The sequence below is a fragment of the Sphingorhabdus sp. EL138 genome (genome assembly GCF_945862485.1).
In the GTDB taxonomy this organism is placed as follows: domain Bacteria; phylum Pseudomonadota; class Alphaproteobacteria; order Sphingomonadales; family Sphingomonadaceae; genus Sphingorhabdus_B.
Genome location: NZ_CAMAYF010000004.1, coordinates 1 through 57671, shown reverse-complemented (window position 1 = coordinate 57671; position 57671 = coordinate 1). Strand labels below are relative to the sequence as shown.

The 57671-nt window shown below is 54.4% G+C and carries 51 protein-coding genes and 1 other RNA gene (1 of these 52 running past the window's edge); 24 read left to right on the top strand and 28 right to left on the bottom strand.

Translation table 11 applies throughout. The features are described from left to right. Positions 1-35, bottom strand: partial view of a ComEC/Rec2 family competence protein gene (locus Q0O33_RS03015; protein WP_366048162.1) — the start only. Its footprint begins 1930 nt before the window's first position; only the first 35 of its 1965 coding nucleotides appear in the window; its start codon is at positions 33-35; its stop codon lies off the left edge, out of view. Between the two features lie 438 nt (positions 36-473). Here Q0O33_RS03015 and Q0O33_RS03010 point away from each other — a divergent pair, with 438 nt between their 5' ends. Next, on the top strand, positions 474-1760 hold the full coding sequence (locus Q0O33_RS03010; protein WP_295495891.1) for a citrate synthase: 1287 nt from the start codon (positions 474-476) through the stop codon (positions 1758-1760). 87 nt (positions 1761-1847) lie between these two features. Here Q0O33_RS03010 and Q0O33_RS03005 read toward each other — a convergent pair whose 3' ends face one another. Beyond that, a complete protein-coding gene (locus Q0O33_RS03005) occupies positions 1848-3062 on the bottom strand; it encodes a hypothetical protein (protein WP_295495889.1) in 1215 nt (404 codons plus the stop codon). Positions 3063-3276: 214 nt separating this feature from the next. On the opposite strand from Q0O33_RS03005, the gene Q0O33_RS03000 reads away from it, so the two are divergent. After that, the gene (locus Q0O33_RS03000; protein ID WP_295495887.1) at positions 3277-5568 is read left to right on the top strand and encodes a hypothetical protein; all 2292 of its coding nucleotides are present in this window, start codon (positions 3277-3279) and stop codon (positions 5566-5568) included. A 38-nt stretch (positions 5569-5606) separates the two neighbouring features. Here the strand turns inward: Q0O33_RS03000 and Q0O33_RS02995 are convergent, their stop codons facing one another. Genes Q0O33_RS02995 through Q0O33_RS02980 form a run of 4 tightly spaced genes read right to left on the bottom strand, consistent with a single transcriptional unit; the run spans position 5607 to position 10354 of the window. After that, a complete protein-coding gene (locus tag Q0O33_RS02995; protein WP_295495885.1) occupies positions 5607-6134 on the bottom strand; it encodes a hypothetical protein in 528 nt (175 codons plus the stop codon). Between the two features lie 35 nt (positions 6135-6169). Beyond that, positions 6170-7351: an RsmB/NOP family class I SAM-dependent RNA methyltransferase gene (locus Q0O33_RS02990; protein WP_295495882.1), complete on the bottom strand. Its 1182-nt coding sequence runs from the start codon at positions 7349-7351 to the stop codon at positions 6170-6172. Between the two features lie 3 nt (positions 7352-7354). Next, complete coding sequence (guaB, locus tag Q0O33_RS02985; RefSeq protein WP_295495879.1) at positions 7355-8815, bottom strand: IMP dehydrogenase; 1461 nt, start codon at positions 8813-8815, stop codon at positions 7355-7357. A gap of 54 nt (positions 8816-8869) precedes the next feature. Beyond that, positions 8870-10354, bottom strand: coding sequence for a M28 family peptidase (locus tag Q0O33_RS02980; protein ID WP_295495875.1), 1485 nt, complete (start codon positions 10352-10354; stop codon positions 8870-8872). A gap of 279 nt (positions 10355-10633) precedes the next feature. On the opposite strand from Q0O33_RS02980, the gene Q0O33_RS02975 reads away from it, so the two are divergent. Beyond that, complete coding sequence (locus Q0O33_RS02975; RefSeq protein ID WP_295495850.1) at positions 10634-10867, top strand: hypothetical protein; 234 nt, start codon at positions 10634-10636, stop codon at positions 10865-10867. Positions 10868-10971: 104 nt separating this feature from the next. On the opposite strand, the gene Q0O33_RS02970 is transcribed toward Q0O33_RS02975, so the two are convergent. Together Q0O33_RS02970 and Q0O33_RS02965 are read right to left on the bottom strand one after the other, a co-directional pair. Next, positions 10972-11427: a hypothetical protein gene (locus Q0O33_RS02970; protein ID WP_295495847.1), complete on the bottom strand. Its 456-nt coding sequence runs from the start codon at positions 11425-11427 to the stop codon at positions 10972-10974. A 35-nt stretch (positions 11428-11462) separates the two neighbouring features. Further along, positions 11463-13064 (bottom strand): phosphoenolpyruvate carboxykinase, encoded by a 1602-nt coding sequence (locus Q0O33_RS02965; RefSeq protein WP_295495845.1) that lies wholly within the window; start codon positions 13062-13064, stop codon positions 11463-11465. Between the two features lie 190 nt (positions 13065-13254). Here Q0O33_RS02965 and Q0O33_RS02960 point away from each other — a divergent pair, with 190 nt between their 5' ends. From Q0O33_RS02960 to Q0O33_RS02930, 7 genes are read left to right on the top strand one after another with little or no spacing between them, the layout of a single operon-like run. Further along, the gene (locus Q0O33_RS02960; RefSeq protein ID WP_295495842.1) at positions 13255-13962 is read left to right on the top strand and encodes a response regulator transcription factor; all 708 of its coding nucleotides are present in this window, start codon (positions 13255-13257) and stop codon (positions 13960-13962) included. After that, positions 13931-15511 (top strand): stimulus-sensing domain-containing protein, encoded by a 1581-nt coding sequence (locus tag Q0O33_RS02955; protein ID WP_295495839.1) that lies wholly within the window; start codon positions 13931-13933, stop codon positions 15509-15511. Before Q0O33_RS02960 ends, Q0O33_RS02955 begins: the two co-directional genes overlap by 32 nt. After that, positions 15466-15984 carry an HPr kinase/phosphatase C-terminal domain-containing protein gene (locus Q0O33_RS02950; protein ID WP_295495837.1) on the top strand — a complete coding sequence of 173 codons (519 nt, stop codon included), beginning with the start codon at positions 15466-15468 and terminating at the stop codon, positions 15982-15984. Before Q0O33_RS02955 ends, Q0O33_RS02950 begins: the two co-directional genes overlap by 46 nt. Next, positions 15981-16946, top strand: coding sequence for an RNase adapter RapZ (gene rapZ / locus Q0O33_RS02945; RefSeq protein ID WP_295495835.1), 966 nt, complete (start codon positions 15981-15983; stop codon positions 16944-16946). Before Q0O33_RS02950 ends, rapZ begins: the two co-directional genes overlap by 4 nt. Beyond that, positions 16943-17347, top strand: coding sequence for a PTS sugar transporter subunit IIA (locus Q0O33_RS02940; protein WP_295495832.1), 405 nt, complete (start codon positions 16943-16945; stop codon positions 17345-17347). The genes rapZ and Q0O33_RS02940 overlap by 4 nt, the downstream gene beginning before the upstream one ends. Further along, positions 17344-17622, top strand: coding sequence for an HPr family phosphocarrier protein (locus Q0O33_RS02935; protein ID WP_295495829.1), 279 nt, complete (start codon positions 17344-17346; stop codon positions 17620-17622). The genes Q0O33_RS02940 and Q0O33_RS02935 overlap by 4 nt, the downstream gene beginning before the upstream one ends. Beyond that, positions 17622-18425 (top strand): RNA methyltransferase, encoded by an 804-nt coding sequence (locus tag Q0O33_RS02930; RefSeq protein ID WP_295495826.1) that lies wholly within the window; start codon positions 17622-17624, stop codon positions 18423-18425. The genes Q0O33_RS02935 and Q0O33_RS02930 overlap by 1 nt, the downstream gene beginning before the upstream one ends. 12 nt (positions 18426-18437) lie before the next feature. Here the strand turns inward: Q0O33_RS02930 and Q0O33_RS02925 are convergent, their stop codons facing one another. The 3 genes from Q0O33_RS02925 to Q0O33_RS02915 form a co-directional block, all read right to left on the bottom strand. Beyond that, entirely contained in the window at positions 18438-19754 is a 1317-nt protein-coding gene (locus tag Q0O33_RS02925; protein ID WP_295496053.1) for a DNA recombination protein RmuC, read from the bottom strand. A gap of 78 nt (positions 19755-19832) precedes the next feature. After that, positions 19833-20567 carry a phosphatidylcholine/phosphatidylserine synthase gene (locus Q0O33_RS02920; protein WP_295495824.1) on the bottom strand — a complete coding sequence of 245 codons (735 nt, stop codon included), beginning with the start codon at positions 20565-20567 and terminating at the stop codon, positions 19833-19835. Between the two features lie 32 nt (positions 20568-20599). Beyond that, entirely contained in the window at positions 20600-21334 is a 735-nt protein-coding gene (locus tag Q0O33_RS02915; protein WP_295495822.1) for a phosphatidylserine decarboxylase, read from the bottom strand. A 153-nt stretch (positions 21335-21487) separates the two neighbouring features. On the opposite strand from Q0O33_RS02915, the gene Q0O33_RS02910 reads away from it, so the two are divergent. Together Q0O33_RS02910 and Q0O33_RS02905 are read left to right on the top strand one after the other, a co-directional pair. Continuing rightward, on the top strand, positions 21488-22708 hold the full coding sequence (locus Q0O33_RS02910; RefSeq protein ID WP_295495821.1) for an NADP-dependent isocitrate dehydrogenase: 1221 nt from the start codon (positions 21488-21490) through the stop codon (positions 22706-22708). A 101-nt stretch (positions 22709-22809) separates the two neighbouring features. Beyond that, a complete protein-coding gene (locus tag Q0O33_RS02905; RefSeq protein WP_295495819.1) occupies positions 22810-24570 on the top strand; it encodes a cation:proton antiporter in 1761 nt (586 codons plus the stop codon). Here the strand turns inward: Q0O33_RS02905 and alaS are convergent. The 8 genes from alaS to dapA form a co-directional block, all read right to left on the bottom strand. After that, positions 24567-27209, bottom strand: a complete 2643-nt coding sequence (gene alaS / locus Q0O33_RS02900; protein WP_295495817.1) for an alanine--tRNA ligase — start codon at positions 27207-27209, stop codon at positions 24567-24569. The genes Q0O33_RS02905 and alaS overlap by 4 nt on opposite strands. Positions 27210-27273: 64 nt before the next feature. Further along, entirely contained in the window at positions 27274-27900 is a 627-nt protein-coding gene (locus tag Q0O33_RS02895) for a glutathione S-transferase (protein WP_295495815.1), read from the bottom strand. A 10-nt stretch (positions 27901-27910) separates the two neighbouring features. Continuing rightward, complete coding sequence (gene speB / locus Q0O33_RS02890; protein ID WP_295495813.1) at positions 27911-28747, bottom strand: agmatinase; 837 nt, start codon at positions 28745-28747, stop codon at positions 27911-27913. Between the two features lie 163 nt (positions 28748-28910). Continuing rightward, entirely contained in the window at positions 28911-29990 is a 1080-nt protein-coding gene (gene recA / locus Q0O33_RS02885) for a recombinase RecA (RefSeq protein WP_295495811.1), read from the bottom strand. 114 nt (positions 29991-30104) lie between these two features. After that, complete coding sequence (locus Q0O33_RS02880) at positions 30105-32525, bottom strand: PAS domain-containing sensor histidine kinase (protein WP_295495809.1); 2421 nt, start codon at positions 32523-32525, stop codon at positions 30105-30107. A gap of 136 nt (positions 32526-32661) precedes the next feature. Further along, positions 32662-33228: a DUF2062 domain-containing protein gene (locus Q0O33_RS02875; RefSeq protein ID WP_295495807.1), complete on the bottom strand. Its 567-nt coding sequence runs from the start codon at positions 33226-33228 to the stop codon at positions 32662-32664. Continuing rightward, a complete protein-coding gene (gene smpB, locus Q0O33_RS02870; RefSeq protein WP_295495806.1) occupies positions 33225-33707 on the bottom strand; it encodes an SsrA-binding protein SmpB in 483 nt (160 codons plus the stop codon). The genes Q0O33_RS02875 and smpB overlap by 4 nt, the downstream gene beginning before the upstream one ends. Next, the gene (dapA, locus tag Q0O33_RS02865; protein ID WP_295495805.1) at positions 33707-34582 is read right to left on the bottom strand and encodes a 4-hydroxy-tetrahydrodipicolinate synthase; all 876 of its coding nucleotides are present in this window, start codon (positions 34580-34582) and stop codon (positions 33707-33709) included. Before dapA ends, smpB begins: the two co-directional genes overlap by 1 nt. An 87-nt stretch (positions 34583-34669) precedes the next feature. Between dapA and Q0O33_RS02860 the strand changes: the two genes are divergently transcribed. Beyond that, positions 34670-36697, top strand: coding sequence for a lytic transglycosylase domain-containing protein (locus Q0O33_RS02860; RefSeq protein ID WP_295495804.1), 2028 nt, complete (start codon positions 34670-34672; stop codon positions 36695-36697). A 101-nt stretch (positions 36698-36798) separates the two neighbouring features. Next, a complete protein-coding gene (locus tag Q0O33_RS02855; protein WP_295495803.1) occupies positions 36799-37287 on the top strand; it encodes a GreA/GreB family elongation factor in 489 nt (162 codons plus the stop codon). On the opposite strand, the gene Q0O33_RS02850 is transcribed toward Q0O33_RS02855, so the two are convergent. Then, positions 37269-38054, bottom strand: a complete 786-nt coding sequence (locus Q0O33_RS02850; protein WP_295495802.1) for a polyphosphate kinase — start codon at positions 38052-38054, stop codon at positions 37269-37271. The genes Q0O33_RS02855 and Q0O33_RS02850 overlap by 19 nt on opposite strands. Positions 38055-38149: 95 nt before the next feature. Continuing rightward, positions 38150-39934, bottom strand: a complete 1785-nt coding sequence (aspS, locus tag Q0O33_RS02845; RefSeq protein ID WP_295495800.1) for an aspartate--tRNA ligase — start codon at positions 39932-39934, stop codon at positions 38150-38152. Positions 39935-40028: 94 nt separating this feature from the next. On the opposite strand from aspS, the gene rnd reads away from it, so the two are divergent. Continuing rightward, positions 40029-41225 carry a ribonuclease D gene (rnd, locus tag Q0O33_RS02840; RefSeq protein WP_295495797.1) on the top strand — a complete coding sequence of 399 codons (1197 nt, stop codon included), beginning with the start codon at positions 40029-40031 and terminating at the stop codon, positions 41223-41225. Between the two features lie 2 nt (positions 41226-41227). Here the strand turns inward: rnd and Q0O33_RS02835 are convergent, their stop codons facing one another. Beyond that, positions 41228-41827, bottom strand: a complete 600-nt coding sequence (locus Q0O33_RS02835; protein WP_295495795.1) for a DnaA/Hda family protein — start codon at positions 41825-41827, stop codon at positions 41228-41230. A 15-nt stretch (positions 41828-41842) separates the two neighbouring features. Continuing rightward, positions 41843-42898: a heavy-metal-associated domain-containing protein gene (locus Q0O33_RS02830; protein ID WP_295495792.1), complete on the bottom strand. Its 1056-nt coding sequence runs from the start codon at positions 42896-42898 to the stop codon at positions 41843-41845. Between the two features lie 61 nt (positions 42899-42959). On the opposite strand from Q0O33_RS02830, the gene purM reads away from it, so the two are divergent. Both purM and purN read left to right on the top strand, forming a co-directional pair. Beyond that, positions 42960-44066, top strand: coding sequence for a phosphoribosylformylglycinamidine cyclo-ligase (gene purM, locus Q0O33_RS02825; protein WP_295495789.1), 1107 nt, complete (start codon positions 42960-42962; stop codon positions 44064-44066). A 42-nt stretch (positions 44067-44108) separates the two neighbouring features. Continuing rightward, positions 44109-45056, top strand: coding sequence for a phosphoribosylglycinamide formyltransferase (gene purN, locus Q0O33_RS02820; RefSeq protein ID WP_295495786.1), 948 nt, complete (start codon positions 44109-44111; stop codon positions 45054-45056). A gap of 128 nt (positions 45057-45184) precedes the next feature. Here the strand turns inward: purN and ndk are convergent, their stop codons facing one another. From ndk to Q0O33_RS02805, 3 genes are all read right to left on the bottom strand, one after another. Further along, the gene (ndk, locus tag Q0O33_RS02815) at positions 45185-45607 is read right to left on the bottom strand and encodes a nucleoside-diphosphate kinase (RefSeq protein WP_295495784.1); all 423 of its coding nucleotides are present in this window, start codon (positions 45605-45607) and stop codon (positions 45185-45187) included. A 68-nt stretch (positions 45608-45675) separates the two neighbouring features. Next, entirely contained in the window at positions 45676-46107 is a 432-nt protein-coding gene (locus Q0O33_RS02810) for a DNA polymerase III subunit chi (RefSeq protein ID WP_295495781.1), read from the bottom strand. A 12-nt stretch (positions 46108-46119) separates the two neighbouring features. Beyond that, the gene (locus Q0O33_RS02805) at positions 46120-47577 is read right to left on the bottom strand and encodes a leucyl aminopeptidase (protein ID WP_295495778.1); all 1458 of its coding nucleotides are present in this window, start codon (positions 47575-47577) and stop codon (positions 46120-46122) included. A 249-nt stretch (positions 47578-47826) separates the two neighbouring features. Between Q0O33_RS02805 and lptD the strand changes: the two genes are divergently transcribed. The 7 genes from lptD (at position 47827) to Q0O33_RS02770 (ending at position 56811) form a co-directional block, all read left to right on the top strand. Further along, on the top strand, positions 47827-49986 hold the full coding sequence (gene lptD / locus Q0O33_RS02800; protein ID WP_295495775.1) for an LPS assembly protein LptD: 2160 nt from the start codon (positions 47827-47829) through the stop codon (positions 49984-49986). 106 nt (positions 49987-50092) lie between these two features. Beyond that, the gene (locus Q0O33_RS02795) at positions 50093-51433 is read left to right on the top strand and encodes a peptidylprolyl isomerase (RefSeq protein WP_295495772.1); all 1341 of its coding nucleotides are present in this window, start codon (positions 50093-50095) and stop codon (positions 51431-51433) included. Further along, on the top strand, positions 51433-52449 hold the full coding sequence (pdxA, locus tag Q0O33_RS02790) for a 4-hydroxythreonine-4-phosphate dehydrogenase PdxA (RefSeq protein WP_295495769.1): 1017 nt from the start codon (positions 51433-51435) through the stop codon (positions 52447-52449). The genes Q0O33_RS02795 and pdxA overlap by 1 nt, the downstream gene beginning before the upstream one ends. Next, on the top strand, positions 52449-53270 hold the full coding sequence (gene rsmA / locus Q0O33_RS02785; RefSeq protein ID WP_295495766.1) for a 16S rRNA (adenine(1518)-N(6)/adenine(1519)-N(6))-dimethyltransferase RsmA: 822 nt from the start codon (positions 52449-52451) through the stop codon (positions 53268-53270). The genes pdxA and rsmA overlap by 1 nt, the downstream gene beginning before the upstream one ends. 51 nt (positions 53271-53321) lie before the next feature. Next, the gene (locus tag Q0O33_RS02780) at positions 53322-54530 is read left to right on the top strand and encodes a hydrolase (protein WP_295495763.1); all 1209 of its coding nucleotides are present in this window, start codon (positions 53322-53324) and stop codon (positions 54528-54530) included. Continuing rightward, positions 54527-55558: an arginine N-succinyltransferase gene (locus Q0O33_RS02775; protein WP_295495760.1), complete on the top strand. Its 1032-nt coding sequence runs from the start codon at positions 54527-54529 to the stop codon at positions 55556-55558. Before Q0O33_RS02780 ends, Q0O33_RS02775 begins: the two co-directional genes overlap by 4 nt. Further along, positions 55558-56811, top strand: coding sequence for an N-succinylarginine dihydrolase (locus Q0O33_RS02770; RefSeq protein WP_295495757.1), 1254 nt, complete (start codon positions 55558-55560; stop codon positions 56809-56811). The genes Q0O33_RS02775 and Q0O33_RS02770 overlap by 1 nt, the downstream gene beginning before the upstream one ends. Positions 56812-56961: 150 nt before the next feature. Here the strand turns inward: Q0O33_RS02770 and ssrA are convergent. After that, positions 56962-57305, bottom strand: a transfer-messenger RNA (tmRNA) gene (gene ssrA / locus Q0O33_RS02765). 6 nt (positions 57306-57311) lie between these two features. Next, the gene (locus Q0O33_RS02760) at positions 57312-57644 is read right to left on the bottom strand and encodes a 2Fe-2S iron-sulfur cluster-binding protein (RefSeq protein ID WP_295495754.1); all 333 of its coding nucleotides are present in this window, start codon (positions 57642-57644) and stop codon (positions 57312-57314) included. Between the last annotated feature and the right edge of the window lie 27 nt (positions 57645-57671).

The following is a 57671-nucleotide window of genomic DNA, read 5'->3' as shown; positions in this document are numbered from 1 at the left end:
CCGAAAAACAACAAGGAAGCGCATGACATTGCCAATCCGGCCCAAGCAGAACTGCCAAAAAACTGCCAGAATGCGACGCCGAATCCGATACCAACGGGGAACCATAAGGGTAATTGGTCGCGTTCGCGGTCGAGCCAGTTTTACAGAAGCGCAAACATCGTAATTGGCGCACCGAACCGGACGTTTCCGTCTGTAACAAAATTGCCAAATTTCTGTTTAACTGAAGCTATTTAGCATCAACAAGTGAAAGCGCAATTTATCCACGATATAGAAGCTATTGTTTGCCTTGACGCCCATGAAATTTCCTATCATTGGGTTAGGCGACGACATTGCCATTTTCTCCCCACGAAACATTGGCATTTAAACGGTCTTAGATTGTCGTCACGGGCGTCTCCCGCGTCCCGTATCATTAAAAAAACATGCCTTTATCAAGGGCAGCTCGGTATATAGCATAGTAGATTTGGAGTTTGAAAATGGCCGATAATAACGCAACGCTCACCGTTGGCGATACCAGCTATGACTTGCCCATCATGAAGGGCACAGAAGGCCCTGACGTGATCGACATCCGCAAGCTCTACGGGGCGTCGGACCATTTCACCTTTGACCCTGGCTTCACATCGACCGCAAGCTGTGAGTCCGCCTTAACCTTTATTGATGGCGACAAAGGCATCCTTTTGCATCGTGGCTACTCCATTGAAGAACTGTCCGAACAGTCGAGTTTTATGGAAGTGTCCTATCTGCTGTTGAACGGCGAACTGCCAAGCAAAAAGCAATTGGACAAGTTCAGCCATACAATCTCCCGACACACCATGCTGCACGAGCAATTGGCAACTTTTTACCGTGGTTTCCGCCGCGACGCCCACCCCATGGCCATTATGTGTGGTGTAATTGGCGCTCTTTCCGCATTTTACCACGACTCTACCGACATCAGCGACCCGACACACCGGATGATTTCAAGCCATCGCTTGATTGCAAAGATGCCAACAATTGCGGCCATGGCGTATAAATATTCGGTCGGGCAGCCTTTTGTCTATCCCGACAACAACTTGTCTTACACCGGCAATTTTCTGCGCATGACCTTTGGCGTACCAGCCGAAAAATATGAGGTGAACCCTGTCATTGAGCGCGCAATGGACCGGATTTTCATCCTCCACGCCGACCATGAACAGAATGCGTCCACTTCGACCGTCCGCCTTGCGGGATCATCTGGCGCCAATCCGTTTGCGTGTATCGCCGCCGGTATCGCGTGCCTTTGGGGCCCTGCCCATGGCGGCGCGAATGAGGCAGCATTGAACATGCTGCGCGAAATCGGCACGCCGGACCGCATCCCACATTATATTGAGCGGGCAAAGGACAAGAATGACCCGTTCCGTTTGATGGGCTTTGGTCATCGTGTTTACAAAAACTATGATCCACGGGCCTCGGTTATGCAGAAGACCGTTCGCGAAGTTCTTAGCGAACTGAACATCAGCGATCCTATTTTCGACGTTGCGATGCAGCTGGAAGAAATGGCGTTGAATGACCCATATTTCATCGAGAAGAAGCTGTTCCCGAACGTTGATTTCTATTCCGGAATCATCCTATCGGCAGTTGGTTTCCCGACCGAAATGTTCACCGTATTGTTTGCGCTATCGCGGACCGTGGGTTGGGTTGCGCAGTGGAACGAAATGATTTCGGATCCCGCGCAGAAAATTGGCCGCCCGCGTCAATTATATACCGGACCAAATCACCGTCCTTATCCTAGCTTAGACGCACGCTGAAACATCGCTGAAGGCGGAGCGTAAAGATTGCGCCTCCGCCTTCAGTAGCTACGGCACGTTGAATTTAGCGTTAACCCGGCTTTCGGCTTAGTTTGATGCATTGCCGTCGGTATCGCGCTTTATGTTTGCGATGAGCAAGATGCTAAATTGCAACACCATGATCCACTGCAATGTCGACGTTATTCCAACGGTTGCAGCTCCGACAATAGCCAGTAACGCCAAAGCAGCAGGTGAATGCAGCAATTGTTTCGCCCAATTGGGCATCGCCATTTTCCGGGCAAGATAAGCAAGCGAGGCCACGGCAAAAGCCGCAAATAAGCCATTGTCATGATAAGATGTTGCCACATAAGCGCTGCCAAACATGGCCAATATGATCAGCGCCCAAGTGACAACAGACAGGCTCTGTATGTGATCACTGCCATCTGCATCATCCGTTGCTGCAAGACGTAGTGCGTTCGCCGCGATGGAGAGAAAGGCCGCGCCGCTTGCTGCCGTGGCTAAATTTCCAATCCCCAACGCAACTGCCGCTAATGCTATCACAGGGCTTGCGAATTTGGTCGCAGTTACCGCTGCCGGGCTTTGCCAGATGAGGGGAACTATGCGGGCAAGGATTGGCCCGAGCACATGTGCCTCAATAAAGCCTGCCCTACTTGCAACACGTCGCCGGAGTATCTGGCGATTGAGTTCCGAAAAATCCTGCGCGCCCGTCAAAACGGTCAGCGTGCCATTTTGAACATGCTGTTGCGACAATGGGCGGAACGGAACTTTGGCCAGCAAAGCCTGCCGCAGCAGCGACGATATAATGCTCCAGTCTTCTGGCAGGTCACGCAACATGGCGATAGCGTCATATCCAACAACCGAGACACCGGCCCAACGCGTATTGATATCAATACGTTCAAACGCGCGATTTTCGTCACGGCCATCAATGGTTGCGATGAAATTGTCGCTGAATTTGAGCAGCGTCTCAATCAAGCCCAGCTGTACATATAACTGCCCGGATTGTACCCATATCCTGTCGTCAGTGTCGATGTGACGCAGGATGTCCGCGCCCGTGCGGACAAAATCGACCGTCAATTTACGCAAGCGGCAACGGTCGGCCAGCTCGATTAATGCGCCATCGATGTTTTCGACCTCAATCAGAAAACTTGGGATACCGGCACGCGCGAGCATCATTATCTGATATTCGATCAAGGATACGCCAGCCAAGTCCGAACGCAAAGCACCGGTCGCCGCAAACTGTCCACTGCCATTATAGTACGCGACGGAGAGTAAGGCGATTGTCGGGATATTCGAATTTCGCACGGAAAGCATTTTCCCGATATGAAGGATCAAGCCGTTTTGCCAACAGAAATTTTGAATACCTACCCAATATACACCCTTTAAGGCGCTCAATTGCAATCATCATTTCACCCTAGCAGCGGCCAAATTCGCCACAGTCCTCTGCCATTTTCCGCCCCTTATCGCGATTTGATAAGTTTGCGTTTCTCTCATCGAATAATGTGTTAAATGGTACGTTATGACTATACGCTCCAAAATCGTCGGCCTGAACCGCGACATCACTGAAACCAACCAAGAAGCGGCCTTGCCGCCCGCTAGCAGCAATGCTGAAGGCGCGACCGAAGATGATCAAGCAGTGGACCATGATTATGATGATATTGCGCACGAAACGGCGCCTCGCTTAGGTATCGGGCATTATGTTGTCCCGACACTGCTGTTGATCGCATTTTCCGCATGGTCGGCGTTTTTTGGCCTGACTTATTGGCCTGAAGCGCAATTCGGCATGAACAATGATCGGATAATCACGCTGATCGTCACATGGGCTGTTCCTTCGCTCTTTATTGCTGTCCTCTGGATGCTGGTCATGCGCAACAGTAGCCGAGAAGCCACACGCTTTGGCAGGGTCGCGAACATGTTGCGAACCGAAAGCGATGCGTTAGCGATCCGGATGCGGACCGTGAACGAAGAAATAGCGCTTGCGCGCCAATTTCTATCGCAAAATGCGCGTGAGCTGGAAACATTGGGTCGCCAGTCCTCGAAAAACCTTGTGGACTCTGCGCAGTTGTTATCAGCTGCCCTGGCCGATAGCGATGATAAGGCAAAAACGCTGGAATCAGTGAGCAACGCCGCCAATATAAATTTGGAACAACTGCGCAAACATCTGCCCGTTGTGACCAGAGCAGCTAAAGATGTCAGTAACCAGATTGGAAGCGCAGGTAATGATGCGCAGATCCAGATTAAGTCGCTGATTGCTGCCCTTGAACGCGTAAGCGATGCAGGCAAGTCAGTAAGTGATTATATCGAGAATGTCGAAACACGCGCGGATGACTTGTCCATCCGGCTCGCGCAGTCGCTGGGTAACAGTGTGAAGATGCTCGATGATACCAGCATTGAAGCGCTCGACCGAAGCACCGAAATGGCCACGCTTATGGACAATGCCGCACAAGCGATTTCCAACGGTATCGCGCAGGCATCAAGCGAAGTCGACACCGTCATTGCCCGCAGTAAAACGCAAATCCTGTCCAACCTTGCCGATTTACGTCGGTCTTTGGGTAATATTGAAGCCCAATCCAGCCAGGAAGAGGCGCGCATTCAGGCTATGATCGCGAATATCAGCGATCATATTCAAAACAGTGCCGTGCAGATTTCAGAGATTGACCGCGCAGCCACGGACCAAACGGCAAAGCTTGCCTTTGCCGTATCGGCGCTGGGCGAAAGCACTCGTTCGGTGGGAAGTGCCCTGTCGGATAACCAATTGACGACGGCCAGCTTACTTGACCAATCAGACAAGTTAATTGTTTCACTGAGCACGGCCAATTTGGAAATTGGCCATAAGATTCCCGCCGCGATGGACAGCGTAAACGCGCGCATGACACAAGGTATAGAGCAAGTGAACGCAGCGCTTGCCGCCGCGGAATCGCTCAACAACATAAGCGATGGAACGCTTGCAAAGCTGAACGATATTGAACATTTAATCTCCGCGCAACATGATGCTGTTGGCGCGCTGATGGCCGAAAGCGATGCACATTTTGCCGCACGTCATGACCAAGTCGATGCACTTGGTGCTGCGCTCAAACAAACGCAGGCTCTGCTTCAGGATATGTCGGATCAAGCAAATGACAATTTGGTCACGTCGTTACTGCGCGTACGTGAAACAACGCGCGCTGCCGCCGAAAGCAGCCGCAAGGTCCTCGACGAAGAACTGGCGCATGTCGCGGATCAATTGACTGAGCAGAACCGCACGGCATTGGCCAATGCATTGGATGCGCAGGTCGCGTCGATGAATGAAGCGGTGCAGGAAGCCATAGCACGCAACATCGCATTGTCGGAAACCGCCTCTTCCTTGGTGGCCAAGCAGCTCGGCGAACTCAATGACATGACGACGAGCCTTGAAGGCCGAATTGCCGATACGATCAACAGCTTTGAATCGGTCCAAGATGACAGCTTTGCCCGCCGTATGGTGATTTTAACCGAATCTTTGAATTCGACGGCTATCGACGTTACCAAGATATTATACAACGACGTGACAGATACCGCATGGGCAGCTTATTTAAAAGGCGACAGGGGCGTATTTACCCGTCGCGCCGTGCGCTTGCTGGATTCACGTGAGGCAAAGATCATTGCAAAACATTATGCCGATGACAGCGATTTCCGGGAACATGTGAATAGGTACGTGCATGACTTCGAAGGCATCATGCGCCTGCTGCTGAGCACGCGCGACGGCAACGCCATCGGCGTTACCTTGCTATCGTCGGACATTGGGAAGCTTTACGTCGCGCTGGCGCAAGCCATTGAACGGCTGCGCAACTAGGCCGTAGACCCTTATATATGGGTCCACGGCCTAAGCGATCAATTCGCCTTTGGCTCCGGCATGGCGCCCAATTTCGCTTTCAGGTCGACCGCGCTTGCCTGCGCCTGTTCTTTACGTGACGCTGCGTCGATGGTCCGCGAAAGCCGGGCGACGGAGGCGCAATCGGCGCGGCACACTGTCGTCAGCCGGGCCATATTCTTGCGCGCCTGTTCCAGCGCGCCTTTGGCGATAAAGGCATCGGCTTGCTCAGCCAACGCAATCTGATCGTTGGCATCAATTTCCAGCGCTTCTGCATAAAAGCTGATGGCCTTGCCGTTCAGCCCTTGGGCCTTCACCGCGCGTGCCATGGCAATATAAGCGGCGCGGTTACGTGGGTCGACCGCCAGCGCGCTTTCATACCAGCCGATTGCGCTATTAAGTCGGCCAGCGTTGGCTTCTTCGTCGCCGGTGTTCACCAACGCGATCGAACGCGCATCAATATCTTTGTCCGCGCGCCCACTAATGCTGGCGCTCGACATAATGGCAAGTGTGAGTGACAGGGCAATAGCCGCGGGTGAAAAACGCATAAAATTCATCCAAAAATTATTGGTCCACTTCGCTATCACAGCTTTTGGAGCCTCGCGAAGAAAAATCCATCGCTGCCGTCATGTAACGGCGTCAGCAGCACCCCGTCACCATCGGCACGGCCTATAGAAACACCGGTTTCCACCGCGCGCCAGCCCTTATGCGATTTCAAAAATGCTGCCACTTGCCCCTTGCCCTCATTTTCGATGAGCGAGCATACCGCATAAACGATATGCCCGCCGCGCGCGACCATTTCTGAACCAATGTCCAAAAGCTTGGCTTGCTCCTCGACCACACGCTTCAACCGTGCTGCATCCAAACGCCAGCGTGTTTCCGGATTCCGCCGCCATGTGCCGCTGCCGGAGCAAGGTGCATCTATGAGAACAAGATCACATTTATTCTGAAGATCTACCAACATCTCCTTCTCTTTATCAGGATTTAATAGCTGCGTTTCGACATTCGTCGCCCCCGCTCGTGCTGCGCGTGGCTTTAACTGGTCCAGACGGTTGCGGTTGGTGTCGGTGGCGATCAGGCGCCCTGCGTTGCGCATCGCTGCGGCCAAGGCAAGTGTCTTACCCCCCGCACCAGCACACAGGTCAAGCACTGTGCCAAGCCCCTTGGCCTGACACGCCTCGACGATGAGCTGGCTTCCCAAATCCTGAATCTCAAGCTGGCCATTTTCGACCGCCGGATGGCTGTCGATTGCAGTACCGCCAGGCAGCCGCAATGCAAACTCGAGCGCTTGCAATATTTCTGCTTCCGGCAACAAAGCCGCAATTTCCTCCCGGCGGGCCTTTAACGCATTGACGCGCAGGTCCATCGGCGCACGGTCCAGCAAGGATGCTTGCTCCGCTTCATCGACAACTGCGGAAAATAAAGGCTTAATCCATTTGGGTAAAGCACCACCGGTTGACCGCGCCTCGGCCGGATCAATCACAGCCGGACCATAATCGCAGCCGTCGAACAGCGCCGCCAGCGCCGGATCGGCATCAGCCATCGCGGCGAAGGCCGAGCGTGCGGTCGCGGGGCGCTTGCCAAAACGCCGGATAACGCCCCACGCCAAATCACGCACTGCGCGGCGGTCTTTTGACCCCGCATAGCGCCGCTCTGCAAAAAAGCGTTTGGCAATCTGGTCTGCAGACGCACCGCCATCGCGGGCCGCAAGGATGATTTGGTCAACCAGCTCAATCGCCGATTGCAGGCGCGCAGCGGGCCTCATATCTTAACGCGTTGGGTAATTGGGTGCTTCGCGTGTGATGGTAACGTCATGAACATGGCTTTCCCGTAATCCGGCATTGGTGATGCGCACAAACTGCGCGCGATCCTGAAGGTCGGCGATTGTGCGCGAACCTGTATAACCCATGGCAGCCTTTACGCCGCCGACAAGCTGATGAATGACATCCCGTGCAGGTCCTTTGAAGGGTACCTGCCCTTCAATGCCTTCAGGAACCAGTTTAAGCTGGTCCTTAATATCTTGCTGAAAATAGCGGTCAGCGGAACCACGCGCCATTGCCCCGACACTGCCCATGCCGCGATAGCTTTTATAGGCGCGGCCTTGATACAGGAATGTCTCGCCCGGTGCCTCTTCGGTACCCGCCAGCAATGATCCGACCATTACCGATGATGCACCCGCCGCAAGCGCCTTGGCAACATCACCCGATGTCCGCAATCCGCCATCCGCGATAACCGGAACACCCGATTTTGCCGCTTCTGCGGCCGATTCCATTATTGCCGTCAATTGCGGCACGCCTACGCCTGCAACCACGCGGGTGGTGCATATTGACCCAGGGCCAATGCCAACTTTGATGCCATCTGCACCCGCATCAATCAATGCGCGCGTGGCTGTGGCGGTGGCGACATTGCCGGCCACAATCTGAACCTCTGGCGCCATGCGTTTGATTTCGGCAACCGCAGCGGCAACCATCGCGCTATGGCCATGCGCCGTGTCCACGACGATCAGGTCGCACTCTGCATCAATCAGTGCCTTTGTGTAGGCTAAGCCTTTTTCACCCACGGTGGTCGCTGCGGCGACGCGCAACCGTCCGGAGCTATCTTTGGTGGCATTGGGGTACAAAACGGCTTTTTCGATATCCTTGACCGTAATAAGGCCAATGCAATGATAGGCATCGTCGACAACCAACAGCTTCTCAATCCGCCGCTGATGCAACAAACGCCGCGCCTCTTCTTGGGTGACGGAGGCGGAAACTGTCGCCAGATTTTCGTGCGTCATAAGTTCGGACACAGGCTGCGCCGGATTTTCGGCAAAGCGCACATCGCGGTTGGTCAATATACCGGCCAGCTTTCCGCTCGCCTCCACCACCGGAATGCCGGAAATGGCGTTCGCGAGCATCAACGCCTGCGCCTCGGCCAAAGTGGCGTCTGGCGCGATGGTGATTGGGTTGACGACCATGCCGCTTTCAAAGCGCTTCACCTGACGCACCGCGGCGCATTGCTCTTCGATGCTGAGATTGCGGTGTAAAACACCAATGCCGCCAAGCTGCGCCATGACAATGGCCATGCGCGCTTCGGTCACGGTGTCCATCGCCGACGACAGAATAGGGATATTCAACGAAATGTTTTTGGTCAGCCGCGTCCGCGTGTCCGCTTGGCTGGGCAAAATGTCGGACGCAGCGGGCTGTAACAGCACGTCGTCAAATGTCAGACCGAGAGGAATTTCTTTCATAGGGCCACCGCTTTAAGCTTTGATTCGTGGCGGCCCATGTAAACAGTAACGTTTTTATTCGCCAGCCTTCTTCGATTTATATTTTCGCGTATCGGCAAAGTGCCGACCAAGCGCAATGTGCAGGTCGGTATCTTCGGCGGCACCGCCCAATTCCGTTCTGTCCGCCAATTCATCATTGGGGCCATGATAATCGCTGCCCAAAAATTTCTGCAAGAGGTTCAGGTCGGCAAATGAACCACCCACCATCAAAGAAGGAACACCCTTTTGCGCCAGCGCCCACCCGTCCTGCCGTTGCAGGAAGGCATTTGCATCGGTTGAACCTTCAATCGCACGGCCGGTCTTCTTCGCCACGGCTTCAACCACGGCATCCATCGGCGTTGTTCCCCGACCAATAATCGCCACCTTGGCCCCGCGCGCCGCAATGGCAATGGTGTCGATATTCAACGAAATTATGATCTGGTCCAACGGTAGCACAGGTTTATCGGCAAAGGCATAAGCGCCCAACAGGCCACTTTCCTCTGCTGTCGTGGCCAGGAAATAGATATCGCGGTAATGCTTCTTCTTCGCCAATGCTTCGGCAACTTCGTTCATCACCGCAATGCCGCTGGCGTTATCGACGGCACCATTACAGATACGGTCCGGCGCGCCTTCGGGTGCACAGATGCCCAAATGGTCCCAATGCCCCATGAACAATATAGCGCCGCTGTTCTTTTTACGCCCAGCGATTTTGCCGATCACATTTGAACTGTTGAAACGATACAGGTCGGTTTTCACATCGAAATCTGCATCAATACCAAGTGCTTCGCCCGCATAATCAGCCTGTTTGGCGTTCGCGCGCAACTTGTCCCAATCTTGCCCCGCAGCTGTAACCAAACCGACCATGAATTCGGTGCTGATCGCGCCTTCCAATGGCGCGCGCTTTTCCCGGCTTTGCAGTGTAATAGGACGCGACAAAAGCTGACGGCGCAATGTTAGCCAATTGCCTTGGCTATCCCCCACAAAAATCACGGCCTCTGCGCCGGCTGCGATTAAGGCTTCGCGCCGCGCACGGGGTGATTTCATGTTGTCGGGCACGTTGTCCGCACCAAAGAGCACGAAAGCCGCCTTACCCTTGACGTCCGCGGCCACCTGCCCCTTCGCGGTCACGCCTGCTCCGGTGAATATCAATGGCAAATTGCTGCGCGTATAAGCCGCTTTCTGACCGATCAGGACAATATCATCCGACACGATCCGCAAGGTGCGGCCCTTTGCGGTAAAAGCATAAGTGGAGCTGCCCTGCCCGCGTTGAATAAGGGGCACCGGGTCAAACCAGCTACCATCCGCAGCCGCAGGCTTCAGCCCCGCCTTGGCCCATGCATCGGCAATATATTTTATCGTCTTTGTCTCGCCCGCGGTGCCAGGCTTGCGGCCTTCAAATGCATCGCTGGCCAGTATTTCGACATGACCGCGCAAATCCGCTTCTGTAACGCCTTTTGCAAACAATGGCCCGGAAGCCAGCGCAGCGAAGCTTACAAGAAAGGCAAAACGGGCAAGACGCATATTTATCGCTCCGAATTAGGATATCGCGTCACCCGTCGCATGTCGGGAACGCTCTATCGTCAATATCACTTCCTCTACATGCATCGATTCAATCATGCGACACTTAAATCGCTGCACGCCACCTCGGTTCGCCACAATAAAATCTTCCGCTTCGGCAAACGTCGCTGATCTCGACCAACGGCCCTGTTAGCGATCATGATCGCAGTGGGATGAACAAGGTTAGGAACGAACTCTTGAGTAACATTTGCGGTCTCGAACGTAACAATATAGGACAAAAAAATGGCAGAATGGCTCGACACAATATCAACGCATTGGTTCTGGCTTTCGCTTGGGCTTTTCCTCACATTTGCAGAATTGGTTGCGCGGGGTCGCTACCTTCTGTGGGTTGGCCTTGCCGCATTAATTATCGGCGTAGCGGACTATTTCCTGCCCATCACCCTTGCCTATCAAGTCGCAATGTTCGTTATATTGTCCGTCCTGACCGTCTTTACGGGCAAAAAATTGCAGGGGTAACGGCCAAACGAACTCAGCATTTCTGTTGGCTTGGGTGAGGTCCGCCATGTGAATTATGGCCGGCATTTGGTGTGGAACGCTTCTGTCTGCAGCAGGCCTGACGGCTACATCTGATCGAGGCTAGCACGATCAGGGGCAACGAAGCTTCGCCGTGCTGGCACCGAAAACAAGTGCTCTTTTGAATAAAAGTGAAGCGGCAAGTCCCGGCTTCCCCGATTTGATAGCAACAATCTATTCACCACTGCATACAGCGGCATGTCGCATCCCTCCTCACAAAGATGCGCCTTCACTGCCGCAATATAAACCTGCGTAATCGTTTCATGATAGCCTTGGCTATCGTCATTCACGCCGCCGCTCGCAATGTTGTACGCCGAAATAATCGCAGGCAGTTCGCGTTCTATAGTAATGTCCGGCCGATCAAGCAGTAGCCAGCAGCACGCCGCCAAATGCGCCTCATGCGTCCATGCTTCACGCGGCAAAGTGGCGGCCAAGAGCCCCTCGCCAATGGCGACTATCGACGCATCATCGTGAAACAAGCGCACTTCAAAATGGGACATCATCCGGACTTCCAACTGGTCCGGCTGATCCGGACGGATTAAGGAACTTTAGGTGCCGACTGCCTTACACCTTCATCAACATGATCGGCAAATTGCGCGAAGTTATCAATGAATTGCTGTGCCAGTTTTTGCGCGGTCACATCATATTCGGCGCTGTCGGTCCATGCCGCACGCGGATCAAGGATGCCACTGTCAACGCCCGGCACAGCAACCGGAAATTCAAAGCCGAAGTTCGGGTCGTTGCGGAATTCGGCATTGTTCAGGCTGCCATCTAGCGCCGCGTTCAACAGCGCACGTGTGGCCTTAATCGGCATGCGGCTGATACCCGGCATTGTGGCCTTGCCACCGGTCCAGCCGGTGTTGACCAACCAGCATTGCACATTGCCCTTGGCGATACGCTCTTTCAACAAATTGCCATACACGCTGGGGTGACGCGGCATGAAGGGCGCGCCAAAGCAGGTGGAGAATGTTGCCTCCGGTTCGGTAACGCCAATTTCGGTCCCGGCAACACGTGCAGTATAGCCTGAAAGGAAGTGATACATCGCCTGATCTGGCGTCAACCGCGCAATTGGAGGCAATACGCCATAGGCATCAGCGGTCAGGAAGATAATCGTGTTTGGCACAGGACCCATATTCTTTTCCGAAGTGTTCGGAATGTATTCGATGGGGTACGAACCACGGCTGTTTTCGGCGAGGCTATTATCGTCAAAATCCAATTCCCGCGTTTCGGGGTCAATGACGACATTTTCGAGCACAGTACCAAACCGCTTGGTGGTGGCGAAAATTTCAGGCTCTGCCTCGGGCGACAAGCGGATCATTTTGGCGTAGCAACCACCTTCAAAGTTGAAGACGGCGGTGTCGGACCAGCCATGCTCGTCATCGCCAATCAACGTGCGGCTGGCGTCAGCCGACAGGGTAGTTTTACCGGTGCCTGACAAGCCAAAAAACACGGCAGTATGGCCATCCGCACCAATATTGGCGGAGCAATGCATCGGCATCACGCCCTTTACCGGCAGCAGATAATTGAGGATGCCGAACACGGATTTCTTCATTTCACCAGCATAAGCGGTGCCACCAATGAGGATCAGCTTTTCGGAGAAATTGACCGCAATCACCGTCTCGCTGCGGCAACCATGTCGCGCAGGATCAGCGCGGAAGCTTGGCAAATCAATGATGGTATATTCGGGTACGAAGCTGGCCAATTCCTGTGGCGTTGGGCGCACCAGCAAGGTGCGAATGAACAGGTTATGCCACGCAAATTCGTTGATGACGCGAACGTTGACACGATGCTCAGGCTGCGACCCGCCGAACAGGTCCGCGACGTATAATTTGTCTTTACCACCAAGCGCCGCAATGAAATCTTCCTTCAGCGCGGCGAAATGTGCAGGGTCCATGGCGACGTTGGTTTTGCCCCACCAGATGCTATTTTCGGTTTCGGCATCGCGGACGATATACTTGTCCTTCGCGGACCGGCCTGTATGCGTGCCGGTTTTGACAACAAGCGGACCATCCTTGGACAAAATGCCTTCTGCATTGGCCAAAGCAGCCTCTACCAACGGCGCCGTGCCTAGGTTACAAAACAATGTCGCATCCGTGCCGAAACCCTGTTGCGAAAGTGAGATATTCAGTGGTGTCGACATTAAATGCTCCGGCAAAAGTTGCGAATCTAGTGCATACGTATGCAGTGTGAAGTCGCCGCCGGTATACGATGCATCATAGAAGGTCAAATAGAGGGCGCATCATTTTGCAAGACACAGGTTATCCACGACAGACTTTGCGTAGAATGAGCAATAGATTGAACCCCCGACGTTGCCACCCTATAGTTGAGTTATGAGCGCCAATATCGCCTTGGTTGATGACGACCGGAACATCCTGACCTCTGTATCGATTGCGATGCAGGCCGAAGGGTATGTGACGCGGATTTATTCGGACGGTGAAACTGCTTTAAAAGCATTGTTCGAAAATCCCGCAGATCTTGGCATTTTTGACATTAAAATGCCGCGGATGGACGGGTTGGAGCTGCTGCGGCGGCTGCGCGAAAAAAGTGAAATGCCCGTTATCTTCCTCACATCAAAGGATGAGGAACTGGACGAGGCACTTGGCCTCGCAATGGGTGCTGATGACTATATAACCAAGCCATTTTCGCAACGGCTGTTGATTGCGCGGGTAAAGGCGATTTTGCGACGCGCAACCTATGACAAGGTCACCGGCAATGGCGAAGCCGAGCCCGAACCAGAACCTATGGTGCGCGGCAAGCTGGAAATGGATCCGGCACGGCATCACGTCAGATGGGATGGAAGGCCACTTACACTTACGGTGACAGAGTTTATGATCCTTGAGGCATTGGCCAATCGACCAGGCGTCGTGCGCACCCGTGATCAATTGATGGATGCTGCCTATCAGGACGACGTCTATGTCGATGACCGCACCATTGACAGCCATATTAAACGGCTCCGGCGCAAATTCCGTGAAATTGACCCTGAATTCACCGCTATTGATACGCTTTATGGGGCTGGATATCGCTTCGCAGACAGCTGAACCCGCTGATCTGCAGCTGGGATGGAGCCGGGGGTTATCACTGACCGCCCGAATACTTGCCGTTAACCTGTTCGTACTTGCTTTGCTGGGCGCTGGTCTGTTTTTCCTCGACAGCTATCGCGTCCGGTTGATAGCAGAGCGCGAAAACGCAGCCCGCGTTCAGGCCAGTTTCCTGGTTTCCAGCCTGCCACTTATCGCCACGGAAAAGAGGGACGATTATATCGCCAAATTCGGACAATTAAACGGTTCGCGGATCCGCGTTTACGACCAAAATGGTAAGAAGATATTGGACAGCTTTGCGGGCCGTGCACCCACTTATGTCTTTCGCGACCCCGACAGTGAACCTTGGCCCAAAATTGCGGCACGCTGGATCGATGTCCTATTCGATTTCCTCGTCGGCGCGACCAAGCTGCAGCGCTATGAAGAACCCGCAGAGGATATCTCTTCCGCATGGTCTGAAATTCGCGCGGCAACGCCTTCCAAAGCTTCTTCGGTGGTCCGCTTTGCGCCCGACCTCACGCACATGATTAGCGCAGCCTCAACGTCGGGCGACCAAGGCTTTACTGTGCTGACCACCGCCAATGAACGCGACATCCGTTTGTTCGTCCGGGCAGAGCGCTTCAACGTCGGTATGTTTTTCTTGTTTGCGCTTGGCATCGGCGTTCTGCTCTCCGTATTTCTCGCCCGCACAATCATCCGTCCCTTGCGCCATCTGGCCCGCGCTGCTGTGAAGGTGCGGCTTGGTCGCGCGCAAGAGGTTACCGTTCCCCGCCTGCCCTCACGCCGCGACGAAATTGGTATGTTGGCCCGCGCGCTATCGGATATGAGCATCGCGCTGCGCCAACGCATCGATGCCACAGAAGCCTTTGCTGCCGATGTCGCACATGAGATTAAAAATCCGTTGGCATCTTTGCGGTCGGCACTGGACGGCGCAGAGCGGATTGAAGATCCAACATTGCGCAAACAATTAATGGATGTCGCAAAAGCCGACGTCCAGCGCATGGATCGCCTGATCAGCGACATTTCGGACGCGAGCCGTGTGGATTCGCAGCTGGCCAAAGCGAAGTTTGAACCCATCGATCTTGGCGATATGATCGAACAATTGCTTCAGGCCCGCGAAGATCGGGGCAGCGACAAAAACGTCAATATTGCCTTTGCGCGGCCACGCCGGAAAATTGCGACAGTTATGGGTGAAGATGTGCGTCTTGAACGAATGTTGACCAACTTGATCGACAATGCTGTGTCTTTCTCGCCCCGGGGGGCCGTTGTGGAAATATCCGCCACTCTGGCCGATGACGATGTCATCATCCGGATTAGCGATGAAGGCCCCGGCGTTCCTCCACAAGATCGGGAGGCCATTTTTCGACGTTTCCACAGCGAACGGCCAGCGACGGAAAATTTCGGAAAGCATAGCGGGCTTGGCCTTGCCATTGCGCGCACAATTATCGAGGGGCATCATGGGCGCATTGGCGTGCGCGACCGGGTTGATGGCAAAGGCGGGGCATGCTTCGAAATCGCACTGCCCTGCGCCGCTGCGGCAACGCGATGATGGCGGAAATGGTGCATGGTAGCGCCGTTGCCATTGACGGGAACGGAGTGCTGTTACTTGGACCGTCTGGTAGTGGGAAATCGGACCTGGCGCTTCGCCTGATTGACCATGGAGCAAAATTGATATGCGACGATATATTGCACATCGAAGAAATCAATGCTTTGCCACAACTGGCTTGTGCACCAAATATAGCGGGGAAAATCGAAGTGCGCGGCATCGGGATATGCCCCACGGATTTCGTTCCTTCCGCGCCATTGCGCCTCATCGTCGAATTGGCACAGGATGTGGACCGCATGCCGCCGAAGTATCAAAGCATAACCATAGCGGGTTACTCGGTGCCTATGTTCAAGCTGGATCCATTTCAGGCGAGCAGTGTATTAAAGGTGGAATGGGCACTGAAGTCGGTCATTGACGCTGAATTGCACCCAGTGGCAAACACGGTCGCCGCGTTTAACGAAAGCGAAATGATGTGACCCAGAACACAGCGTCCGAACCCCAGAAAATACTCTTGATCACCGGTGTGTCCGGCGCAGGTAAGACAACCGCGCTGAAAACGCTAGAAGACCTGGGCTGGGAAACAGTCGACAATTTCCCAATCAAGCTGGCAGGCCAATTGCTTAAAATTCCCGCGTCGGGCGGTGAGAGTGGCCCAAATATTCCTCTGGCGCTGGGCTTTGATAGCCGAACGCGCGGCTTTGATGCAGAAGCGTTGATCCGGCAAATCAAGAAGCTGCAGGCGCAACCTAATCTCGAAATAATGACGCTGTTTTTGGATTGCGCGGGCGTCGAAATTGAACGTCGCTACGCCGAAACCCGTCGCCGTCATCCCATGGCGCAAGACCGGCCCGCGATGGACGGCATTGCGATTGACCGCAGTGTGATGCAGCCTTTTCGCCGATGGGCGGAGGCCGTCATTGATACTAGCAAACTGTCGGCGCATGATTTGCAGGTTGTCATCCGCGAACAGTTCAGCAGCGATACGTCACCGCATTCTAACATCACGGTATCTAGCTTCGGATTTTCCCGCGGAGTCCCGCACAATGCCGACCTGGTATTTGACTTGCGTTTTTTACGAAACCCGCATTGGGATGGTAATTTGCGGCCTATGACGGGGCTGGATGCGGCGGTTGCCGATTATGTTGCCGCCGATCCGAAATATGATGAAGCCCTGCAGAAAATCCGCGACCTCCTGCAGTTCCTACTGCCGCTCTACGACGCGCAGGGGAAGGCTTATGTCAATATTGCCTTTGGGTGCACAGGTGGGCGGCACCGGTCTGTGCATGTTGCGGAAACTTTTGGCACTTGGTTGCGTGCGGATGGCTTTGCCTTGAAGGTGGCGCATCGCGATCTGACATCAAGACCAATTGACGCGCTGGAAGAGCCTGCTAACGGCGCAGACAGATTAACGTCGCGACAAGGCAGCAACATCACATGATCGGTTTGATTTTAGTCACGCATGGCAAACTGGCGAACGAGTTTCTTGTTGCGCTTGAACATGTTGTGGGGCCACAAAAGGACGTCGCGACCATTTGCATCGGCCCGCATGATGATATGGAAGCACGACGCAATGAAATCGCGGCTGCCATTAAAAAGGTCGATAGTGGTAAGGGCGTCATCATCCTATCCGATCTGTTCGGCGGAACACCCTCAAATCTGTCCATTTCCTTGCTGGATAGCGGACGTGTTGAAGTGATCGCGGGCGTAAACCTACCTATGCTTATCCGCCTCGATAGTGCGCGCAAAAACCTAGACGTAAAAGAGGCAGTGGCAGCCGCGCGTGAAGCTGGACGCAAATATATCAGCGTCGCTTCTGAAGTGCTTGAAGCTTCACGATGACACGGATTAGCCGCAGCGTCACAATCGTTAACATAAAGGGCCTCCACGCCCGCGCTAGCGCCAAGTTTGTGACGTTCGTGTCTCGCTTGCCCGAAGGTATCAAAGTTGAAGTCGAGAAAGATGGTCAATCCGTGACTGGCACATCTATCATGGGTTTAATGATGCTGGGCGCGGCCAAGGGTAGCGAAATCATCATTCATGTCGAAGGTGAACAGGCCGAACTCGCAATAGAAAAGCTGGTCGGGTTGGTTGTCGACGGTTTTGGCGAAGATTGATGCGTCGTGAAATTACCGGATTCTCGAATCCGCTGCTAAAGGAAATACGCGGGCTTCGTGAAAAGAAGCTCCGTAAACGCGCCGGGCTGTTTCTTGCCGAAGGTCTGCGCATTATGACCGAAGCGCGGGAGGCTGGATTTCTTCCCGAAATGCTGTTTCGGGTTAAAGATCGGCCAGTGCATGACCTTGAGGTAACTTTAGAGGCCGAAGTTCTGGCCAATGAAGGCGATGTTATCGAAACCAGCGCCGAAATTATGGCGAAACTGTCGGGCAAGGATAACACCCAAGCCGTGGTTGGCGTCTATCGGGACCATGGAACCGCGTTAGCGAACGTGGACCGGACGGCAGCGCCGATCTGGCTTGTGGCGCAATCCATGCGTGATCCCGGCAATCTTGGCACGATGTTGCGCACCGGCGATGCCGTGGGCGCTGGCGGGCTGATCCTGATTGATGATTGCACCGACCCATTTTCAGTTGAGTCCGTCCGCGCCAGCATGGGGGCCATTTTCACGCAAAAGGTCGTGCAATGCCGGTGGGAAGAATTCACGGCTTGGTTGCGGGCGGGCGAAGGCCAATTGGTCGGCACCAGCCTGCAAACCGATACCGACTATCAAGCGGCCTGCTATACCGCGCCATGCTTCATCCTGACAGGTAATGAGGCGCAGGGCCTACCGGACGATTATGAAGCCGAGTGCGACCTGCGCGTCAAAATGCCCATGCGTGGCAAAGCGGACAGCTTAAATGCGGCTGTCGCGACCGCAGTTATGGCCTATGAGGTCCTAAACCAGTTTCGGCATACCTAAGCCCAGTAGGTCTCAGGCAATAGCGTCGCGTTGGTCCTCAATCGGTTGCGGCGTTTCCCCTTCGCCATAACGCGGCAAAGCCTCAACCATAGGAATATCTTCCAGTTCGCGCTTACCAGTTTCGATGTTTAGATCGGCAAATTTCCGACCCGTCGAAATGACATTACGTTCAAAACTTCCGACGAATTTATTGTAATTATTCACCGCCGACGAAAGTCCGCTGCCGACCGATTTCAGATGCTGTGCTGCCACCGCAATGCGGTCATACATTTCCTTACCAAGCGCCCCGATTTGCTTCGCCTCACGCGCTAGCCCCTCTTGCCGCCAGACGCTGGCAACGGTGCGGGCAATCGCCACCAAATTTGTTGGCGTCGCCAACAGAACTTTCTTATCAAAGGCAAAGTCCCACAATTGCGGCTCATGCTCCAGCGCGGCCGCGAGGAAATGTTCACCGGGCACAAACATGATAACATAATCGGGCGCTTCGGAAAATTGATCCCAATAGGCTTTGCGCGACAGGCCATCGATATGGTTCTTCATCGATTGCGTGTGGCGCGTCATGGCAACTGCACGCACATCATCGTCCACCGAGTCAAAGGCGTCCTGATAGTCATTCAACGACACTTTCGCGTCGATCACCAACGTCCTGCCGCCGGGGACATGGATGACCGCGTCGGGCCGCAGTCGTAAACCATCGCCAACATCTATGCTGGTTTCGAGATCAAAATCGACATGTTCGGACAAACCGCAGCTTTCGAGTACGTTCTTCAACTGCTGTTCACCCCAACGCCCACGCGCCTTAGGCGCATTGCGCAAGGAATTCATCAGGCCCGAAGCGACGCTCGACACACGTTCCTGCCCCAAGCGCATTTCGCCGATTAAACCCTTCAGATCACCATAAGCTTCGGTCCGGTCCTTCTCGATTTTGCCGACCTGCTCTTCATAGGCCTTCAGCTTCTCGCCGACAGGGCCAAGCAATTGCTTCAGCCTTTCCTCATTCTTCTCGCCTGCTTGGTGGAAGCGTTCGTCAGCACGTTGCAGGAATGCCGCCTGCGCTTCGCCCAATAACTTCTGCCCAATCTCGCCAAATTGTGCGGACAGATTCTCCTTGGCATCACCAAGCGCTGCGATTTGCTCGGCAAAGCTTCGCTCGCGCTCCTCAAGGCTCGTTTCAAGCCGCGCAAAGCGGTCCTTGGCACTGTCCCGCTCGACTACCACCTGATCCAGCATAGCCCGCAATTGCGTGGTCGTTTCCTGCCCTGCCTTACCAGTGCGGTTACCCGCAAACCAGCCAAGCGCAAGACCGCCCAACAAAGCGAAAATCACCATTACAATAACGATTAACGGCTCCAACGGCCACTCCTCAAATTAGAACGAAACTGGAACATAACCCCTGAGGGGCGGAGGTCAAGTGGCTTCGGCACAGTTCCGTTGCGACTTCTTAACCCGTGCGTAGCTCATCATGCTCAGCGGCAGCAAGGCAATGTAAATGATGCCGACACCGATGAGCGCAACCCACGGCGCCGCGACCAAAGTTGCGGTGAACAGGCCAACGACCGCCAGCGCCATAAAACGCAGGCTGCGCCGTACCTTGATCGACGACCAGCTATAGGTTGCCACATTGGAAATCATCAACAGCGCGCACAACAACATCCATGGCGCAATGAAGCGATAATCGCGCACCCAATCCGCGCCAGTTTCAAACCAGATCATCATCGGCAATAACGCCATCGCTGCGCCGGGTGGTGACGGAACGCCGGTATTAAATCCGGCAGATTTGTGCGGTTGGTTTTCCGTATCAATCTGTGCGTTAAACCTTGCCAGACGCAATGCCGCACACAGCACAAAGAATACCGATATGGTCCAACCAAAACGCGGCATATCCTGCATGACCCACATATAGATGATCAAAGCAGGCGTCGCCCCGAAAGCAATCACGTCAGAAAGCGAATCCAGTTCCGCACCGAAACGGCTTTCCCCCTTCAGCATCCGCGCGATACGGCCATCCATGGCGTCGAGCACGCCAGCAATAACAATAGCAGCAACGGCATTTTCCCAACGGCCCTGCATTGCAAACCAAGCGCCGGACAATCCCGTGCACAAAGCAAGCGCGGTAACGGCGTTCGGCGCGAGTGCGCGCAAGGATATTCCAGGACGGGAGGGCTGCGCGTCCATCAATGCGCGACGGCGATCAGGTCCTGATCAACGCCGATTTCGGCGAGAACCGTTTCCCCAGCAACGCAACGCTGGCCCTTGATGACGCGCGAAGACGTGCCATGCGGCAGATACACATCAACGCGGCTGCCAAAACGGATCAGGCCAACCCGCTGCCCATTGGCAACGCTGTCGCCTTCTTTCACAAACGCAACGATGCGGCGCGCGACCAAGCCCGCGATTTGCGTAAAGCCGATGCGCACGCCGTCGCTGCGTTCCACAAGGAAATGTTGGCGTTCATTTTCTTCGCTGGCCTTATCAAGGTCGGCATTGAGGAATTTACCCGCTATATACACAACGCGTTTAATGGTGCCGCGAATGGGTGTCCGGTTGATGTGCACGTCAAACACACTCATGAAAATCGACACGCGGGTCATTGGCTGGTCACCCAGGCCATCGGGTCCTCGCAGTTCGAATGGCGGAAGGACTTGTTCGATCAACGTGACAAGCCCATCGGCGGGCGCCACGATAAACCGCTCGTCGATTGGCGTGGTTCGCGCAGGGTCGCGAAAGAAGGCCAGTGTCCACACGGTAACGGCACCCATCGGCCAAGCGAGCGTTTCCCACGCCATGAAGGCGAAAAACAGGGTGATGCCCGCGGCAATAAGTCCGAACTTGCGGCCCTCAGGATGGACGGGTGGAAACGACCATTTCGCAACCCCGGCACCCCGGTTTGTCAATTCTTGTCTGCTCATAGGCCTTAGCTAGGGGATGCGCCGCCATCTTACAACCTAAGATACAATTTCAGCCATTTTCAGACAATATTGGGGATGCAGTTGAACATATGGCAGACTTTGCTATGGCACCGCTCATCATCCCATCTCCCCATATGGAAAGAGCTTTCTACCATGGCAAAAATTAAGGTCAAAAACCCAGTTGTCGAGCTTGATGGCGACGAAATGACGCGGATTATCTGGGAATGGATTCGTGAGCGACTCATTTTGCCCTATCTCGATATCGACCTGAAATATTATGATCTTGGTATGGAATATCGCGACAAGACCAATGATAAGGTCACCGTGGATTCCGCCAACGCTATCCGCGAATTTGGCGTCGGCGTAAAATGCGCCACGATTACGCCAGATGAAGCGCGCGTTGAAGAATTCGGCCTGCAGAAAATGTGGAAGTCGCCCAATGGCACCATCCGCAACATTTTGGGCGGCGTGGTTTTCCGCGAGCCAATCGTCATCGACAACGTACCGCGCTTGATTCCAGGCTGGACGGACCCAATTGTCATTGGTCGTCATGCTTTCGGTGACCAATATCGCGCTACGGATTTCTTGGTTCCCGGTCCTGGAACGCTGCGCCTCGTATGGGATGGCGATGATGGGCAGAAAATAGACGAAGAGGTTTTCCGTTACCCGTCGCCAGGCGTGGCGCTCGCGATGTACAATCTCGACGATTCCATCCGCGACTTTGCCCGTGCGTCGTTGAACTATGGCGTGACCCGCGAATGGCCTGTCTATCTATCGACCAAGAACACGATCCTCAAATATTATGATGGTCGTTTCAAGGATCTATTCCAAGAAGTTTACGAAGCCGAATTCGCGGCAAAGTTCAAGGAACTGGGCATTGTCTATGAGCACCGATTGATCGATGATATGGTCGCATCGGCGCTGAAATGGTCCGGCAAGTTCATTTGGGCATGTAAGAATTATGATGGCGACGTGCAGTCTGATCAGGTTGCGCAAGGCTTTGGCTCGCTTGGCCTGATGACCTCCATACTGATGACACCAGATGGCAAGACGGTTGAAGCCGAGGCCGCGCACGGCACGGTCACGCGCCACTATCGCCAACATCAGCAAGGTAAGGCAACCTCAACCAATCCAATTGCGTCGATTTTCGCATGGACGGGCGGCCTCAAATTCCGCGGCAAGTTCGACGAAACGCCCGAAGTAACGCGCTTTGCCGAAACGCTGGAAGAAGTCTGCATTCAAACCGTTGAAGATGGCCATATGACAAAGGATCTCGCGATCCTCATAGGCCCGGATCAGGCATGGATGACCACAGAACAGTTTTTTGAGCAGGTTCGTGCCAATCTCGAAATCAAAATGGGCAGCTGGATGTAATTCCAGTTCAAGTGAGAATATGAGAGCGCGGGGGGCAACTCCCGCGCTTTTTTTATTGCCCTGCCTATCTTTCTCATGTCGCCTGTGCGTAAATGCAAGGCATGGCAGGTGAACTACAAACCGAAGGCATTAGCGATCTGCTCGTCATATTGGGTGCGGCGGGCATAGTCATTCCTGCTTTTGCTCGGCTTCGCATCACGCCTATCATTGGTTTTATATTGGTCGGGATAATGGTTGGCCCAATGGGGCTTGGATCATTGGTGCCCATGTACCCAATGCTCGAATGGGTCACCATCACCAATCCAGAGGCTATTCATCCCATAGGCGAATATGGCATTATATTATTGCTGTTTTCCATTGGTCTTGAGCTATCTTTCCGCAGATTATGGAAAATGCGACGCTTGGTATTCGGTGTCGGCGCGGCGCAGTTATTTGGCGCTGGCCTGATAATCGCCGCTGGTTTGTATGCGTTCGGATATGGCGCGACCGCCGCCATAGGCATTGGGATTGCATTGGCGCTGTCGTCGACCGCCTTGGTGCTGCCAATATCTGGCACGCATTCCGCGGTTGGTAAGTCGGCACTGGCCATGCTGCTGTTCGAAGATTTGGCTATTGTACCGATTATATTCGTTTTGGGAGCGTTGGCACCACAAGCCGGCACGGATTCATGGTCGGGTCTCATCACCGTATTGTGGCAAGGTGGCCTTGTTATCGTCGCCATGCTTTTACTTGGCCGCTTCCTCCTGCCCCGCTTGTTCGGACAAGCCGCGCGTACAAAAAGTCCTGAGTTATTTGTATCGGTCAGTTTGCTCGTTGTCATTGTCGCAAGCCTGGCGACGGGCGCAGTTGGCCTTTCGCCAATCGTAGGGGCAATGATTGCAGGTCTCTTAATTGCCGAGACCGATTATCATAACGAAGTGGATGTGATGACTGCACCCTTCAAAGGGCTAGCGCTGGGCGTCTTTCTGATCAGCATTGGTATGCAGGTCGATTTGCGTTTCGTCGCCGCCAATTGGGCCGCTCTGGTTGGCGCTGTGGGAGGCGTGGTGCTTGTTAAAGCGGCGGTGACAGCCAGTTTGTTGAAATTGAACGGGGCACGCACGGGCACCGCGACCGAAACAGGCGTTCTTATGGGCAGCCCGTCCGAAACAACCCTGATCGTCTTAGGCGTCGCAGGCGCAGCGCAGATCATCGACGACACAACCATTAACTTTTGGCAAGTGGCCACCGCAATTGGACTGACGATTACACCGATATTGGCGCGTATCGGTCATGATATGTCCCGCCGTCTGGAACTGCGCGAGAGCGATGATGAAGTGCACGAACAAGACCCCACGCAAGAGCCACGAACGGTCGTAATCGGCTTTGGCCGGGTCGGAAAGCTGGTGGCCGACATGTTGACCATGCACAGCCAGCCTTATGTTGCCGTAGAATCCAATGTCGACGCCGTAACCGCCGCGCGGCGGGCGGGTTACAAGGTTATCTACGGCGACATATCACGCCCCGAAACGCTAGATAAATTAAGCTTGGGCCATGCCAAAGCCCTGATCCTGACCATGGACCAACCCGTATTGGCCGAACATATCGTCAAGCGAGTCCGTCAATGGTTGCCCGATATCACGATAGTTGCGCGCGCCCGTGACCCGGATCATGCCGCGCGGCTCTATCAGGCGGGTGCGACCGATGCCGTGCCCGAAACACTGGAAAGCTCGCTTCAATTGTCGGAGGCAGTGCTCGTGGATCTGGGCGTTGCCATGGGCCCAGTTATCGCATCGATCCACGAAAAGCGCGACGAATTCCGGCGCCAGATAAAGGAAGCCGGAGGCCTAGAGGAGGCCCCCAAACTCAAACCTACTGCTTAACCAGCGATTTTTGCCTTAATCGCATCCAACGCGGCTTGCGCCAATTCGGCGCCTGCAGGACCGCCACCTTGTGCCATGTCGGGGCGTCCGCCGCCGCCTTGCGCGCCCATGGCCTCCGTCGCCACACGCACGAGGTCAGGCGCGGTCATTGTGCCATGCAAGGCTGGCGAGACGGCCACCACAACCGTGTTGCTATTTTCATTGGCGGCAATAATGGCCACGACACCTGAACCAATGGCCTTCATCTGATCATCTGCAAGGCCGCGCAGCATTTTTGGTTCAATACCCGCGATAACTTGCCCCATGAAGGTGACATCGCCGATCTGCTCAGCCTCTACCTTCGGACCACCACCACCGGACAAAGCAAGCGCTGTTTTGGCTTCGGACAGTTCCTTCTCCATCCGCTTGCGTTCGTTCATAAGCGTTTCGATGCGCACGCCCACTTCATCCGGCGCAGTTTTCAGCATCGCAGCGACATTCTTCAACTGTGTTTCACGGCCAACAAGCCATAAGCGCGCCGCCTCACCTGTCAGCGCCTCGATGCGGCGAATACCGCTTGCGACTGCACCTTCGGAGATGATGGTGAACAAAGCGATGTCGCCCAATGCATTGACATGGGTACCGCCGCACAATTCCAACGAATAATGCGTGTCGTCGGTCTTGCCCATCGTCAGTACGCGGACTTCTTCGCCATATTTTTCGCCAAACAATGCCAGCGCGCCAGCGGCAACCGCGTCATCGGGGGTCATCAACCGTGTTGTAACCGCATCGTTACCGCGGATTTGCCCGTTTACATCGGCCTCGATCATCGCAATCTCTTGCGGTGTTACCGCCTGGTTATGCGAAAAGTCGAACCGCAAGCGATCAGGAGCAACCATGCTGCCCTTTTGCGTCACATGTTCGCCCAAACGATCCCGCAATGACGCATGTAGCAAGTGCGTAGCGCTATGGTTGGCGCGCAAGGCGTTACGACGCTGGGTGTCGATTTTCAGCGTAACAAAATCGCCGACTTTAATCTCACCTGAGCCAATCGTGACCTGATGCGCATGCAAACGGCCTAAGGGCTTTGCCGTATCCGTCACTTCGCCGCGCATGTTGCCGCTGGAAATCACGCCAGCGTCACCCGTTTGCCCGCCGCTCTCGCCATAAAATGGCGTTTGGTTGGTGATGACCGTGACCGTGTCATTAGCGATCGCCGATTGCACTTCTGTGCCATCATTCACAAGTGCAACCACCTGCCCTTCGCCCTCATTGGCGGCATAGCCTGTAAACTCGGTGCTGCCGACACGTTCTGCAATATCAAACCACACATCATCCGAAGCCTTCGCGCCCGAACCTTTCCATGCGGCCCGCGCCATTGCTTTTTGCGTTTTCATCGCGGTTTCAAAGCCCGCCTGATCAATACCAAAGCCCTGCGCGCGCAACGCGTCTTCGGTCAAATCATAGGGAAAACCATATGTGTCATACAGCTTGAACGCCGTGTCGCCGGCTAAAATATCACCCGGCGCCATACCCGCGGTCGCTTCGTCGAGCAGCTTAATGCCCTTATCGAGCGTCCGGCGGAACTGCGTTTCTTCTTGCTTCAACGTCGCCTCAATCATGGGCTGCGCGCGCAATAATTCCGGATAAGCTGCCCCCATTTCGGCAGCGAGACTTCCGACCAGCCGGTGCATCAATGGCTCTTTTGCACCGAGAATATGCGCGTGGCGCATGGCCCGGCGCATAATCCGCCGCAAGACATAGCCGCGACCTTCATTCGACGGCATTACGCCATCGGCCAGCAGAAAGCTCGTTGAACGCAGATGGTCCGCGATGACGCGATGGCTGGCCTTTTGATCGCCCACCGCCTTTGTACCCGTGAGCTCCTGAGACGCGTTGATCAATGCCTTGAAAGTGTCGGTGTCATAATTGTCAGTTACGCCCTGCATGACGGCAGCGATCCGCTCCAGCCCCATGCCCGTGTCGATAGACGGTTTGGGCAATGGCACATCGGTGCCGTCCTCCTGCCGTTCAAACTGCATGAACACGAGGTTCCAGATTTCTACAAAACGGTCGCCATCTTCATCAGGGCTTCCGGGAGGACCGCCGAAGATATGATCGCCATGATCGTAGAATATTTCACTACATGGCCCACAGGGCCCAGTATCACCCATTGACCAGAAATTGTCCGTCGTGGCGATACGAATGATGCGCTCTTCAGGCAGACCAGCAATTTTACGCCAAAGGGCGAACGCCTCATCATCGGTATGATAAACGGTCGCCGTCAACCGCGCGGGGTCAAGGCCCCATACTTTGGTCAGCAATGTCCATGCATGTGTAATCGCCTGCTCTTTGAAATAATCCCCAAACGAAAAATTGCCGAGCATTTCAAAAAACGTATGGTGCCGCGCCGTATAGCCGACATTATCGAGGTCATTATGCTTGCCGCCTGCCCGCACACATTTCTGGCTTGAGGCTGCACGCGGCGTTTCACGACTTTCAAGGCCCGTGAACACGTTCTTGAACGGCACCATCCCGGCATTGACGAACATCAATGTCGGGTCATTATAGGGCACGAGCGGCGCAGACTGCACTATGTCATGGTTGGCACTATCGAAATAATCGAGGAAGCCGCGGCGAATGTCATTGGTCGATGTCATAATGACTGCGACTTAGGGAACGACTCGCCGTGCTGCAAGCCGGATATGCAGTTTGCGGCCGCTATCACGCATAGGCATAAGGTCCGCCCTTTTGCAGGGCGGTCTGATACGCTGGGCGGGCATGGATTTTTTCAACGAAAGCAGTAAGGTTTGGTAGGGCCGCCGCTTTACCCATTTTAACTGCGGCTTCGGCCGGAAAGCTCATCATAATGTCGGCTCCGGTCAAGCTATCGCCAACAAACCAGCCGGTCGCTTTCAAATTGTCTTCCATGAACGCAAAATGGCTACCAAGTTGCTGATTAATCCGCGGATGCAAGGGTGCAGCCGCATCGCCCAGCCGCGCCGTGTAAAGGTTCAACAAGATCGGCGTCATGACCGAACCTTCGGCAAAATGCATGAACTCGAGATAGCGGATGTGCGCGTCAGTGCCGCGTGCAGGGACAAGGTGGCCGCCATTATGCCGTTCGCACAAATATTCGACGATTGCGCCGGATTCGAATATTACATTGCCGTCATCTTCAATCACAGGTGACTTGCCTAAAGGATGGACGTTTAAAAGCGCTTCGGGCGCAAGATTGGTCACAGCATCACGGGCATGATGACGGATTTCATAAGGGAGGTTGAGCTCTTCGAGCAGCCACAAGATACGTTGTGAACGCGAATTATTGAGATGGTGTACAATGATGGTCATGGCTGCTTCCTTATAAATGGTAGTAATTTTTATGCATTTGCGCGGCAAGCTCGCGCACCAGCTTGGCGGCGACTATGGCAGTTATGTCGTTCACGTCGCGCGCAGGATTTAGTTCGACGATGTCCGCGCCAACGATCCGGGCCCGCTGCTTGGCGATAATCGACAGGACTTCGCGGATCGTTAATCCGCCGGGCTCTGGATGTGCCACGCCGGGCGCTTCAGAAGGATCAATGCCGTCAAGGTCAATGCTGATATATAATGGGCCATCTATGATCGGTACTCTACTGGCGTCGAAGTTCAACATCGGAAGAATTTCGACATTGTAGCGTTCGGCTTGTTCGCGGCAGTGCTTGTTTAATGTGCGAATGCCGACCTGCACGATTCGCTTTGCATGGCCCTCTTCCAATATGCGCGCAAAGGGCGAGGCATGGCTACGCGGATTGCCTTCAAAATCGGCATATAGATCGGGATGCGCATCAAAATGTAGAATATTCAGCGGCCCATAATGCGCCGCCAGCGCCGCAACGATGGGATAGGTCACCGCATGATCCCCACCTAGCGACAATGGGATAGCATCTGCCTCCACGCTTTCGGTCACCGCCCGCATGATCAATGCGTCATCGGCGGCGCAGTCAACGTCCGATAAGGGCAAATCGCCGAGATCCTTGAGAATGATGTCAGTGCCGATTTCAAGGCCCGATTGTGCCGATAGATTGCCCCGATCGCTCCAAAATGCCGCGCGAATGTTGGATGGAGCCAATGCAGCCCCACGCGCGAACGAACTGTTCTGGTCAGTCGGCAAGCCGATGAGATGGATGTTGGGCCGCATGCCGAACGTTGTGCCCAAGCCATTGTGCCTGTCAACAACTTAGCGCCCGTGCGTCCGCCGATGCAGCGAAGACAGCAAGGGGAAACTCTACCCACCTTCACGCAAATGACCCGCCCCGGGGTGGACCAGGGCGGGCCGAAAGCAGCAGCCTCAGGCAAGACCGTGCTTGTTCGTCCAAAACTTAAATATCGTCGTCTGCGTCTGGCCCTGTCATCAGGACTTCAGCGACCTCTTCTGTCTTGCCACGAATGGCTGCTTCCAACCGCGCCGCTACCTCCGGATTTTCGGTCAGATAGCTTTTCGAATTCTCACGGCCTTGACCAATACGAACCGAATCATAGCTAAACCAGCTACCCGATTTTTCGACCAATCCGGCCTTCACGCCCAGATCAAGCAACTCACCCGTTTTAGAAATGCCTTCGCCATACATAATGTCAAATTCGACCTGTTTGAATGGTGGTGCAACCTTGTTCTTCACAACCTTCACGCGGGTCGTGTTGCCGACAATATCTTCGCCTGCCTTGATCTGGCCTGTACGGCGGATGTCCAAACGCACCGATGCGTAGAATTTCAGAGCATTGCCGCCTGTGGTGGTTTCTGGCGAGCCATACATCACCCCGATTTTCATACGAATCTGATTGATGAAGATGACCATGCAGTTTGACCGGCTGATTGAACCAGTGATTTTGCGGAGCGCTTGGCTCATCAACCGTGCCTGCAGGCCCACATGGCTGTCGCCCATTTCGCCTTCGATTTCTGCGCGCGGAACAAGTGCCGCCACCGAGTCGATCACGATGATATCCACGGCATTTGAACGCACCAACGTGTCGGCAATTTCAAGCGCTTGTTCACCCGTATCTGGCTGCGAAACGATCAAATTGTCGACGTCTACGCCAAGCTTCTTTGCATAACCTGGGTCAAGCGCATGCTCTGCGTCAATGAATGCAGCCGTGCCGCCTGCCTTTTGCGCCTCTGCAATCACGTGCAGTGTCAGGGTTGTCTTACCCGAACTTTCCGGACCATAAATTTCAATCACGCGTCCCTTAGGCAATCCACCAATGCCAAGGGCGATATCTAACCCAAGCGATCCCGTCGATACTGCATCGATGCTAATCGCCTCACGACTACCCAACTTCATCGCCGAACCCTTGCCGAATGCGCGATCAATCTGCGCGAGGGCGGCTTCTAGGGCTTTTTCACGTTCCGAATTTTTCATACCGTTTGCCTGATTCCCATCAATTATCTTGAGACTTGCTGCCATTTTTCCACTCCTTAGCGTCATGCCTATTCCGGAAAATATCTCCGGAACGGGTTCTATGTACGCTTTATGTTCTAAAAGAACAAGGGGGGAACAAAAAAATTTACATGTTTTATTTCAATATTTAAACTCATTGTCCTGCGCAAGCGCGTTGTGAAAGGCCTCAGCAATTTGCTGGACCGAAAACGGCTTAGCTAAGAAAGCAACATTGTCGAGGCTGATCGTTTCGCGCAGCTGCTCCTCGGCATAGCCGGAAATAAACAGCAACCGGATGTCGCCATAAATTTCGCGCAACTGTCGCGCCATCGACGGGCCGTCCAGATGGGGCATTACGACATCGGACACAACGAGATCATAGCGTTTTCCAGTCGCGAACATCTCAAGTGCTTGTTCCCCGTCGCTGGCGGTTTCCACCACATAGCCTTGCCGCACAAGCGCCCGTTCAGCCACCGCGCGCACCATATCCTCGTCCTCGACGATTAATATCCTGCCACTGCCCCAAAGGTCTTTTGGTTTGTACAATTCGCGCTTGCCAATGCCGGGCGCAGGGACAGCGCCTCGGTACACGGGCAGGTAGATGTCAAACCGCGTTCCATTCCCCAGTTGGGAGTCTGCAAAGATAAATCCGCCCGATTGTTTGACGATGCCGTAGACGGTTGACAGGCCAAGCCCCGTGCCTTTGCCCAATTCCTTGGTCGTGAAAAACGGTTCGAATATTTTCGACAGATTTTCTTTCGGGATGCCAACGCCGCTGTCTTCGACAGACAGATGGATATACTCATCGATTGGCAAAAGATCCCTGCCCATTGCGGCAACTTCGCCTTGACTGACAGCCGCCGTCCGGATGTGTACGACGCCACCTTTGGGCATGGCGTCGCGCGCATTCACACCCAAGTTAACAATAACTTGTTCAAGCTGCCCCGGGTCAGCCCGCACAGCCCCCACGCCGCGCCCATGATGTACCTCAAGCCGAACGGTTTCGCCTAAAAGCCGCTTCAACAGGCTGGAGACATCTGCCACCACATTAGCGATTTGCAGGATTTGCGGACGCAGGGTCTGTTGACGCGAAAAGGCCAATAATTGGCGCGTCAAGCTGGCTGCGCGGTTGGAGTTATTCTTGATCTGCTGGATATCGTCATAGTCGCTGTCGCCTGGCTGATGTCGCAGCAGCATCAGGTCGCAATAGCCGATGATGGCAGTCAGGATATTGTTAAAATCATGCGCAACACCCCCTGCAAGCTGACCAATGGATTCCATCTTCGTCTGCTGCGCGACTTGGCGCTTCAAGATAATCTCTTCGCTATTGTCCTTCAGCCCAAGCAGGACCGCAGCCTCACCTAGTCCGCGCACGCCTGCGATCGACAAGGCGATCACCTCGTCGGGCCGTTCTTTTAATCGGATAGCGATATCGCCAGAGCCCATTGACCCACTGATATATCGGCGAATGCTGTCCAGTACCGCGCCCTTATCCTCGCTGATAACGAGATCGGCGGGATAAGGTGATAGCTTATGCGCCTCAACGTCAAGAACGCGCACAAAGGCGTCATTAGCAAACAAAAACCGTCCGTCGCGGTCAGCCAGCGCCAGCCCAAGTGGCAGCGTCGACAGCAATTGTTCCACATGCGCCAACGCCAAGCCGCGATCAACTTTCGCGGCTTCTTCATCGACCGCCAGCAAAAGCGCTGCGCTTTTAACATTGTCTGCGTTCAAAGGCACTTGCAGCAACCGGATTGGCAAACCCCGCAGTCCCTCACGTTCAAAATACACGCTGCCTTTTTCATCCATCTGGATCAAATCGGCAAAGAGCCGACCGACGATAGGCTCCCGATCCGTGCCGGTCGCGCGTAATGCAAAAGTGGCATTGGCCGCACATACTCGGCCATCAGCGTTCACGGCGACCGCCATCACACCGCTGCTGGACATCGCCCGACCGATGTGCCCCGTGATCATTTCAATCGCGCAGCTTTCAAGGTCGATCTCCTCCACCGCCGTCAAATGCCATAGCAAATATGCGTCGGCCATGCCGGCCCGAACGACTTTCACGCTATAGGTTAGGCCCTCTTTTTCGATCGCTGCGATGTCCGCGCTTCCGTCGCGCCATGCCGCACGCCCCGCGGCATCAAGTAAGGCGCGATTAGCCGCATCGACGCCAAGATCTGGTGGCGCTTTCAATCCCGGAAAGACATCCGTGAAATGGTCATTGGCGCAAACCAAACGACCCGCCCGGTCGCTGATCGCAATGGCGGCATGGCTCATCTGAACCACCGCATGGGTTATCGACCAGTCGGGCCCGGAAAAAGCAGGCGCGCTTTCGACGGCAGGGCTACTGCGAAAATAATGCATCAGCCCGACCGAAGCGACAATGGCAGCAGCACAGGAGCCCAGAAAAACAATATTTTCTGTTGAAAACCAGAGGATTGCAAGCGAAAATATGGTCGCAATTACCAAGGCGACACGCTTTTGAAAATCCTGTCGCGCATGCGCCTCGACATCCCCGCCAAGTATCTGTAAATCAGTCGGCGGCGATATTTTGCTCAAAACGGCCCCTTACCCGATAAGATCATGCTGCTTGGACTTAAGCACTATTTACCATATCTTTGGGCTGGAACGCATCATGTGATTTGTCAAGATTTCGCAGCAGCCATGCAGGGTCTACCTGAAACCCATCTGTATTTTATCTGCCCGACGGAATTGACTTCGACCGACGGCGCCATTTGGCACTGATCCTCCAACGCCAGAACCACGCGGCAACGAAGTAACCAACGACCGCGGCACCAATTGAAATTATGGCGAGCCCGGCAATTCCCTGAACAAGTGCAAGAGGTGCTTCGTTCCAGACATAGTCGCCCCAGGCAGATAGAGGCGCAGCCCTTTCAATGAGTTCATAAAAGCGCCCTGAACCATTGTTTAACCGCAAAACCGATTCACCAACATAGACCGAACCGAAAAGGATTAACGGCGTAGTCGCTGGCATGCTAAGAAACGTCATTGCCGCGCCGATCGGAATATTGGCGCGGAACGGCAGCGCCAAAAGCGCGACACCAACTATCTGGACGCCAGGGATCAGCAGGAAAATGCCCACGAGCAAGCCAAGCGCAACGCCACGCGGCACCGAGCGGCGCGTAAATCGCCACAATGCTGGGTGAAAGACGCGTTGCGCAAAAGGACGCAGAAAACGGCTACGTTCAAAGCTGTCGCGCGTCGGCGCTTGCTTATTTAACCAGATGTCGAATTTGCTCATCCGCGATCCCGCATAATTCGTCCTTGTTCCCGCTTCCAGTCGCGCTCTTTTTCCGTAGCACGCTTATCCGGGGCCTTTTTGCCCTTTGCTAATGCAAGTTCCACTTTCGCTCTGCCCCGGCCGTTGAAGTAAATCGAAAGCGGAACGAGTGTCATACCCTGCCGCATAACTGCGCCATGCAGCTTGTTTATTTCACGTATGTTAAGCAGCAACTTGCGCGGTCGCTTCGGTTCGTGATTGAACCGGTTACCATGACTGAATTCAGGGATATTGGCATTAATCAACCAAATTTGATCGTCACGAACTTCCGCGTAACTCTCGGCAATTGACCCCTCGCCAAAACGAAGCGACTTTACCTCCGTACCGGTCAGGACGATGCCCGCTTCATATTTGTCATCAATATGAAAATCATACCGCGCCCGCCGGTTTTCGGCGACCGTTTTTACTTTGTTAAATGCTTCCGGCTTTGGGCGAGTCATTAGATAAGGCCTGCATTCTCCAAAGCGGCATCAACCTGACGACAACTCGCATCACTGGGCAGCGTCATTGGTAAACGCAACTCCGTCGGGAAGCCTTCGATGACGCGAGACAAAGCATATTTGATTGGACCGGGGGATGCATCAGAAAACAGCGCCAAGTGGAGGGGATAGAGCTTGTCATTCAGCTCACGTGCCAAATCATAGTCACCGGAGGCGCAAGCCGCCTGAAACTCTGCGCATAACTTCGGCGCGACGTTCGCTGTCACCGAAATACAGCCTTTGCCACCCGCCGCGTTGAACGCGAGCGACTGTTCATCGACGCCTGACAACAGACAGAAGTCCGACCCACAAGCCAAACGGTGGTCGGTGACGCGCGGCATGTCGCCACTGGCATCCTTAATGCCAATTACGGTCGGTAGCTTTGCCAGACGTGCGACGGTTTCAGGCTTGATATCGGTCACAGTGCGCGCAGGGACGTTGTATAGCAGTATCGGCAAATCGTTCTTTTTCGTCATATGCTCGAAATGCGCATAAATGCCCTCTTGATTGGGCCGGTTGTAATAAGGCGCAACCACCAACCCCGCGGCAGCACCGCTTTTCTTGGAAAAGTTGAGGTGCAGGACAGCGTTGTTTGTGTCGTTTGAACCGCAACCGGCGATGACAGGCACGCGCCCAGCGGCCTGCTCGACGCACACCTCAATGACACGATGATGCTCCGCATTAGACAGTGTCGATGCCTCACCGGTGGTCCCTGCAGGCACGAGCGCGCTTGAACCCTGCTCGATTTGCCAATCGATCAACGCACGAAAATGCTTTTCGCTAAACGCTCCGTCGCAAAAAGGAGTCACTAGAGCCGGTATTGATCCGGAAAACATATTATATGACTTTCATTTTGATCCAAATTGAACGCTAAGGCTAACATAGTCGCCTATTCAGACATTGATAAGGTCCGGGTCCATAATATGTCCAGCATGGTAAAGCACCTCATTTCCGCATCCGTCCTCATTATTCCATTTACTGCATCTGCATCCACACAGAAACCGGACGGGATTATTTGGCAAAGTGGCACCGGTACCGGGCAAGTGTCCGCGCCATCCGGACAACCACTATCTACGCCCGTTATTTACGACCCAAGCGAGGGTAAAATCCCCGCCGCGCTGCAGCGTTGGAAAATGTTAAGCGCACCCGGCAACTATAGCTTTAACGATTACGCCTCCTTTTTGATGCTGTACCCCGATTGGCCAAATGCTGAAGACATGCGCAAAAAGGCAGAACAGGCGATTAATCCCCTGTCTTACGCTCCTAACCAAGTGGTGGCTTATTTTGACCGTTTGCCGCCCGTCACCAATGAAGGCCGTGCTAAATTTGCGATGGCGCTGGACTCAGTTGGCGACAAGGCCCGCGCTGAAGCTTTAGCGCGCGAGGCATGGCGTGACGGCACGCTAAACGATGGTGATGAAGCAAGGGTTTTCCGCATTGCCCGCGGCACTTTGACATCGGCCGATCATGATGCACGAGTCGACCGGCTGTTATGGTCAGGATCGACGCGCGGCGCCGAACACTGGATCGCTTACACCTCGCCGCAGCGTCGCCCTGCGTTTGCAGCTGCGCTTGCAATGCGCATGAAGGCACCAGAGGCGGACTTGAAGGTGCAAGAAGCAGGCGCTTTAGCGAACAGCGAAGCGAGTTTTCTCGCGGCGCGGGCGGACGCGATGCGCGCTGCTGGCAACGGCCTGGCTGTGCGCGAATTGCTTGCAAACCGAGGAAATCTGGTCGCACCCGCACCTGTTCTCAAGGATTGGTACCAATTGCTGCTGACGCAGGCACGCGCTGCCGAAAATGATGGCCAATATGACGTGGCCTATCGCATTGCCTCCCGTGTGGACGACGCCGTCCCTGCCGGCTTGGTAATGGCAGACCAAGATCTCGCTACGCGTGATCGATATACCAGCCTCACTTGGCTAGCTGGATCATTGGCTATGGACCGTTTGGGCCGCCCTCATGATGCCGTAACCATGTTCGAACGCTATGCGACTGCCGCAAAAACAGCACAAACCCGATCAAGGGGTTTTTATTGGGCGGGTAAGGCCGCTGCGAAGGCTGGCGACACTTCAAGCGCGACGCGCTATTACGAACAAGCAGCGGCCTTTTATGAAGGCTTTTTTGGCCAGCTGGCCTTGGAGCAACTGCGTCGTCCCTTACCGCAAGTGCCGCGCGTGGCAGCTACCCTGCCAGTTTTGGCGGACGGGAATGTTCCCCCTGTGCATTTGGCAGCGGCGCTGGCCACAAAATACGGCAGCTGGCGTGACCAGAGCAACTTTTTCAGGGCCATTGCCTGCCACGCCGATGACCGTGAAGAATATACTGCTGCAATTGGCCTTTCGCAAAAGCTTGGCCGTCCGGATCTGGCAGTGATGGCCGGTCGTGCAGCGCGCACCGATGGTATCCCCGATTTGCTGGGTAACAGCTACCCTACCGTTAATGTTCCAGCAGCGCATAGCCAAACCTGGACACTCGCCCATGCAATCATGCGTCAGGAAAGCCAGTTTGACCGCGCCGCCGTGAGCCACGCAGGGGCACGCGGCCTTATGCAGTTAATGCCTGGAACAGCGCGGGAGACATCGGGTAAAATCTCCATGGCCTACCGTCCTGATGCGCTGACCGTTGATACCGATTACAATATCGCCTTGGGTGCCACCTATATTGAGCGCATGCTCGATTATTATGACGGAAGTTATCCTTTGGCCATCGCCGCATATAATGGCGGCCCGGGCAATGTGAACAAATGGCTCCGCGCCTTTGGCGACCCACGTACGGGCAGCATCGATATCATGGATTGGATTGAGAAAATCCCGCTCAGCGAAACCCGCGATTATGTCTATCGCGTTTTGGAAAATGCGGTGATGTATGACCATCTTCACCCCGAAAAGGCACGGGTACGGTCATCTACCCCTCTTAGCACCTATTTGGGCAAGTCTACACCGGGTTAACATTCACCCTTTCGTGCCAAGCGCAATCGAGGTTATGTGAGATCGTTCAACTCATCTGGGGTCTCTCGACTCTCTTCGACCTGAACGACTAAGGCAGGTGCATGGCCGAGCGCACAAACCCGATCACCCCAACCGGATTCGCCGCCTTACGCGAACGCTATGAACAATTGTTCGCCATCGATCGCCCCGCCGTCGTCGAAATTGTCCACTGGGCTGCAGGCAACGGCGACCGAAGTGAAAATGGCGATTATATTTACGGAAGACAAAAGCTCCGCGTGATTGATCGGGAACTGGGTCAGTTATCCAAGAAGATGAAGGCCGCGCAAATACTCGACCCATCAAAGCAAGAGGACCGAAGCCGGATATTCTTTGGCGCGTGCGTGACGATTGCAGATATCGACGACGTACACCGCACGATCACAATTGTCGGCGATGACGAAGCCGATGCCAGCAACGGACGCATAGGCTGGAACGCGCCGCTTTCCCGCGCCTTGCGCGGCGCGCGCGTGGGTGATGTCAAAATTGTGAATTTGCCTACAGGGCCCAAAGAATGGGAAGTATTAAGTATAGACTATCCCTTGGGGGAATAGCCGATCGTCCGCTGCGCCAAAGCCACGATTGCTGGATTGGCATCGGGAAATTCCTGCGGTACGCTCTTCTCTAATTCCGCAATCACATGCGAAAGGACCGCTATTCGCGCAGCCTTTTGATTGTTGCCGTCAACAACGGACCAAGGTGCCCAATGCGTATGTGTGCGCTTGAACATATCCTTTAGTGCCTCGAGATATTCCCCCCGCTTTTCGCGGTTACGAAAATCTTCCGCAGTGACTTTCCACCTTTTGGTAGGATCATCCAGCCGTTCGATCAGAACCTTGTCTTGTGTTTCGGCGGTCACATGCACAAATATCTTGATAATCTTTGTGCCGATTTCGCCCTGGCGCGATTCAAATTCGTTGATTTCGTCATAACCGCGTCGCCATTCGGCCTCGGTACAAAATCCCTCGACACGCTCGACCAAAACGCGGCCGTAGTGGCTTCGGTCCCAAATGCTGATTTCCTGCTTACCCGGCAATTTGTTCCAGAAGCGCCACAGGAAATGCTTGTCCTTTTCTTCTGAGGTCGGCGCAGAAATCGGGAAGACCTGATAAAAGCGCGGGTCAAGCAAAGAGGTCATGCGCTTAATTGCACCGCCCTTGCCAGCGGCATCCCAGCCTTCGAATATGATTAAAGTGCGCGCCTCATGCAGGATGTGCAATGCTTGGAGCTCAGACAAGCGATCCTGAAGGCTTTTCAGGTCATTGTCATATATGCCTTCATATATTTTGCCGGCTTCAAACTTGGAAAGGTCAATGGACATGTCCGCTTTCCAGCACCTATTGCACGGACAAACAAGCGAAAGCGCAGATTTGTCGCCAAAAGAGACAGATCCTGTTGCTAACCTTGCGCCTGAAATCAAGCCTTGGGCGGCTGCTCCACCACGCGAATGTGCAATTCCCGCAATTGCTTGGCCATTGCAGCTGACGGCGCGCCCATCAAAAGATCTTCGGCCCGTTGGTTCATCGGGAACAACGTGATTTCGCGCAAATTTTGAACGCCACACAAGAGCATGACCATCCGGTCTACCCCTGCAGCCATGCCGCCATGCGGTGGCGCACCAAACTGGAACGCGCGATACATGCCGCCAAAGCGCTCTTCAACGTCCGCCTGCGACAAACCCGTAAGTTCAAACGCCTTGACCATCAAATCGGGGTGCTGGTTCCGGATCGAGCCTGAGGCAAGCTCATAGCCATTACAGACCATATCATATTGATATGCCTTGATGGTAAGCGGGTCCTGCGTTTCCAGCGCCTCCAGCCCGCCCTGGGGCATTGAGAAGGGGTTGTGGGCAAAGTCGACCTTTTTGTCTTCCTCGCTCCATTCGTAGAATGGGAAGTCGATGATCCAGCAAAAACGGAACGCGTCTTTTTCAATCAGGTCAAGCTGCTCGCCCGTCCGCGTGCGCGCTGCGCCAGCTAGCTTTGCCGCTTGATCCTCCTTGCCAGCCGCAAAGAAGCAACCATCATCAGCTCCAAGCCCGATCGCCTGATACAGCGCGCGCATGCCTTCTTCACCATGGTTCTTGGCGATGGGGCCGCCAAACTCACCGCCCTTACGGGTAACATACCCAAGTCCGGCATGGCCTTCGCTGCGCGCCCATTCGTTCATGTCATCGAAAAATTTACGGCTCTTGTCCGCAGTCTTTGGAGCAGGAATGGCGCGGACAACGCCGCCGCCTTCGACAATGCGTTCAAATAAGCCGAAGCCCGAAGTTGTAAAATGGGCGGTAACGTCATGGATGATCAGCGGGTTGCGCAAATCGGGCTTGTCAGTGCCGTAATCGAGCATTGCCTTTGAATGCGGGATGCGCGGGAATTGCCCTGCTGGCGTTACTTTTTTGCCGTCGGCAAATGATTCAAACACGCCCGCCATGACTGGCTCCATCGTGTCCCAGATTTCTTCCTGCGTGACGAAGCTCATTTCCAGATCAAGCTGGTAGAACTCACCAGGCAAGCGGTCAGCACGCGGGTCTTCGTCGCGGAAACAGGGGGCGATCTGGAAATAGCGGTCGAAACCGGCAACCATCAACAACTGCTTATACTGCTGCGGCGCTTGCGGCAGTGCAAAGAATTTGCCCGCATGGATGCGGCTGGGCACGAGGAAATCGCGCGCGCCTTCGGGACTGGATGCTGTCAGGATAGGCGTTGAATATTCGGTAAAACCGATATCTTCCATCCGGCGGCGCGTTTCGCGAATGATTTGTGTGCGCTTAACGATATTGGCGTGGAGCGTTTCGCGACGCAAATCGAGAAAGCGGTATTTCAGTCGTGTTTCCTCAGGATATTCTTGTTCGCCTGCAACTGGCAATGGCAGTTCTTCAGACTTGCTCAGCACTGTTACGCTGCGGGCGAACACCTCAATCTGACCAGTCGGGAGGTTAGCATTAACCGTACTTGCGCTGCGAGCCTTCACCTCCCCATCAATGGTGATGACGCTCTCAAGGCGCAACGCCTCCAATATCGGCAAAGCAGGGCTGTCGGTATCGGCCACGATCTGCGTCATGCCATAATGATCGCGCAGGTCGACGAACAACACGCCGCCATGGTCGCGCTTACGGTGGACCCAGCCCGACAGGCGGACAGTTTCGCCCACATGGGAATCTCGGAGTTCAGCGCATTTGTGCGTACGATAAGCGTGCATTTTTTACTCAATTCAAAAAAGCTGTGGAAAGCGGGCCTGTCAACAGTGCAGCGGCACTTTGTCAAGTCGTGAATGGGTGCTACGGCGTTGCCCAATGCAGATTCATCCACTTATCACTGACAGCAAACGCCTCGCAGAATTGTGCGTACGCCTTGCAAAATCCCCCTTCGTTGCGGTTGATACCGAATTCATGCGGGAAAATACCTATTATCCCGATTTATGTTTGGTTCAATTGGCAGATAGCAATGAGGCCGCAGCCATTGACCCCAAGGCCGAAGGTCTTGACATCACGCCATTGCTTGAGCTGCTGTGCGAAAATGAGGATGTGTTAAAGGTTTTCCACGCGGGTGGGCAGGATATTGAGATATTCTTCAACCTGACCGGCAAAACCCCTCACCCCATGTTCGACACGCAAATCGCCGCGATGGCTTTGGGTCAGGGTGAGCAGGTCGGTTACTCGAACCTCGTCGACTTGTGGATGGGTATCCAGTTGGACAAGGGCGCCCGCTTTACTGATTGGTCGCGGCGTCCGCTGGATAAACGCCAAATCGATTATGCCATTGCCGATGTGACCCATCTGTCAGTTATCTTTCCGATGATGTTGGAAAAGCTCAAGATCACTGGCCGTGGTGCGTGGTTGAATGATGAGATGGACCGTATTTCCGACGCCGCCAATTATCGCAATGACCCCGAGAACGCGTGGGCACGGATTAAGGTGCAATCGCGCAAACCTGACGTGCTGGGAAGGCTTCAAGCCATGGCTGCGTGGCGCGAAAAAGAGGCGCAGCGCAAGAATATCCCGCGTGGAAGGATTATGAAGGATGAAACGCTGGCAGATATCGCCGCGCATCCACCCAAAAGTCAGGCCGATCTGCCCAAAGTGCGCGGCCTTTCACCCGCATGGCGCGACAATGACATTGGTGCACGCCTTATCGGGGTTATTGAGGCAAGCCAGCCTATTGCACGAGACAATTTGCCAGACCGTGCGCGATCGTCGCCTGGCGGTGGCAAGGATGGTTCACTCGTAGCGGATCTGCTGAAACTATTGCTCAAAATCCGGTCACGCGAGATCAACGTGGCCCCGCGCTTAATTGTGCGGACCGAAGAGCTTGAGCGCTTGGCAGCTGGTGAGCGCGAAGATCTTGAAGTGTTAACGGGGTGGCGTTTTGACCAATTTGGGCGCGATGCTTTGGACCTTGTCGAAGGACGATTGGCCTTTGCCGTGGTCAATGGCAAGCTCAAGATGACCCTGACGCATGAAGAAGACATGTTACGGGAAACAATGGCTTAGGGTCAGGACCTATTAAATTCACCTTCGATAACCTTTTTTACCAAGGTCAAATTTACGGGCACATTATCTGAGAGTGCCATGGCGTTTGCGGATCGCGCAAATTTTTCAATTGCAGCATAGCTGCGTTCAATACGCCGCTTCACATAGCTTAAGGCATCTATGCTGATCGCGGCGCCCCGGTCGGCGAGCTGCTTTTGCAGCAATTGTTCCATCATCTCGTCGTCCGGTGGCGCAATTTCGAGCAACATTGCCGCGCCTAATCGCGACTGCAAATCGGGAAGCGCAATATTCCATTCCGCAGGTTGCCAACGTGATATCAGCAATAACGGCACGCCGCTTTCTTGCGAACGGTTCCAGGCGTTGAAAAGTGTTTCGTCGGAACGCGACTCGGCTTCATCGATGACAGTGCCATTCTGTCCCGAAAAATAGCGCGCCATCAGTGTTTTCCCCGAGCGCGCCGGGCCCGTCAGAATGGCACATCGCTTTGCCCAGCCCGCTGCACTGGACAATCCAGCAAAAGCCGCTGCGTTCGATTCTGTGATAATGAGGCTGGACGACACGCCACTGCGCAACTCGTCCAAGGGTAAAGCAATTTGACGCATCGGCCCGCTAAATGCTTATGGACGGGATTGAGGCGCGGAAGGGGCCTGTCCCTCGGGCACAATGGATCTAACAACATCGTCAAGCGATGGTCCGGCGGATTCCGGCAATGGCTTGCCAGCTTCATCCAAAGCCACCGCGCCTTCGACTTCGCCCTCCAAATCCTCCTCCTCAACCACTTCGGGTTCAAGGACCAGCGATGCATCGGCCCGCAGACGCCCTGAGGCTAAGGCCGATTGGAACAATTGATCCATCCGCAATACGGCTTGATCCATCATCGCAGGAACGCCAGCTTCACTTGATGTGCGCAGCGTGAATGCACCCAGAAACTTGTTGTCCGGACCATAACGCGCGGAGAAGCGCCCTATAACTGGCCCGCCCGGCCATTGCCGTTCAATCCGCGCGATAGGAATGATAACGTCCGCGGCACCGAATTGGTCAAGGATCGTGCGCCACCAAATGCGGCTGCGGCGTTCAGGTTGGCCCGCATTCAACAAAAGCGACTCCCCTCCTGCCCCGCTTGGACGGACATAATCGATCGTGCTATCTGCGGTACGAAATTTGGCCCAGCTTCGTTGCCATGACGTGCGCTGTTCAAACACCGTGGGTGCACCTGCGGAGTAGGTCACGGGCAGCAACATCAATGGTGCAGAACGCCGTGCAACGTCGCTGACACCCAACAACTGACCCGCACGGGCACGGTCAAACAAGACGCCCAGCTTTGCGACATAACGGCGCGGGCCAATTTGTTCCTGTTCGACCACAATAGCGGCAGTGATTCCGTCCAATGTCGAATCGGACAGAACTGCCCCTACATTATTGTGGGTTCTACGCCACAATGCCGCCCATGCGATGCGCTGTGCCTGCTCCCAACCCTTTTTCCGTGCTTCAAAGGCGTTGTCGCCAACCACGTTGACCGAAACGCCAGTCACTTCAAAGTCCCCGGCGCTCGCAATCGGCGCAATACCGCGCTTTGGCCCCTCAATCTGCGCAACAACAATGCCACCACCAACCAGCGCCAATGGCACGCCAATTGCTGCAATGCGGAACCAATTCTTGCGCAAATTTGTCATCTCGGCACCTTTAGGCGACATAGACGTGGAATTCCAAGCCTGTTCTCGCTAACGGCGACAAATGGACGCAAAAGATCAAAGCTCAGAATCCTACACCTATGCCAAGGCAGGTGTTTCCATCGAAACCGGCAATGCACTGGTGCGCGCCATCGCGCCACTGGCCAAAGCAACGCGTCGTGCAGGTGCCGACGCCGACCTTGGCGGATTTGGCGGGTTCTTTGATTTGAAAGCAGCAGGGTTTAATGACCCCTTGCTTGTCGCGGCCAATGACGGTGTGGGAACAAAGCTGAAACTGGCGATAGAATCGGGACGGCACGAAGGCGTCGGGATTGATTTGGTCGCGATGTGCGCAAATGACCTGATCGTGCAAGGCGCAGAGCCGCTGTTTTTCCTTGATTATTATGCGACCGGCAAGCTGGATAATGCTATCGCGATATCGGTCGTGGCGAGCATAGCCGAGGGCTGCAAACTGGCCGGATGCGCACTGATCGGTGGCGAAACCGCGGAAATGCCCGGCATGTACTCCGATGGTGATTATGACCTCGCTGGTTTTTGTGTCGGCGCGGTCGAACGCGACCAAGTCCTGACCGCCGATAAGGTTGTAGCGGGCGATGTTATCTTGGGCCTCGCGTCTTCGGGCGTGCACTCAAACGGCTTTTCCTTGGTGCGCAGGCTTGCCGCGGACAAGGGCTGGAAGCTGGATCGCCCCGCTCTGTTCGACCAAAATGTCATCCTGATCGACGCGCTGATGGCGCCAACCCGGATTTATGTAAAATCCTTGTTGCCGCTGGTACGCACCGGCAAAATCCACGCAATGGCGCATATCACGGGCGGCGGTTTGCTCGAAAACATCCCGCGCATTTTGCCAGCAGGGCTTCATGCGCATGTCAACGCGGACGCTTGGAGGCAGCCGCGCCTGATGGCGTTTTTACAAGCACAGGGAAATATTGAGCCAGAGGAAATGGCGCGCACGTTTAATTGCGGCGTCGGCATGGCTGTAGTGGTTACGCAGGCGGATGTAGCCGACGTGACGGCCGCTTTAGAGGCCGCTGGTGAGACAGTGTTTAATATCGGCCACATTGCATCGGGAGACAAAGGCTGCACCGTCACGGGCTCTATCGAAACATGGAGCGCGCAATCCGATTGGACTGCAACTTATGTGGGCTAAATTGCCTTTATCTCTCTGCCGCCCTCGGCAAAGGGAGGGCATATGAAAGCCAAAGTCGCCGTCCTCATCTCCGGCGCGGGCACCAATATGGCGGCCCTGTTATTCGCGTCTAAACTGCGAAGCTGTCCATATGAAATCATTCTGGTTGCTAGCAATAACCCAGACGCTGAAGGCCTAAAAATCGCGGCAGCAGAAGGCATCCCTACCTTCACAAAATCTCATATCGGCCTTGACCGTGTGGCCCATGACGCAATCATGCATGATGCAATCGTAAAATCCGGCGCGACATATGTCGCATTGGCAGGATATATGCGAATATTGTCAAAGGAATTCGTCGCAAAATGGGATGGACGCATGCTCAATATCCACCCGTCTTTGTTGCCCAAATATAAAGGACTACATACCCATCAAAGGGCTATACAAGCAAAAGACTCGGTCGCAGGAACCAGCGTCCATTTGGTTACGGCCGAGCTGGACGACGGCCCCGTGCTTGGCCAAATCGAAGTGGCAATTTTACCCGGCGACACAGAAGATACACTCGCCGACCGCGTAAAAATGGCGGAATATCAATTATACCCGAAGACGCTGGCCGATTTTGTCGCGCGCGATACCAACCCGGAATATCTGACGGCGCAGGTCCGCACTCTCGCCCTCGCCCAGCCCGACGCGGACGAAGTTCTATCCCACGGCATGCCGTGCTTCGGCATTATCGGTGGCAAGAAATTCGCTTATGTGTCGGTGGATCATCACGGCGACGGCAAAACCGCGTTATTGGTCAAAATCAGCGGCGTTGAGGAGCAGTTGATGCTTATCGACAGCGACGCGGAGCGTTACTATCGCCCGGCCTATTTCGGGGATGGATGGGTTGGCATCCGGCTGGACCTTGGCGACACCGATTGGGACCATATTGGCGACTGGATCGCCAAAAGCTGGCGCGCGGTGGCACCGAAGAAATTGACGAGGCTTATGGATGTGGCGGGGGAATTTTAGCCCGATTTGAAGGCGGTGGACTGCGATTGTGTGAAGTTCTTAGGACACAATCCTAAATCGCCCCGCGAATGACGCCCGACTTACCTGATTAGCTCAGGGAAGTCGGGGCATAGAGCATATAGGTTAGCTTACCCAACAATCTCTTCAGGCTTGAAGAAATAGGCGATTTCGATGGCGGCGTTTTCATCGCTGTCCGAACCATGCACGGTGTTGGCTTCGATGCTTTCGGCCAATTCCTTGCGGATCGTGCCGGGTTCTGCATTTTCGGGGTTGGTCGCGCCCATGATGTCTCGGTTGCGCTGCATGGCGCCTTCGCCCTCCAGCACTTGAACGACCACTGGTCCGCTGATCATGAATTCGACGAGTTCGCCAAAGAACGGGCGTTCTTTGTGTACGGCGTAAAAGCCTTCTGCTTGTGCACGCGACATGTGAATGCGCTTTGAAGCCACAACGCGCAGGCCAGCTTCTTCAAGCATCTTGGTCACGGCACCTGTCAGGTTGCGGCGTGTTGCGTCAGGCTTGATGATCGAAAATGTGCGCGTAACCGCCATGAGATGCTCCAAATATATAGGGGTGAATTTGGCGCGCGTCTAACCTTGCTTAGCCTTTTGTGCAAGCTTTATGGGCCTTGCACCCATTTACCGCCGTCCTGTTTCCAGTACCGCCGCTCAACCCCATCGCTTAAGCTTCGCCACGCAGCGCGCGCGTTGTCGATGTGGCTGGGCGGAAAAAGATAAAAAATGCGATCGAATTCTTTTTCAATCGAGCGCCAGATTCCATCAGCAATGGCCACAAAACGGGCTTTATTGGGGGCCTCTGCGTCATGTGACAACAATATAGGTTGCAGTGCATCCTCTCCCTCGCCCGCCTTGGCGTGCGCGAGAAAACTGTCCGCCTTTGCCGTCCAAAGCGCGGAAGATATGGCATCCAACTGCTTGCTGTCGTTACTGACAATCAGTAACCGCCCTCCATCATCCCGCACATGCTGCGCGATGGAGGGAAGTATTTTTTCAGCAGGATCGCGGGTGAGCTGATAGAAATCGACCTGCATGATGCTACTACATCAGCCTTCGAAATTGTCGGCGACGAAGCGATCAAGCAAACGCACGCCAAATCCGGTTGCGCCCTTGTCCCACACGGGACCAGGCTTGTCGGCCCACACGGTCCCGGCAATATCAAGATGCGCCCATTTCACGCCGTCCCTTATAAAACGGCCCAAGAATTGCGCGGCAGTAATGGAACCAGCACCTTTGCCGCCGATATTCTTCATGTCGGCAATCGGGCTATCGATCATCTTGTCATAAGCCTTGGACAAGGGGAAGCGCCAGAGCGGGTCGCCGGACGCCTTACCCGCCGCCGTTAGCTTATCGGCAAGTTCATCACTGTTCGAAAATAGCCCTGCATATTCGCTACCAAGCGAGACAATAATCGCACCTGTCAGCGTCGCCAAATCGACGATATATTCCGGGTTGTGTTTTACCTGCACCCAATGGAGCGCGTCGCACAGAATAAGGCGGCCTTCTGCGTCGGTGTTCAACACTTCAATGGTTTGGCCCGACATAGACGTGACGATATCACCGGGACGTTGTGCATTGCCATCGGGCATATTCTCCACAAGGCCGCAGACGCCCACGACATGGGCCTTGGCCTTGCGTCCCGCCAATGCCTTCATGGCACCAGCCACCGCACCCGCGCCGCCCATGTCCCATTTCATATCTTCCATGCCTGCCGCTGGCTTGATAGAGATACCACCTGTATCGAACGTAACACCCTTGCCGACCAAGGCGACTGGCCGTTCCTGAGCGCCACCAGTGCCGTCCCACTTCATCACCAACAGGCGCGCTGGCCGGCGGGAACCTTGTGCCACACCCAACAGCGCTCCCATGCCAAGCGCCGCCATATCCTTATCATCCAGCACACTGATTTCGACGCCCAGTTCCTTTAGGTGCTGGCAACGCGCAACAAAGCTCTCGGGGTAGATGATGTTCGCTGGCTCAGTGACCAATTCCTTGGTCAAGGCAACGCCTTCGGCCACTGCTTGGTAACTTGCCCAATGTGCGCTGGCCTCCGCTGGCGCAGCAACAACAGTGAAAGAGTCCACAGTCGGCTTTGAAGTTTCCGGCAATTTGGTGCGATATTTGTCCATCCGCCAGTTGCGCAGAGTAGCGCCAAAAGCAACCTCTGCCGCGTGCTGTACTGTCAAATTAGCCCCATGAACGGCAATATGTTTTGCGCCCGATGTCTGCACCTTGGCGATAATGTCGCCACCAGCTTTCTGGTAATCCGCCGCTTCGCCTTCCGCCACGCCCAAAAGCATGATGCGCACCAATTTGCCGTCTTGTTCGTTGATCAACAGGAAATTTTGTCCAGCAACACCCTCAAACCGTGCAAGCTTTGCAGTCGCGTGAATAATGTCCGCTTTTTCCAAGGGAAATTCGAAATCGGCAAAGCTGCTTTTGGTAACGATAAATGCGAGCACATCGGCATCTTGGGGGCGCGCATCGGTAAATTTGATTTTCATGGAATTAAACAGCCTTTCCGCTGGGTAACATGTTTAACGTTTCTATAGGCCCATTATCCTTTCCGATTAAAGCAAAAGATGGCGTTAAGATACCAGCGCTTCGACGCAAATAATGCCATGCGTGGCAACATGGGTGGACCCACGGCAATAGCAGCGATAAAGGGCTTATCGGTTTTTATGATTATTCTCGCCCCCCGGCCCGCCCTTCTTCATGTTCTGCTTATGCCGATACTGCTCGGATGCGGTTCGTTGTCGACCATTGCAATGGCCCAAAGCGAGGCTACAGCGGCCACACCGCGGCAGACCAGCGACCAGATCGGATTTGCCGCCGAGGTCGTTGAGTATGATTCCAACACTGAGAAGGTGACAGCCAAAGGCAACGTAATTGCCAGTCGGGAAGGGTACACGATCCAAGCGGACAATATCGTCTGGAACCGGACAACCGGTCAAGTATTGGCCGAAGGCAATATTCGGGCCATAGGGCCGGATGGCGACGTCGCTTATGGCGATAAAATTGAACTTACCGATGCGCTCAAAGACGGCGTCATTAACAATATGCTTGTGGTGCTGGCCGACAAAAGTCGCTTGGCGGCCAATCGCGGCGCACGCAAAGATGGCGTGTATACTCTGGATTACGCAGCATATACTGCGTGCAAGGTTGAAAGCGCCGATGGCTGCCCGAAAAAGCCAAGCTGGGAAGTAAAGGCTGTTAAGGTTGTCTATGACCCAGCCAAGAAACGTGTTGATTATGAAGGTGCGCGTATCGAGATCTTTGGGTTACCCATTGTACCGTTACCGTTTTTATCGCACCCTGTCGGGACAAAGGCCGGCAGCGGCTTTCTCGTTCCAAGCATCGGTTTCTCGCGCAACAACGGCATTGAACTAGAACAATCTTATTATTGGCGCATCACTCAAAATCGGGATTTAACTGGATCAGTCACTGCATTTTCCGATGCGGCACCTTTGGGCCGCGTGAATTTTCGGTCCTTGGAAAAATATGGCGCGATCGACCTAACGGCATATGGCACATATAGCGACCGTATTAGCACGAGCGGTATTACAAGCTCTGTGGGGTCAAATGTGTTTCGGGGATATCTGGAGGGCGCTAGCCGTTTTCAATTAGACCCATATTGGTCATTTTCGACATCTGGCCGCTATGCATCCGACCGGACATTCCTTCGGCGCTATGATATAAGCCGCGACGATAGGCTACGGTCGACATTTTCGGCGGAACGCATCGGCGGCAAAAGCTACTTTTCATTGGCAGGCTGGGCGGTACAGACCTTACGCACAGGCGATCCGCAAGGGCTTGCGCCCGTTGCGCTGCCCGAAATAGATTACCGCTTGCGTATCGATGCCCCAGTGGTTGGGGGAACTTTACAGCTTCAGGCCAACAGCCTGGCTATTGCCCGTACTGAGGGACAAGATACACAACGGGCCTTTGCTTCTGCCAAATGGGACTTACGGACCATTAATAGCTTGGGTCAAGAAGTCTCCTTTACCATGCTTGCGCGCGGCGATGTCTACAATAGTGACGATAATGCACGTACGCTTACAGCCATTTACCGCGGTGAAACCGGCTGGCAAACGCGCAGCATATTTGCAACGGCGGTAGACGCAAAATGGACTTTCGTAGGACAGACCTTTGGAGGCACGCAGATATTTACCCCGCGCGTTCAGGTCGTGGCATCACCAGCCATCAGCAATCTGAAGATTCCAAACGAAGATTCGCGGGCTGTCGACCTCGAGGATAGTAATCTATTCGCGCTGAACCGGTTTCCAGGCTATGACCGTTTCGAAGACGATTATCGCGTAACTTATGGCTTCGACTGGGCCTTGCGGAAGACCAATTTTACGGCCGATATGAATTTGGGCCAAAGCTATCGCCTGTCCAGTCAGGCATCAATCTTTCCTGACGGGACGGGACTTTCGGGCAAAGCATCAGACATTGTCGGTCGTTCAGAATTTCGCTTCAAAAACATCGTAAAACTAACGCACCGCTTCAGACTGGATAAAGACAATTTGGCCATCCGTCGAAACGAGATCGACGCCACGGTTGGCTCACGCGGAACGTATCTGCAGGCCGGCTATCTGAAGTTGAACCGCAACATTGGCCCAACGCTGGAGGACTTAAAGGATCGCGAAGAAATACGTCTAGCGGGGCGTGTCCGTGTGGCGCGCTACTGGTCAGTATTTGGATCTACTATTCTCGATCTTACCAACACGGCCGAAGACCCTACAAGTATCTCGGATGGCTTCGACCCAATCCGCCATAGGCTTGGTCTATCCTATGATGACGATTGCTTATCCTTAAGTCTAACGTGGCGCCGCGACTATCAGCCTGTCGGTGATTCCCAGCGCGGCAACAGCTTCCTGTTCCGTCTGGCATTTCGCAATCTGGGTGTGTAAGGCATCGGCAAGAAATACTCTGACGGGCTTCTGGCCGCTCATCTGTTGTTCAGCAGGCAGTGGCTAACTGACCGTCCGAGAATGATACTGTATTGGATCAATATCAATGAAGTTATTCACGCGCCTGTCCTTAGCTGCCGTGCTCGTTTCCGCCACGGCATTGACACCGCTAATTGCGCAAACGGCCTCTGAAAATGTCGCGCCTGAGGCCAATTTAGATATCCCCGATGGACAGCAATTGTTCGGCAAAAACGACCCCAATGTGCGTCGTGCAATGGCACAGGTGAATGGTGAAATTATCACTGGCACGGACATTGATCACCGCCTCGCGCTGATCGTCGCAGCGAATGACAACAAATTACCGCCAGAAGAACTCGCCCGTTTTCGCGCACAAATATTGACCAATTTGATCGATGAAACACTGCAGATCCAAGAGGCGGCGGCCAATGAGATTGAAGTCACCGACGCCGAAGTAAATCAATATTTCGACCGTATCGCCCAGCAGAACTTCAACCGCCCAGCAAATGAGGTAGAGAAATATCTGGTATCCATTGGTGCATCGGTCGCAACCCTCAAGCGTCAAATTAAGGGCGAACTTTCTTGGAGCAGACTACTGTCACGCAATGTACGTCCATCTGCGAACGTAAGCGATGACGAAGTTAACGCTATCATTGAACGCATTAAGGCAACCAAGGGCACAACAGAATATCGCTTGGGCGAAATTTATCTAGCGGCGACACCCGAAACCTTGCCGTCCGTGCAAGAAAACGCGCGAAAAATCATCGATCAATTGCGCCAAGGCGGAAACTTTGTAGCTTACGCGCGGCAGTTTTCTGAAGCGTCAACTGCGTCCGTCGGTGGGGATCTCGGTTGGTTGTCACTTGCGCAATTGCCACAATCGCTGGCCACCGCAGCAGCTAGCATGAACAGTAACGAGTTTAAGGCCGTGGCATCGCCTGGAGGGGTCTCTATCCTGTTACTCATCGATAAACGCCAAGTGGCGACGTCTGATCCCCGCGATTCAGTCTTGAGCTTGAAGCAAATTGCAATCAACTTCCCGAAGGGCACGACCGAAGCGCAAGTGACGCCATTGGTGAAGATGTTCAGTGAGGAAACGCAAAAGATTGCCGGTTGCGGTGTTGCGGACGAGATGGCACGCAAGCTTGGCGCCGAAGTTGTTAACCGCGACGGTATCAAAATCCGCGAATTACCTGCTCCATTACAGCAGGTTATGCTTGATTTACAGGTTGGCCAATCAACGCCACCTTATGGTTCTTTAGAAGATGGCGTTCGCGTATTCGTCCTGTGTGGTCGCGACGCACCGCAAGAGGCAGCGTCCGAGAGTTTTGACGAAATCATGTCACGATTAGAAGAAGAGCGTGTGAACAAGCGCGCCCGCATCTACCTGCGCGATTTGCGCCGCGACGCTGTTATCGAATATAACTGATGCCATTGGGCCGACTGAAACTGCCCCTGGCCGTTTCGGTCGGTGATCCGGCTGGTATCGGGCCGGAGATTATCGGAAAAGCATGGGAAGCCCGGCACGCCTCTGGTTTGGCGCCTTTCTTTGCCATTGGCGACATTGGAAGTTTCGAGCCGCACTGGTCCGGCCCAGTTGTCCGCATCGAAGATCCCGCGGATACGCTCAAACATTTTGATAGCGCGTTGCCGGTCATTCAATTGCATAACTGCTTATCGGTTGTCGCGGGACGTCCTGACCTTGACGGCGCGCATTGTGCGTATCAGGCGTTGGAAATGGCGATTGGCTTTGCTCGGGCGGGGAGCGCCGCGGCTTTGGTCACTGGTCCCGTTTCCAAATCGCAGCTTTATGCCGTTGGGTTTACGCACCCCGGCCAGACAGAATTCATTGCCGAACGCTGCGGCATAGCCAAGAACAATGCAGTCATGATGCTCGCAGGTCCCGACCTACGTGTGGTTCCAATGACAACGCATATTCCCCTTGCTGAGGTCGCCGCAAAGCTTGACGGAAGGTTGTTACGACAAAGGTTACGCGCCACCGCAAAGGGTTTGCAGCGCAATTTTGGTATCGAAAATCCAAGGCTCGCAGTCGCTGGTTTTAACCCTCATGCCGGGGAAGCAGGCAACATGGGTCGCGAAGAGCTGGAGATTTTTGAACCAGCTATCGCGCAGATCAGGAGCGAGGGAATCAACGTCATTGGTCCCCTGCCCGCCGACACGATGTTTCATGCCGAGGCACGCGCACAATATGACGCCGCTTTATGCGCCTATCATGATCAAGCACTTATACCCCTGAAAACGCTATATTTCCACGATGCTGTCAACATCACTCTTGGATTGCCGGTGGTCAGGACATCACCAGACCATGGCACTGCTTTCGGTATCGCTGGTCAGAACAAAGCACTGCCATATTCCATGATCGCAGCAATCAAAATGGCGGAGACTGCGACATTACACCGCCTTGCCGCCGCCGATGGTGGTTGATGACGGTTTCGCTGCCTCCACTTCGGGAAGTCATTGCCCGCCATGGCCTGTCCGCCAGCAAGGCGCTTGGCCAAAACTTCCTTTTTGATGAGAAGCTGCTTGATCGCATCGCTGCCATTCCCGGCCCATTGGCGGGCGAACATGTGTATGAGGTAGGCCCCGGCCCAGGTGGCCTCACACGGGCACTGTTGCGCGCCGGCGCACATGTTGTGGCCGTAGAGCGTGATCATCGATGCTTACCGGCGCTCGCCGAGTTGGTGGAGGCATTTCCCGGCCAGTTGCGCGTAATTGAAGGCGATGCCCTCAAAATCGATCCCTTTGCTGAAATCGGCGCGCCATTTCACATCGTTTCCAACCTGCCCTATAATGTCGGCACGGCACTGGCCGTTGGCTGGCTAAGCGGCAATACATGGCCACCAACATGGAAAAGCCTTACGCTCATGTTCCAGCGCGAGGTTGCTGACAGGATAGTGTCCTCGCCTGGCACCGGTGCTTTTGGCCGCCTGGCCATTTTGGCGCAGTGGCGTTCAAATGCGTCAATTGCAATGCCAGTCCATCGCTCCGCATTCACACCACCGCCAAAAGTCATGTCCGCTGTAGTGCACATCACGCCCAAGGAAGCAGCAAACGGAGTAAAAATGTCGGTTTTGGAAAATCTGACGGGTGCCGCCTTCGGGCAGAGGCGCAAAATGCTGCGGCAAAGCCTGAAAGGCGTCCCCGGCGCTTTGGAGGCACTCCACAGAACCGGCATTGCCGAAGATCGCCGTCCAGAAACCATAAGCATAGCCGAATGGTGCGCGCTCGCTCGGGAAGTTGGCTAACCCAATACGCTAGGGGTGGTCCTTTTAAGCGACCAAAGCTAAGATCAGATCATGCTTACGCTAACCGACAGCGAACGACAGGTTCTTGAAACAATTCAACAGCGGTCCATGCTTGACCAAGTGCAAAGCTGGTCCGCGGTGAACAGCGGTTCAAGCAATCTCGATGGTTTAGCGACGACCGCGGAAATGTTGGCCGATGCGTTTTCTGTTCTTCCCGGCGAAGTTGCTTTAGTTCATCCCGAACCGGTCGACCGCGTGCTGGCCGACGGATCCATCAAAACTGTCGCACACGGACGACATCTTTTGGTCACCGTGCGCCCTGATGCGCCAACACAATTGTTGTTTACGGGTCATATGGACACGGTTTTTCCTGCGGACCATGAATTTCAGAAGCTGCGCTGGTTGAATGACGAGGTACTGAATGGCCCCGGTGTTGCCGACATGAAAGGCGGCATAACTGTCATGCTGGCTGCATTGCGCGCGGCGGAACTTTCAGGAAGCCTCTCGCGCACAGGGTATCAAGTCCTCATTAACAGCGATGAAGAAGTTGGCTCACCTTCATCAGCGAAACTGATTGCCGAGCTTGCACAAAATAAGCTGGCAGCTTTGACCTACGAACCTGCACTGCCCGACGGCACGCTGGCGGGCGCACGCGGCGGGAGCGGCAATTTCTCAATCATTTTTTCAGGTCTGCCCGCACATGCCGGGCGCAACCCCGATGATGGCCGCAATGCTTTGTTGGCAGCAGCGGATCTCGCGCTTCGCCTCAAGCGGCTCTCGCGCGAAGGGCTTTCGGTCAACCCGGCCAAAATCGATGGTGGTGGCCCGAATAATGTCGTGCCCGATCACGCAATATTGCGCGTGAACTTCCGGCCACGCACGCCGGAGATTGTGACACAAACAGAGGCAGATTTGCATCGGATCATCGCCGATATCGAACGTGAACATGATGTGCACGCCCATCTGCATGGCAGCTTTGGTCGCCCGCCAAAGCCAATAGATAGTGCTGCAGAAAAATTGTTTGGCCTCGTCAAAAAATGTGGCGCTGATCTTGGCATATCCATCGCATGGCGCTCCAGCGGTGGCGTGTGCGACGGTAACAACATCGCGGCGTGCGGCGTCCCGGTGGTCGATACGATGGGCGTTCGGGGTGACAACATTCATAGCAAGGATGAATTTCTCATCGTCGACAGCCTAACCGAGCGCGCGCAATTGTCGGCACTGACCATCATGCGTTTATCAGAAAAAGGGACATTATGACTTTCCTGATCCGTCCCGCGAATAAGGGCGATTTGCAACCAATTTACGAAATGGCAAAACGCACCGGCGGTGGTTTCACCAACTTGCCACCGGACAAAAAAGCGCTGTCGGCGAAGCTGGAACGGTCTGCTGCTGGATTTGACCGTGTGGGGGATGATTTTGCCGACGACCTGTATGTGTTCGTCTTGCAGAATAGCATCACCGGCGAAGTGCGCGGCACCTGCCAAATCTTTGGAAAAGTCGGGCAGAGATGGCCTTTTTATAGCTATCGCATCGGTGCCTTGACCCAGCACAGTGTGGAACTGGAACGCACTTTCCGCGCAGATATTCTCAACCTCTCGACGGATCTTGAAGGTGCAACGGAAGTCGGCGGTTTGTTCCTGCACCCCGGCGAACGCGCTGGCGGGCTTGGGATGTTAATTGCGCGTAGTCGGTATCTGTTCATTCGCAACCACCGCGAAAGGTTCGCGGAAAGAACTATTGCCGAATTGCGCGGCGTGATCGACGAGGCAGGCGGATCTCCTTTTTGGGATGGTGTAGCCGGACGCTTTTTCGGGATGAGCTTTCAGGAAGCTGATGAATTCAATGCCAAATTCGGCAACCAATTCATCGCCGACCTTATGCCAAAACACCCCGTGTATATCGCCATGCTTCAGGAAAGCGCAAAGACAGTTATTGGCGTGCCGCATCCTTCTGGCCGCGCGGCCATGCGTATGCTGGAAAATGAAGGATTCGCGTGGGAAAATTACATCGACATTTTTGACGGTGGTCCAACCATGACCGCCCGAACGGACCAAATCCGAAGTGTCCGCGAAGCAAAGGATGTGACGATAACGGAGATCAGGCATTCCGTGGGCGAACAGAAGAGCGAGCAAAAAAAGTTACTCACGCACGGCCGTTTGCACGCATTTAAGGCTGCTTATGGCTGGATCGACGATCGCGGCGAAGACGTCATTATTGATGCCGAATGTGCGCGGGCGCTGAGTATTTCTGTTGGTGATCAGGTGACGTATGTGGAGCGGTCTTAATGGCCTTGGTCGAAATCAATTTTGACGGAATCATCGGGCCAAGTCACAATTATGCGGGGCTCAGCCTTGGAAATTTGGCATCGTCAAACAATGCTGGTGCGGCATCTTATCCGAAAGCTGCTGCGTTGCAGGGCATTGAGAAGATGCGCACCAATCTTGGACTTGGGCTGGTCCAAGGGTTTTTCATGCCGCTTGAACGGCCAAATCAGAATTGGCTCAACGGGCTAGCAACAGATATGCAATCGGCAGAGCCGCATATCCGCGCAGCCGCTTTTTCGGCTTCGGCCATGTGGGCAGCGAACGCCGCAACGGTTTCGCCCGCACCGGAAACGGCGGATAGCAAATGCCATCTATCGGCAGCAAATTTGCTTACAATGGCACATAGAAGCCATGAGTGGACAGGGACGCTGGCGCAGTTGCAGTTGGCCTTTGCTAATGAACGGCATTTTGCAGTGCATGGCCCCGTCCCGGCGCCATTTGGCGACGAGGGGGCAGCCAATTTCATGCGTTTATGTGCATCGCATGAAGCAGCGGGTATCGAAATATTTGTCTATGGCAAAACTGGCGGCCCCTTTCCTGCACGGCAGCATGTCGAGGCGTCAAAAGCCATCGCGCGCTCGCACCGCCTTGACCCGCACAAAACTTTATTTGTGCAGCAATCCGAGATCGCCATCGCCGCTGGCGCGTTTCACAATGATGTCGTCGCCGTGGCAAATGAACGCGTGCTTTTCACGCATGAACATGCATTTGAGCACCCCGATCAGACCTATGCCGACATTAAGCGGTTGATGCCTGAGGCAGAAATTATCATCGTTCCAGCCGACCGCGTGAGTCTGCCCGACGCCATTCAAAGCTATCTGTTCAATGCGCAATTGGTTACACTGCCCGACGGCGGCATGGCGCTTATTTTACCGGATGAAGCACAAGAAAATGTGCGGGTGTGGAGCTGGCTAACTGAGATGATCGAAGGCAATGGCCCCATCCGCAGGCTAGTGCCCGTGAACGTGCGCCAATCCATGGCAAATGGCGGTGGTCCCGCCTGCCTGCGCTTGCGCGTTGTTGCCGACCCTGCAACCGTTGATCAGCGCTTTATCGCTGACGCGCATAAACTGGATATAATCGACGAAGTTGTTGCCGCGCATTGGCCCGAAACCATTTTGCCAGACCAGCTTGGCGACCCCGATTTGCTAGATAAGGTCCGGCTGGCGCGCTTAAAGTTGTTGGAAGCCACAGATCTCGTTGCACTCGCCTGACGGCCGCGATTTTTAACAATGCGCCGCGACATGGACCATTCAGGCTAAAAAAGCGCTGCTTATTACCTTGCTAGAGATGTGGGGGTTTCTGTTGCCCAGCATTCGAATATTGAACGGGTCCCGGATTCTGTTGCCCGGCTCCGGGGGGCCGCTGTAACCTTTCTGTTGCCCGGCCGGTTCGGCCGCGTTCTTTTAGTGTAAGTTTAGACCGTGAGGCCCAAAATTACGCTGCGAGAGCAAGTGCTGAGTTATCGTTTGCACCTATTGGTTATGAACCATTTCACGGCTTATTCATGCCGGGCAAAAACAATGCTTTTCAACGCACGTCGATCCTAGTTCAGCCCCTCCAAGACCTCTGATTAACAGAGATTTTGGTGGAGCTGCCGGGTACCGCCCCCGGGTCCGCTGCATCTATTGCACATCGCAATTTATCACCATAGCCGGGCGAACCCGGCACCACCCTATATAGGCGCTTTTTCGTGAATGGGAAGTGAAGGGCGTTACAGCCCCTGCATATTTCGGCTTTCTGCCGGAATATGGACAACTAACCCGTCGAGATCCGGGGTCAGGATAATCTGGCAAGACAAACGGCTTGTGCGTCGTGCACCGCTGGCGAGGTCAAGCATATCCTCTTCATCTTCAACAGACCGAGGGAGCTTATCGAACCAATCCTTATCAATAATTACATGACACGTCGAACAAGCCATCTGGCTTTCGCACGTCCCTTCAAGCGGTTGTCCGGCTGCTTGTGCCACGTCGAGGAGGCTTTGCCCTTCGACACCATTAACTTCCTGAACATCGCCATCGGCATTGATGAACGTGACTTTGATCATAACATCGCCTCTGCTGCACGGTTGATT

Bases quoted from the DNA above. Each gene is read 5' to 3' on its own strand.
- Q0O33_RS02940 (WP_295495832.1), top strand. From the start codon at position 16,943: ATGATCGGTTTGATTTTAGTCACGCATGGCAAACTGGCGAACGAGTTT.
- smpB (WP_295495806.1), bottom strand. From the start codon at position 33,707: ATGACTCGCCCAAAGCCGGAAGCATTTAACAAAGTAAAAACGGTCGCC.
- Q0O33_RS02995 (WP_295495885.1), bottom strand. From the start codon at position 6,134: ATGCGTTTTTCACCCGCGGCTATTGCCCTGTCACTCACACTTGCCATT.
- Q0O33_RS02780 (WP_295495763.1), top strand. From the start codon at position 53,322: ATGCTTACGCTAACCGACAGCGAACGACAGGTTCTTGAAACAATTCAA.
- Q0O33_RS02875 (WP_295495807.1), bottom strand. From the start codon at position 33,228: ATGAGCAAATTCGACATCTGGTTAAATAAGCAAGCGCCGACGCGCGAC.
- Q0O33_RS02810 (WP_295495781.1), bottom strand. From the start codon at position 46,107: ATGCAGGTCGATTTCTATCAGCTCACCCGCGATCCTGCTGAAAAAATA.
- Q0O33_RS02930 (WP_295495826.1), top strand. From the start codon at position 17,622: ATGCGTCGTGAAATTACCGGATTCTCGAATCCGCTGCTAAAGGAAATA.
- Q0O33_RS02915 (WP_295495822.1), bottom strand. From the start codon at position 21,334: ATGAGCAGACAAGAATTGACAAACCGGGGTGCCGGGGTTGCGAAATGG.
- aspS (WP_295495800.1), bottom strand. From the start codon at position 39,934: ATGCACGCTTATCGTACGCACAAATGCGCTGAACTCCGAGATTCCCAT.
- Q0O33_RS02965 (WP_295495845.1), bottom strand. From the start codon at position 13,064: ATGTCGACACCACTGAATATCTCACTTTCGCAACAGGGTTTCGGCACG.
- rnd (WP_295495797.1), top strand. From the start codon at position 40,029: ATGCAGATTCATCCACTTATCACTGACAGCAAACGCCTCGCAGAATTG.
- Q0O33_RS02955 (WP_295495839.1), top strand. From the start codon at position 13,931: ATGGGGCTGGATATCGCTTCGCAGACAGCTGAACCCGCTGATCTGCAG.
- Q0O33_RS02835 (WP_295495795.1), bottom strand. From the start codon at position 41,827: ATGCGTCAAATTGCTTTACCCTTGGACGAGTTGCGCAGTGGCGTGTCG.
- Q0O33_RS02830 (WP_295495792.1), bottom strand. From the start codon at position 42,898: ATGACAAATTTGCGCAAGAATTGGTTCCGCATTGCAGCAATTGGCGTG.
- Q0O33_RS02770 (WP_295495757.1), top strand. From the start codon at position 55,558: ATGGCCTTGGTCGAAATCAATTTTGACGGAATCATCGGGCCAAGTCAC.
- Q0O33_RS02895 (WP_295495815.1), bottom strand. From the start codon at position 27,900: ATGACCATCATTGTACACCATCTCAATAATTCGCGTTCACAACGTATC.
- Q0O33_RS02860 (WP_295495804.1), top strand. From the start codon at position 34,670: ATGTCCAGCATGGTAAAGCACCTCATTTCCGCATCCGTCCTCATTATT.
- pdxA (WP_295495769.1), top strand. From the start codon at position 51,433: ATGCCATTGGGCCGACTGAAACTGCCCCTGGCCGTTTCGGTCGGTGAT.
- ndk (WP_295495784.1), bottom strand. From the start codon at position 45,607: ATGGCGGTTACGCGCACATTTTCGATCATCAAGCCTGACGCAACACGC.
- Q0O33_RS02970 (WP_295495847.1), bottom strand. From the start codon at position 11,427: ATGATGTCCCATTTTGAAGTGCGCTTGTTTCACGATGATGCGTCGATA.
- Q0O33_RS02950 (WP_295495837.1), top strand. From the start codon at position 15,466: ATGCTTCGAAATCGCACTGCCCTGCGCCGCTGCGGCAACGCGATGATG.
- Q0O33_RS02960 (WP_295495842.1), top strand. From the start codon at position 13,255: ATGAGCGCCAATATCGCCTTGGTTGATGACGACCGGAACATCCTGACC.
- Q0O33_RS02910 (WP_295495821.1), top strand. From the start codon at position 21,488: ATGGCAAAAATTAAGGTCAAAAACCCAGTTGTCGAGCTTGATGGCGAC.
- purN (WP_295495786.1), top strand. From the start codon at position 44,109: ATGAAAGCCAAAGTCGCCGTCCTCATCTCCGGCGCGGGCACCAATATG.
- dapA (WP_295495805.1), bottom strand. From the start codon at position 34,582: ATGTTTTCCGGATCAATACCGGCTCTAGTGACTCCTTTTTGCGACGGA.
- purM (WP_295495789.1), top strand. From the start codon at position 42,960: ATGGACGCAAAAGATCAAAGCTCAGAATCCTACACCTATGCCAAGGCA.
- Q0O33_RS02850 (WP_295495802.1), bottom strand. From the start codon at position 38,054: ATGTCCATTGACCTTTCCAAGTTTGAAGCCGGCAAAATATATGAAGGC.
- Q0O33_RS02795 (WP_295495772.1), top strand. From the start codon at position 50,093: ATGAAGTTATTCACGCGCCTGTCCTTAGCTGCCGTGCTCGTTTCCGCC.
- Q0O33_RS03010 (WP_295495891.1), top strand. From the start codon at position 474: ATGGCCGATAATAACGCAACGCTCACCGTTGGCGATACCAGCTATGAC.
- recA (WP_295495811.1), bottom strand. From the start codon at position 29,990: ATGGCAGCAAGTCTCAAGATAATTGATGGGAATCAGGCAAACGGTATG.
- rsmA (WP_295495766.1), top strand. From the start codon at position 52,449: ATGACGGTTTCGCTGCCTCCACTTCGGGAAGTCATTGCCCGCCATGGC.
- Q0O33_RS02760 (WP_295495754.1), bottom strand. From the start codon at position 57,644: ATGATCAAAGTCACGTTCATCAATGCCGATGGCGATGTTCAGGAAGTT.
- Q0O33_RS02905 (WP_295495819.1), top strand. From the start codon at position 22,810: ATGGCAGGTGAACTACAAACCGAAGGCATTAGCGATCTGCTCGTCATA.
- alaS (WP_295495817.1), bottom strand. From the start codon at position 27,209: ATGACATCGACCAATGACATTCGCCGCGGCTTCCTCGATTATTTCGAT.
- guaB (WP_295495879.1), bottom strand. From the start codon at position 8,815: ATGAAAGAAATTCCTCTCGGTCTGACATTTGACGACGTGCTGTTACAG.
- Q0O33_RS02975 (WP_295495850.1), top strand. From the start codon at position 10,634: ATGGCAGAATGGCTCGACACAATATCAACGCATTGGTTCTGGCTTTCG.
- Q0O33_RS02935 (WP_295495829.1), top strand. From the start codon at position 17,344: ATGACACGGATTAGCCGCAGCGTCACAATCGTTAACATAAAGGGCCTC.
- Q0O33_RS02925 (WP_295496053.1), bottom strand. From the start codon at position 19,754: ATGGTGATTTTCGCTTTGTTGGGCGGTCTTGCGCTTGGCTGGTTTGCG.
- Q0O33_RS02990 (WP_295495882.1), bottom strand. From the start codon at position 7,351: ATGAGGCCCGCTGCGCGCCTGCAATCGGCGATTGAGCTGGTTGACCAA.
- Q0O33_RS02980 (WP_295495875.1), bottom strand. From the start codon at position 10,354: ATGCGTCTTGCCCGTTTTGCCTTTCTTGTAAGCTTCGCTGCGCTGGCT.
- Q0O33_RS02805 (WP_295495778.1), bottom strand. From the start codon at position 47,577: ATGAAAATCAAATTTACCGATGCGCGCCCCCAAGATGCCGATGTGCTC.
- Q0O33_RS02855 (WP_295495803.1), top strand. From the start codon at position 36,799: ATGGCCGAGCGCACAAACCCGATCACCCCAACCGGATTCGCCGCCTTA.
- Q0O33_RS03000 (WP_295495887.1), top strand. From the start codon at position 3,277: ATGACTATACGCTCCAAAATCGTCGGCCTGAACCGCGACATCACTGAA.
- Q0O33_RS02775 (WP_295495760.1), top strand. From the start codon at position 54,527: ATGACTTTCCTGATCCGTCCCGCGAATAAGGGCGATTTGCAACCAATT.